Genomic DNA, 56398 nt, shown 5'->3' with positions numbered 1-56398 from the left:
GGGTTCGGGGGAAAACGGGGTCAGGCCGCCGGGAGCGGCTGCGGGGGGCGTACGCCGACGTAGTGGCCGACGGGGCGCATGCGCAGGGGGCGCTCGCCATACTCCTCCAGGGCGTGCGCGATCCAGCCCGCCGTCCGGGCGACGGCGAAGATCGTCTCGCCGGCCGTGGCGGGCATGCCGCTGGACGCGGTGAACACCGCCAGGGCCAGGTCGACGTTGGCGTGCAGGGGGGTGTGCCGGGCGGTCGTGGCGACGATGTCCCGGGCGGCAAGCAAGGCCGACTCCGCGCGCGGGACCTGCTCCAGCAGGCCGAACAGCACGCTCGCGCGGGGATCCTCGCCGACGTACAGCCGATGACCGAGCCCGGGGACGCGACGGCCCGCGCGCAGCTCGTCGGCGATCACCGGGACCGCGGTGCCCTGGTCGAGCACGTCGAGCAGCATGCGGTGGGCCATCCCGCTCGCGGCGCCGTGCAGCGGGCCCTCCAGGACGCCGAGCCCGGCTGAGACGGCCGCGTAGGCGTGTGCGCGGGCCGAGGCGGCGACGCGGACCGCGAGCGTGGAGGCGGCCAGGTCGTGGTCGGCGAGCAGGGCGAGCGCGGTGTCCAGGACACGCAGGGACGCCTCGTCGGGGGTGCGGCCGGTCAGCCGGCCCCAGAGCCGGTGGGCGAGCGGCCCGTCGTCCTTGTGCGCATGCCGGGCCGGCGGCAGCGCGGCGACGAGCGTGGGGATGAGGATCCGCGCGGTGTTCAGCACGGCGTCCTCCGACAGGTCGAAGCGCAGCGGGTCCTCGGCCGCCGCGGCGATCGCCGCCACGCGCAGGCGGTCGGTGGGGGAGGCGTGCTCGGACAAGGCGTTCACCGCGCGGCGGGCGACGTCGACGGTGGGGCCGGGCGCGGCGAAGGTGGCGCCCGGGGTCAGCCGGGCCGTCCACAGCCACTCCGCGACCTCTTCGTAGGAGTGCCGGAGAGCCAGCTCGACGGCGTCCACGCCCCGGAAGTAGTACCGGTCCTGCTCGATCAGCGTGATGCGGGTCCGGACGGACAGGTCCCCGCCTGAGCCGGGGCTTCCGGCCGCCTCGCGCCGGTGGCGCCGGGCGAGGGCCTCGACCTCCTTCGCCTCGAAGGTGCTGGCGCGGCCGCCGGGCTCGCGTCTGCTGCTGAGCAGGCCGCGGCTCACGTACGCGTACACCGTCTCCGGCTTCACACCGAGCAGTTCGGCGGTCTCCTTGGTGGTCAGCCTTCGTCCGGGACGGCCGGGAGCGGGTTCGTGATCACGCATGGGGGTCACCGTAGCCGCCTTCGCATAGGTTGATCGGTAGCTGTTGATTGAATCAATATTGACAGGGAATTAGTCAAGCATGGACAGTCGGATCAAGTCCAGGGAGGAGAACCATGGCCATCAACAGGACCGCAACCCCGCTCATCGACGCACCGCGCGGACTCGCCGGCGTCGTCGTCACCGAGACCGAGATCGGTGACGTCCGGGGGCGGGAGGGCTTCTACCACTACCGCCAGTACTCGGCCGTCGAACTCGCGCGGACCCGCGGGTTCGAGGACGTCTGGCATCTCCTGGTCCACGGCACGCTCCCGGACGCCGAGCGGCGCGCCGCCTTCCTGGCCGAGACCGCGGCGTTGCGGCGGCTGCCCGAGGAGGTCCGTGCCGCGCTGCCCGCGATCGCCGCGGCGAGCCGCATCTCCGGCCCGCTGTCCGGGCTGCGTACGGCGCTGTCGCTGCTGGGGTCGGCGCGACAGCTGCGACCGGTGTACGACATCGACGCGGACAGGCGGCGCGCCGACACCGTGGCCGTCTGCGCGGCCGTGCCCACGTTGCTCACCGCGCTGTACCGGTTCGGGCAGGGCCTCGACCCGGTCGAGCCGCGCGAGGATCTCCCGTACGCGGCCAACTACCTGTACATGCTCAACGGGGAGGAACCCGATCCGTGGCGGGCCCGTGCGGTCGAGCAATACCTGATCTCAACCATTGACCATGGATTCAATGCATCAACCTTCACCGCCCGTGTCATCGCCTCCACCGGCGCCGATGTGGCGGCCTGCCTGACAGGAGCGGTGGGCGCCCTGTCGGGGCCGCTGCACGGAGGCGCGCCCAGCCGGGCCCTGGACACCCTTGACGCCATCGGCACGCCGGAGCGGATCGACCCCTGGATCCGGGAGCGGGTGCTCGCCGGTGACCGGATCATGGGCTTCGGACACGCCATCTACCGCACGGAGGACCCCCGTTCGCGGATGCTGCGGGAGATCGCCCTCGGCTTCGGCGGTCCGCGCGTGGACCTGGCGGTGCAGGTGGAGCGCCGGGTCGAGGCGATCCTCGCCGAGCTGAAGCCCGGCCGTGAACTCCACATCAACGTCGAGTTCTACGCCGGCGTGGTCATGGAACTCTGCGGCCTGCCCCGCGAGATGTTCACCCCCACCTTCGCCGCCGCACGCGTGGTGGGCTGGAGCGCCAACATCCTTGAACAGGCGGCCGACTCGAAGATCATCCGGCCGGTGGCGCGGTATGTGGGACCCCAGCCGCCGGTCCCGGTACCGGCCGCGCTGTGACCGGCGCGGGCTGACGCAAGGCCCTCTTATGCTGGACCGGCAGTCGGTCCATGTGGCCCACCCGATCCACATGGACCACCTGGTCAACCTGGTCCTACCCGGCCCACCCGGTCAACCTGGTCCACCCGGTCCACATGAGAGAGGTCACCCGTTGGGGAACAGCAGCGGTCCGCAGATCCCGGTCGTCGTACTCGCCGGATTTCTGGGCTCCGGGAAGACCACGCTCCTCAACCACCTCCTGCACCGCAGCGGGGGCAGCCGTATCGGGGCGATCGTCAACGACTTCGGCGCCATCGAGATCGACGCCATGGCCGTCGCGGGCGCCCTCGGCGACTCGACGGTCTCGCTCGGCAACGGCTGCCTCTGCTGTGCCGTCGACGCGAGCGAACTCGACCTCTACCTGGACCGGCTCGCCGGCCCGGACACCGGCATCGACGTGATCGTCATCGAGGCCAGCGGGCTCGCTGAACCGCAGGAACTCGTGCGGATGCTGCTGGCCAGCGAGCATCCCAGGGTCGTCTACGGCGGCCTCGTCGAGGTCGTGGACGCCGCCGAGTTCGACGACACCCGGGCCCGGCACCCCGAGATCGACCGCCATCTCGCCCTCGCCGACCTGGTGGTGGTGAACAAACTCGACCGGGCCACGGACGGTGACCGGGTGCTCGGTATGGTGCGGTCCCTCGCGGACCGTGCCGCCGTCGTCCCCGCCACCTACGGCCGCATCGACCCGGAGTTCCTCTTCGACTGCCGGCCGAGCGAGCAGCGGATCGGGCAGCTGTCCTTCGACGACCTGCACGAGCACGGCGACGACGGCCACGACCACGCCGGTCATCTGCACACCGGCTACGACAGCCTGTCCTTCGCCGCCGACCTGCCGATGGAACCCCGCAGGCTGATGCGGTTCCTCGACAGCCGTCCGGAGGGGCTGTACCGGATCAAGGGATACGTCGACTTCGGCTCCCACGACACCGTCAACCGGTACGCCGTCCACGCCGTCGGCCGGTTCCTGCGCTTCTACCCCGAGCCCTGGCCGCCCGCCGACGCCCGCCTCACCCAGCTCGTCCTGATCGGCTCCGGCATCGACGCGGGCGCCCTCGGCAAGGAGCTGGAGGCGTGCAAGAACGACGCCCCGCACGCCGACGAGCACGGCATGTGGGGCGTCCTGCGCTACGTACAGGCCCCGGACGGGGTGGATCTGGAAGATCCGCCCGCCCGGAACCCGGAAGACCTGCCCGCCTAGAACACCGGCCCCGCGACCACCGACACCGTCTTCGGCAGCGAGACGCCCGAGCCGTCCCGGCGCGGGTCCAGCTCCGGCAGGTCCGCCGGGGCGCCGTTCTTCTGTGCCGCGCGCGCCGGAACCGGGCCCGCCCAGGCCAGTGCCAGACAGTCCTCGCCCTTCAGGAACCGCTGGCAGCGCACACCACCGGTGGCCCGGCCCTTTCGCGGATACTGGTCGAACGGGGTCAGCTTGGCCGTCGTCTGCACCGAGTCGTCCAGCGTGCCGCGCGAGCCCGCCACCGTGAAGACCACCGCCTCGGCGGCCGGGTCGACCGCCGTGAACGAGATCACCTTGGCGCCCTCGGTGAGCTTGATGCCCGCCATACCGCCCGCCGGACGGCCCTGCGGACGCACGATGGACGCCTGGAACCGCAGCAGCTGTGCGTCGTCGGTGATGAAGACCAGGTCCTCGTCGCCGGTGCGCAGCTCCACCGCGCCGACGATCCGGTCGCCCTCCTTGAGGGTGATGACCTCCAACTCCTCCTTGTTGGACGGGTAGTCGGGCACCACGCGCTTGACGACACCCTGCTCGGTGCCGAGCGCGAGACCCGGGGACGACTCGTCCAGCGTGATCAGGCAGACCACCGTCTCGTCGTCCTCCAGGGAGACGAACTCCGCCAGTGGGGCGCCCCCGGAGAGGTTCGGGGCCGCCGCCGTCTCCGGCAGCTGCGGCAGGTCGACCACGTTGATCCGCAGCAGCCGGCCCGCCGAGGTCACCGCGCCGATCTCGCCCCGCGCGGTCGCCGGGACCGCCGAGACGATCACGTCGTGCTTGACGCGCTTCGCATCCGCCTCCTGCGGGAACGGCTCGACGGTCGCCGTACGGGCCAGCAGGCCGGTCGAGGACATCAGCACCCGGCACGGGTCGTCGGCGACCTGGAGCGGAACGGCGGCCACCTGGGAGCCCGCGGACTCCAGCAGGACCGTGCGCCGCTCGGTGCCGAACTTCTTCGCCACGGCGGCCAGCTCGGCCGAGACCAGCTTGCGCAGCTCCGCGTCGGACTCCAGGATCCGGGTCAGCTCCTCGATCTCCGCGATGAGCTTGTCCTTCTCCGCCTCCAGCTCGATGCGGTCGTACTTGGTGAGCCGGCGCAGCGGAGTGTCGAGGATGTACTGCGTCTGCACGTCGCTCAGCGAGAAGCGCTCCATCAGGCGCTCCTTGGCCTGCGCGGAGTTCTCGCTGGACCGGATGAGCCGGATGACCTCGTCGATGTCGACCAGCGCGGTCAGCAGACCCTCGACCAGATGCAGCCGGTCGCGGCGCTTGCCGCGGCGGAACTCGCTGCGCCGCCGTACGACGTCGAAGCGGTGGTCGAGGTAGACCTCCAGCAGCTCCTTCAGGCCCAGCGTGAGCGGCTGGCCGTCGACCAGCGCCACGTTGTTGATGCCGAAGGACTCCTCCAGCGGGGTCAGCTTGTACAGCTGCTCCAGGATCGCCTCCGGCACGAAGCCGTTCTTGACCTCGATGACCAGACGCAGGCCGTGCTCGCGGTCGGTGAGGTCCTTGACGTCCGCGATGCCCTGGACCTTCTTCGAGTTGACGAGATCCTTGATCTTCGCGATGACCTTCTCGGGGCCGACCGTGAAGGGCAGTTCGGTGATGACCAGGCCCTTGCGGCGGGCCGTCACCGTCTCCACCGACACCGTGGCACGGATCTTGAAGGTGCCGCGGCCCGTCGCGTAGGCGTCCCGGACGCCGTCCAGGCCGACGATCCGGCCACCGGTGGGCAGGTCCGGGCCCGGGACGTGCCTCATCAGCGCGTCCAGGTCGGCGTTCGGATACCGGATCAGATGGCGGGCGGCCGCGATCACCTCGCCGAGGTTGTGCGGCGGCATGTTCGTCGCCATACCGACCGCGATGCCCGAGGAGCCGTTCACCAGCAGGTTCGGGAAGGCGGCGGGCAGGGCCACCGGTTCCTGCTCCTGGCCGTCGTAGTTGGGCGTGAAGTCGACCGTGTCCTCGTCGATGGACTCGGTCATCAGGCTCGTCGCCTCGGCCATCCGGCACTCGGTGTACCGCATGGCGGCCGGCGGGTCGTCGTTGCCCAACGAGCCGAAGTTGCCGTGGCCGTCGACCAGCGGCACGCGCATGGAGAAGGGCTGGGCCATGCGCACCAGGGCGTCGTAGATCGACGCGTCGCCGTGCGGATGCAGCTTGCCCATGACCTCGCCGACGACGCGCGCGCACTTCACATAGGCGCGGTCGGGGCGCACGCCCATCTCGTTCATCTGGTACACGATCCGGCGGTGCACCGGCTTGAGACCGTCGCGGGCGTCCGGCAGGGCGCGCGAGTAGATGACCGAGTACGCGTACTCGAGGTAGGAGCCACGCATCTCGTCCACGACGTCGATGTCGAGGATCTTCTCCTCGTACGAGTCGTCGGGCGGCGGGGTCTTCGTGCTGCGGCGGGCCATCGCTGCCGGCTCCTTGCTACTGAAGCGTTTGATGGATCTGACGCGGACCATTGTGGACCGAGGCACTGACAACCCGTGCCACGACCCGGTCCCGGCGGGCTTCCCGGCACCCCCGGGCGGGTTCGGGGCAGGCTACGGGATCCGCTGTGGGCGTACGTCCCGCGGGAACTTCGCCGAGGCCCCCCGCACGTTGCATACAGTGGCAGGAACGGCAGGAAAACCGCGGTTTGCACAACCGCCTCCGCTCGCGAAGGGACGTACATGCCCATGGGTCACACGACCACAGCCGAGGCAGGCTCCGGGGGCCTGACAGCGACCGAGCACCGCCTGGCCAACGGTCTGCGCGTGGTGCTCTCCGAGGACCACCTGACCCCGGTGGCGGCGGTCTGCCTCTGGTACGACGTCGGCTCCCGCCACGAAGTCAAGGGACGTACCGGCCTGGCTCACCTTTTCGAGCACTTGATGTTCCAGGGCTCGGCGCAGGTCAACGGCAACGGCCACTTCGAGCTGGTGCAGGGCGCGGGTGGCTCGCTCAACGGCACCACCAGCTTCGAGCGCACCAACTACTTCGAGACCATGCCCGCCCACCAGCTGGAGCTCGCCCTCTGGCTGGAGGCCGACCGCATGGGCTCGCTGCTGGCCGCCCTGGACGACGAGTCCATGGAGAACCAGCGGGACGTCGTCAAGAACGAACGCCGCCAGCGCTACGACAACGTCCCCTACGGCACCGCCTTCGAGAAGCTGACCGCACTGTCGTACCCGCAGGGCCACCCCTACCACCACACGCCGATCGGCTCGATGGCGGACCTGGACGCGGCCACCCTGGAGGACGCCCGCCAGTTCTTCCGCACCTACTACGCGCCGAACAACGCGGTGCTCTCCGTGGTCGGCGACATCGACTCCGTGCAGACCCTCGCCTGGATCGAGAAGTACTTCGGGTCGATCGCGTCCCACGACGGCAAGCCCGAGCCGCGCGACGGCTCCCTGCCGGACGTCATCGGCGAGCAGAAGCGTGAGGTCGTCGTCGAGGAGGTCCCGGCGCGCGCCCTGATGGCCGCCTACCGGCTCCCGCAGGACGGCACGCGCGCGTGCGACGCGGCCGACCTGGCCCTGACCGTCCTCGGCGGCGGTGAGTCCTCCCGGCTGTACAACCGGCTGGTGCGCCGCGACCGTACGGCCGTCGCGGCCGGCTTCGGCCTGCTGCGTCTGGCCGGCGCGCCCTCGATGGGCTGGCTGGACGTGAAGACCTCCGGGGACGTCGAGGTGCCGGTCATCGAGGCCGCCATCGACGAGGAGCTGGCCCGGTTCGCGGAAGAGGGCCCCACGCCCGAGGAAATGGAGCGCGCCCAGGCCCAGTTGGAGCGCGAGTGGCTGGACCGGCTCGGCACGGTCGCCGGCCGCGCCGACGAACTGTGCCGGTTCGCCGTCCTGTTCGGTGACCCGCAGCTCGCCCTGACCGCCGTCAAGCGCGTCCTGGAGGTGACCCCCGAGGAGGTCCAGGAGGTCGCCAAGGCCCGCCTGCGCCCCGACAACCGCGCGGTCCTCGTCTACGAGCCGCTGTCCGCCGATTCCGCCGAGCACACCGAGGAAGCGGGCCGCGGTGAGGACCCGGAGCAGGAAGCGACCGTAGAGGCTGCCAACGAGAACGAGGAGACGGCCAAGTGACCGAGCTCGCCACCATGGACTTCCACCCCCAGCCGCAGCCCGGCGAGGCCAAGCCGTGGGCGTTCCCGGCCCCCGAGCGCACCGCTCTCGACAACGGCCTGACGGTGCTGCGCTGCCACCGCCCCGGTCAGCAGGTCGTCGCCGTCGAGGTGCTGCTGGACGCGCCCCTGGACGCCGAGCCAGCCGGCCTGGACGGCGTCGCGACGATCATGGCGCGGGCCTTCTCCGAGGGCACCGACAAGCACTCCGCCGAGGAGTTCGCCGCCGAGCTGGAGCGCGCGGGCGCCACGCTGGACGCGCACGCAGACCACCCCGGCGTCCGGCTCAGCCTGGAGGTCCCGGCCTCCCGGCTGGCCAAGGGCCTCGGCCTGCTCGCCGACGCGCTGCGCGCGCCCGCGTTCGCCGAGAGCGAGGTCGAGCGGCTGGTCCGCAACCGCCTGGACGAGATCCCGCACGAGCTGGCCAACCCCTCCCGCCGCGCCGCCAAGGAACTGTCCAAGGAGCTGTTCCCGGTGACCTCGCGGATGTCCCGCCCGCGCCAGGGCACCGAGGACACGGTCGAGAAGATCGACGCCGCCGCCGTACGCGCCTTCTACGACCGGCATGTACGCCCCGCCACGGGCACCGCGGTCGTGGTCGGCGATCTCACCGGGATCGACCTGGACGCCCTGCTCGGCGACACCCTGGGTGCCTGGAGCGGCACCCAGGGCGAGCCGCGGCCCGTGCCGCCGGTCACCGCCGACGACACCGGGCGCGTGGTCATCGTGGACCGTCCCGGCGCCGTCCAGACGCAGCTGCTCATCGGCCGTGTCGGCCCCGACCGGCACGACCGGGTGTGGCCCGCCCAGGTGCTCGGCACCTACTGCCTCGGCGGCACCCTCACCTCCCGCCTGGACCGCGTCCTGCGCGAGGAGAAGGGCTACACCTACGGTGTGCGCGCGTTCGGGCAGGTCCTCCGCTCCGCCCCGGACAGCACCGGCGCCTCGATGCTCGCCATCAGCGGCTCCGTGGACACCCCCAACACCGGCCCGGCGCTGGACGACCTGTGGAAGGTGCTGCGCACCCTCGCCGCGGACGGCCTGACCGACGCCGAGCGGGACGTGGCCGTGCAGAACCTCGTCGGGGTGGCGCCGCTGAAGTACGAGACCGCGGCGGCCGTGGCGAGCACGCTGGCCGACCAGGTCGAGCAGCACCTCCCCGACGACTTCCAGGCGACGCTGTATCAGCAGCTGGCGGCGACGGGCACGGTGGAGGCCACGGCGGCCGTCGTCAACGCCTTCCCGGTGAACCGGCTCGTGACCGTCCTCGTCGGTGACGCCGCCCAGATCAAGGCGCCGGTGGAGGCGCTCGGTATCGGCGAAGTGACCGTGGTGGCGGCCGAGTAGCGGCACGCGCGCGTGAGGGCCCTGACGACCTACGGGTCGTCAGGGCCCCTGTTGTTCCACTCGCTTCCCCAGATGCCCGATTTGCTCCGGAGGTTGCCTGTCTGCCCTGTGGGATGCGCTACAAAAGCCCGGATCCGTTTGGGATTGGAAAGAGGGCTTCCGTAGCGTCGACCGGGCTGTTCGTCAGGCAGTGCGCCGCACCCGCGGCACCGGACAGTCATCGCCGAGTCCCCGTACGGCGCGAGCCAGGGGAGCCGGGGACCCACCGTCCCTGGGGTGAATCGGGCGCCCGCGCGGCAGCGAGGGGGCCCGTAGGAGACCTTCCTGCTCCGAACCCGTCAGCTAACCCGGTAGGCGAGAAGGAAGGAAAGGACCAGCCACTTCATGGCGTTCATGTGCGCCACCGGGAAGCATCGCAAGCCCGGCCGGGTCAAGCGCACCACCGCTCAGGCGGCCGGCATCGCGGCCCTCACGACCACTGGTGTCATCGGCACCCTCGCGGCCGCCCCGGCGCCCGCCGCCCAGAACTCCGTCGAGCAGACCGGCCTCACCCCGGTGATCACCGTCGGCGACGACATCGCCGAGCACATCGACGAGCAGGCCACCGCCCAGAAGCAGGCCGCCGAGCGGAAGGCGGCCGAGGCGGCCGCGGCCAAGGCGGCGGCGGAGAAGGCCAAGCAGGAGCGCGAAGCCCAGGCCCGCGCCGCCCGCGAGGCCGAGCGCAAGCGGCTGAACACGTTCGTCGCCCCGATAGCCGACTCCTACGTCTCCACGGGCTACAAGGCCAGCAGCTCCCTGTGGTCCTCGGGCTCGCACACCGGCATCGACTTCCACGCGGCCAGCGGCACGCCTGTCCACGCGGTGGGCTCCGGCACCGTCGTCTCCACCGGCTGGGGCGGGGCGTACGGCAACCAGATCGTGATCCGGATGGCCGACGGCATGTACACCCAGTACGGCCATCTGTCGTCCATAGGCGTCTCGGTCGGCCAGCAGGTCACCCCGGGCCAGCAGATCGCCCTGTCCGGCGCGACCGGCAACGTCACCGGCCCGCACCTCCACTTCGAGGCCCGTACGACCCCCGACTACGGCTCGGACGTGGACCCCGTCGCCTACCTCCGCGAGCACGGCGTGAACGTCTGACCCTCCGCGCACGCGGTATCCGCGGCCCCGGCTCACCGAGCCGGGGCTTTCGGCGTTTTGCGCGGTGCAGACCGTACTCGCTGACCAAAAAATATCCATGGAATCCGACCCGCCGTCGGAAATTCCGGCTCATTGGAATAGAGTCACGGAACAGGCGTCCATCGTCGACGTTTCACGGGGATTAAGGCGGAGGTCGGTCATGCGTATTCCGGCGCACTCGGTGTGCACGGCGATCCGGGACGACATCGTCGCCGGTGTCCACGCGCGCGGCGGCCGCCTCACCGAGGAAGTCCTGGCCCGCCGCTACGGCGTCTCGCGCGTCCCCGTCCGTGAGGCCCTGCGCACCCTGGAGGCCGAGGGCTTCGTGGTGACCCGCCGGCACGCGGGCGCGTGCGTGGCCGAGCCGACCGAGCAGGAGGCCGCCGACCTGCTGGACATGCGCATGCTCCTGGAGCCGCTCGGGGCCGCCCGGGCCGCGCAGCGGCGCACCGAGGCCCATCTCAAGGTGCTGCGTGGGCTGGTCAGGCTGGGCCAGGAGCGGGCCAGGCGGGGACACAGCGAGGATCTGCGCTCACTCGGCGGCTGGTTCCACGAGACGCTCGCCCAGGCCTCCTGCAGCCCCGCGCTGACCGCGATGCTCACCCAGCTGCGCCACAAGATCGCCTGGATGTACACGGTGGATGCGTCGCCGAGCCCGGTGGAGTCCTGGGCGGAGCACGGCGTCATCGTCGACGCGGTGGCGCGCGGCGACGGCGAGCGCGCGCGGGCGGTCACGGCGCTGCACACCGAGCGCGCGACGGGCGCGCACCGGCTGCGATTCGCCGAGGCCGCCGAGCGTGTGAGGACTTCGCAACACGCCGTAAACATGTCGGGCCTTCGGCATTAACACGGGCGCCGTATACAAAGAAGTGGAGTTATTCGGCGCGGCGTATTTCCCGTTGCCCTAATTCCGGTGTGCGTGCAATGGGCTCGGAAACGCGGAACCGCGCCGCCCGAAAAGGGCGACGCGGTTCCGGCATATCTGTGCGCCTGCGCTCAGACCGTCTCGGGCAGTTCCTCGAGGCCCTCGGCGACCAGCTTCGCCAGACGGTCCAGGGCGGCGTCCGCGCCGTCGGCGTCGGAGGCGAGGACGATCTCCTCGCCACCCTGGGCGCCCAGGCCCAGGACGGCCAGCATGGAGGCCGCGTTGACGGGGTTCCCGTCGGCCTTGGCGATCGTCACCGGGACGCCTGCGGCCGTGGCGGCTCGGACGAAGATGGAGGCGGGACGGGCGTGGAGGCCCTCGGCCCAGCCGACGTTGACGCGGCGCTCAGCCATGTGTTGCTGCCCTTCACTCTTCAGGGTTGTCTAGACCAGTTTCCCATATCGTGAAGCATGCCCGGATCGGACCTTCGTCCTGTCCCGGAGTGTCGTCGGACCGCGGCCTCGATCCGACTTCCGTCCTCCACAGACTGCCCCGCGCCGTTGTCGGACGCGAGCCGTACTCTGGGGCCCATGCAGACCCCGGCGGACCGGCACGACCGGCACGAGTACCCCGCCCACTGGGAGGCGGACGTGGTGCTGCGCGACGGAGGTACCGCGCGCATCCGGCCCATCACCATTGATGACGCCGACCGCCTGGTCAGCTTCTACGAGCAGGTCTCGGACGAGTCGAAGTACTACCGCTTCTTCGCGCCGTACCCACGCCTGTCCGCCAAGGACGTCCACCGCTTCACGCACCACGACTTTGTGGACCGGGTGGGACTCGCGGCCACCATCGGCGGCGAGTTCATCGCCACCGTACGCTATGACCGCATCGGCGCCGACGGCATGCCCGCCTCCGCGCCCGCCGACGAGGCCGAGGTCGCCTTCCTGGTGCAGGACGCGCACCAGGGCCGCGGGGTCGCCTCCGCCCTGCTGGAACACGTCGCGGCCGTCGCCCGCGAGCGCGGCATCCGCCGCTTCGCCGCCGAGGTGCTGCCCGCCAACACCAAGATGATCAAGGTGTTCACGGACGCCGGCTACACCCAGCAGCGCAGCTTCGAGGACGGCGTCGTCCGGCTGGAGTTCGACCTCGAACCCACCGACCGCTCCCTCGCCGTGCAGCGCGCGCGGGAACAGCGCGCCGAGGCCCGCTCGGTACGACGGCTGCTCGCGCCCGGCTCCGTGGCGGTCGTCGGCGTCGGCCGCGCCTCCGGCGGGGTCGGCCGCAGCGTCCTCGGCAACATCCGGGGCGCCGGCTACGGCGGCCGGCTGCACGCCGTGAACAAGGCCTTCCCAGAGCACCTCAAGGAGGTCGACGGGGTGCCGGCCCACCGGTCCGTGCGGGACATCGAGGACCCCGTCGACCTCGCCGTCGTCGCCGTACCGGCCGAGCACGTGCCCGGTGTGGTCGCCGAGTGCGGAGAACACGGGGTGCAGGGGCTCGTCGTGCTCTCCGCCGGATACGCCGAGAGCGGGCCCGAGGGGCGTGAGCGGCAGCGGGCGCTCGTGCAGCAGGCGCGCGCGTACGGCATGCGGATCATCGGCCCGAACGCCTTCGGGATCATCAACACCTCGGCGGACGTGCGGCTGAACGCCTCCCTGGCCCCGGAGATGCCCCGCCCCGGCCGGATCGGGATGTTCGCCCAGTCCGGCGCCATCGGCATCGCCCTGCTGTCCCGGCTGCACCGGCGCGGGGGAGGGGTCACCGGGGTCACCGGCGTGTCCAGCTTCGTGTCCGCCGGCAACCGCGCGGACGTCTCCGGCAACGACGTCCTCCAGTACTGGTACGACGACCCCGAGACCGACGTCGTCCTCATGTATCTGGAATCCATCGGCAACCCGCGCAAGTTCACCCGCCTCGCCCGGCGGACGGCGGCGGCGAAACCACTGGTCGTGGTGCAGGGCGTCGGTTCCGCTCCCCAGGGACACGCGGTACGGGCGACCCGGCTGCCGCATGCCACCGTCTCCGCGCTGCTGCGGCAGGCCGGGGTGATCCGGGTCGACACGATCACCGAGCTGGTCGACGCGGGGCTGCTGCTCGCCCGCCAGCCGCTGCCCGCCGGGCCGAGGGTGGCGATCCTCGGCAACTCCGAGTCGCTGGGCGCGCTGACGTACGACCGGTGTCTGGCGGAGGGGCTGCGGCCGGCGCGGCCGCTGGATCTGACGACCGGGGCGACGGCGGAGGACTTCCACGGGGCGCTGGCGCGGGCTCTGGCCGACGACACGTACGACTCCGTCGTGGTGGCCGCGATCCCTGCCATCGGGGAAGCGTCGCCGGGGGACGCGGAGCTGGCGGAAGCGCTCAGGTCGGCGGCTGCCGCAGTTCCCGGCAAGCCGGTGCTGGTGGTGCATGTGGAGCTCGGGGGGCTTGCGGAGGCATTGTCGGCTGCGGCGAGTACGGCACCACAAGCCGTCGAGAAGGCACCCGGCACTGCAGGCGGTGCCCACCGTCCCCCACGCTCGTCCTCGCTGGAGCCACTGCCCACCGCGGTCGCGGCACCCCACGAGGGCACCCCCGGATCCCCCCAGGAAGGCGCCAGGCTCATCCCCGCCTACCCCGCCGCCGAGCGGGCCGTGCGGGCCCTCGCTGAAGCAGTGCGGTATGGGCAGTGGCGGCGGGAGGCGATGGATCCGGGGAAGGTGCCGGAGTACGAGGACATCGACGAGAAGGGTGCCGCGCGGCTGATCGGTGAGCTGCTCGCGCGCGGGGAAGGGCTCACGATCTCCGACGCGGAGACCTGCGACCTGCTGGGCAAGTACGGCATCCCGGTGCGGCGCGCGCTGCCCGCCCCCACCCCCGACACCGCCGCCGAAGCCGCCCGCGCCCTCGGCTACCCCGTGGCCCTCAAGGCCACCGCCCCGCACCTCAGACACCGCGCCGACCTCGGAGGCGTACGCCTGGATCTCGCGGACGAGGAGCAACTGCGCCGGGCATACGCCGAGTTGACCGAGCTGTTCGGGCCGCCGGAGGACCTGCGGCCGGTGGTGCAGGGGATGGCGCCCAGGGGGGTCGACACGGTCGTACGCGCGGTGATCGACCCCGCCGCCGGGGCCGTGCTGTCCTTCGGGCTCGCCGGGGCCGCCTCGCAGCTGCTCGGAGACATGGCGCACCGGTTGGTCCCGGTCACCGACCGGGAGGCGACCTCACTGGTGCGGTCGATCCGCACCGCACCGCTGCTGTTCGGCTGGCGCGGCTCCACCCCCGTGGACACCCCGGCGCTGGAGGAGCTGCTGCTGCGGGTGTCCCGGCTGGTCGACGATCACCCGGAGGTGGTCGCCGTCACCCTGGAGCCGGTCGTCGTCGCCGGACGCGGCGTGAGCGTCCTCAGCGCCACGGTACGGCTCGCGCCGCCGCCCGCCCGTGACGACCTGGGTCCGCGCACGATGCCGGCGTACTGACGGCGCCGGTCGCACGGGAGCGCCTCATGACCAGGGGCTTCCGGTGCGTGCGCGGGTGCGGGATGCTGGTGGGTTCTCGCCCACGCGGCGGAGCCACAACGCGAACACAGCCCCGTGCCCCTGAGGCCGGCTGCCCCCGCGCCGGCTTCCCGTGACCGGCCCGGACCCCCCTTGCCCACGGATTAGGATGGACGCCATGGCCAAGACCAGTACGACGACGCAGGGGCTGCGCGCGGCGATCGAGCGCAGCGGCTACTACCCGGCCCTCGTGGCCGAGGCGGTGGAGGCCGCTGTGGGCGGCGAGCCCATCCGGTCGTACCTGGTCCACCAGGAGACGACGTTCGACCAGAACGAGGTCCGCCGGCATGTGACGGTGCTGGTCCTCACCGGCAACCGCTTCATCGTCAGCCACACCGACGAGCAGGCCGCCGACACCACCTCCCCGACGCCGTACGCCACCACCTCCACCGAGTCCGTGAAGCTCGGCCGGATCTCCTCGGTCGTGGTCAGCCGAGTGGTCGCGAACCCCGAGCAGTACAAGCCGGGCACGCTGCCCCGCGAGGTCGTGCTGACCATCGGCTGGGGCGCGGTCAGCCGCATCGACCTGGAGCCCGCCGCCTGCGGCGACCCCAACTGCGACGCCGACCACGGCTACACGGGCAACTCCACGGCGGACGACCTCAGCCTGCGCGTAAGCGAGGCGGGGGACGGCCCGGAGACGGTGCGCCAGGCGCTCGACTTCGCACAGGCCATCTCGGAGGCGACCGCGGACCTCACCCGCTGATGTCCCAGCTCTCCGCCTGGGACCACCCGGAACCGCTCGCCCTGGACACCGCGCCGCTGCCCGAGTACGGCACCGGCTCCCTCGCCGATCTGCTGCCCACCCTGGCCGCCGGCCTGGGTGTGGCCGGTGTGACCGCCACCATCGCGGAACTGACCGCGGCCGACCGGGTCTGTGTCTTCCTCGTCGACGGGCTCGGCTGGGAGCAGCTGCGGGCCCACGCCGACGAAGCTCCCTTCCTGGCCTCGCTGCTCGGCAGCTCGCGCGGCGGCACCGGCCGCCCCCTCACCGCCGGCTACCCGGCGACCACCGCGACCTCCCTCGCCTCCGTCGGCACCGGCCTGCCGCCCGGCGCCCACGGCCTGCCCGGCTACACCGTGCGCGATCCGGCCACCGGCGCGCTGATGAACCAGCTCCGCTGGCAGCCGTACACCGATCCGCGCGCCTGGCAGCCGCATCCCACGGTCTTCCAGCTGGCCCACGAGGCCGGAGTGCACACCGCACAGGTGACCTCGCCCGCCTTCGAACACACCCCGCTCACCCAGGTCGCGCTCAGCGGCGGCGGCTTCCACGGCCGGCTGAGCGGCGAGGAGCGCATGGACTTCGCGGCCGGGCAACTGGCTGCCGGGGACCGCTCGCTGGTCTACACGTACTACTCCGAGCTGGACGGCGCCGGACACCGCTACGGCGTCGCCTCCGACACCTGGCGCGGCCAGCTCATGTACGTCGACCGGCTCGCCCAGCGCCTCGCCGAGCAACTGCCGCCGCGCAGCGCGCTCTACGTCACCGCCGACCACGGCATGGTCGACGTCCCGTTCGACGACGAGCACCGCATCGACTTCGACACGGACTGGGAGCTGCGCGCCGGGGTCGCCCTGCTGGGCGGTGAGGGCCGGGCCCGGCACGTGTACGCGGTGCCGGGCGCCGAGAACGACGTACTGACCTGCTGGCGCGAGGTGCTCGGCGAGCAGTTCTGGGTGGCCTCGCGGGACGAGGCGATCGCGGCGGGCTGGTTCGGGCCGCACATCGACGAGCGGGTGTACGCCCGGCTCGGGGACGTGATCGCGGCCGCGCACGACGACGTCCTGATCATCGCCACGGAGCGGGAGCCGAAGGAGTCGGCGCTGGTCGGCAACCACGGTTCGATGACGCCCGCCGAGCAGCTGGTCCCGCTGCTCGAAGTACGCTCCTGAAGCCCCGTCCCATGACCACTCTCACCGAAAGGTGTTCGAACTCCTCATGCCCGAGCTGGTGTTCTTCTCCGGAACGATGGACTGCGGGAAGTCGACGCTGGCTCTGCAGATCGAGCACAACCGCTCCGCGCGCGGCCTCGTCGGCATGATCTTCACCCGGAACGACCGCGCGGGCGAGGGCAAGCTGTCCTCCCGGCTCGGCCTGGTCACCGACGCGGTGGAGGTGGCGGACGACCAGGACCTGTACGCCTATCTGGTGGACCACCTCTCCCAGGGCCGCCGGGCCGACTACGTGATCGCGGACGAGGCGCAGTTCCTCGCGCCCGGACAGATCGACCAGCTCGCGCGAGTGGTGGACGATCTCGGCCTGGACGTGTACGCCTTCGGGATCACCACCGACTTCCGCTCCAAGCTCTTCCCCGGCTCGCAGCGGCTGGTGGAGCTGGCCGACCGCATCGAGGTGCTCCAGGTGGAGGCGCTGTGCTGGTGCGGCGCCCGCGCCACGCACAACGCCCGCACGGTGGGCGGCCAGATGGTGGTCGAGGGCGCCCAGGTGGTCGTCGGCGATGTGGACCACGCGGCGGGCGAGGTCGGCTACGAGGTGCTGTGCCGCCGCCATCACCGGCGCCGGATGACCGCCGCGTCGGCCCGCGCGGCGGCCCTCTCCCCGGACGTCCTGCCGGTCTCCTCCGGCTGAACCCGCCCCGAGGCCCCGCGGGTTCAGCGCGGGTTCTGGACCACCGAGAACTCCGCGCCCTCCGGGTCCGCCACAGTCGCCACCCGGCCGTGCGGGCTGTCGCTCGGCTGCCGTACGACCTGGCCGCCGAGGTCCGCGACCCGCCGCACCGTCGCATCGGTGTCGGCGACCTCGAAGTACGTCTGCCAGTACGGTCCGCGGTCGCGGGGCAGGCCGTGGCCCACGCCGTGCAGTCCGGCCACCGGACGGCCGGCGAGGTACAGGGTCACGTAGTCGAAGTCGGCGGACACCACCGGCTCCCGTTCGTAGCCGAACACCGTCGCGTAGAACTTGGAGACGCTCTCGGTCTCGAAGGTCACCAGCTCGTTCCACGCCGGCGTCCCGGGCACACCGTGGATCGCGGTGCCGAGGTGCGCGGCGCCCTGCCAGATGCCGAACACCGCCCCGGAGGGGTCAGCGGCGATGGCGATCCGCCCGGCCTCGGCGGCGTCCAGCGGGCCCACCGCCACCGTGCCGCCACACAGCCGTACCGCCTCGGCCGTCTGGTCCACGTCGTCCGAGGCGAGGTAGGGCGTCCAGGCGATCGGCAGCCGGCGGTCCGGCGGCAGCTGGCCCATGCCCGCCACCTCGTGCCCGTCGAGCAGCGCCCGCACATACGGGCCGAGCTGCTGCGGGCCCGGCCGGAACTCCCAGCCGAACAGCTCACCGTAGAACTCCTCGGTGGCGGCCAGCCCGTGTGCCATCAGGCTCACCCAGCAGGGCGTGCCGGGCGCGCGCCGCGCGTGCGGACCGGCCGGCTCCCGTGCCTCCGTCATCGATCACTCTCTCCCCGGCCCCTCGCGGTGGCCGTGTCGCTTCCGCTCCCCGGAAGGGGTGTCCACGCCGGCGGCGGGCGCGCCCGAGCCGGTCCCCGCATCCTCCACGGCGCTGCGTGCGATTGGGCGCCGCCGCCCGGACTTACCCCCGGGAGGATGCCCGATCTGCCGCCTGTCGCCGCTTCCTGACGATGGCCGACGGATGTCCGCCGGCTGTACAGCACGTGCTCGATCCCGTACGCCGCGTGATCGAGCCTGTCCGGCCGAGCAGAGTAGCCGGACCTGGACGCCGCGGCCACCCCTGGCGTATGGATGGACGCCATGAAAGCCATCATCACCGCAACCGAACTCGCACACGACTTGACTGGGGAGCGCCCGCCCGTGCTGCTGGACGTGCGCTGGCAGCTGAGCATGGCCAAGGCGGCGGGCGCGCCGGCCTTCGACGGGCGGGCCGAGTACGCGGCCGGGCACATCCCCGGCGCGGTCTTCGTCGACCTGGACGGGGAACTGGCAGGCGCGCCCGGGGAACACGGCCGGCATCCGCTGCCGGACCTCGCACAGTTCGGTGCCGCGATGCGCCGAGCGGGTGTGTCGGCCGGGCGTCCGGTCGTCGTGTACGACGGCGGCCAGGGCTGGGCGGCCGCACGTGCCTGGTGGCTGCTGCGCTGGACGGGTCACCCGGACGTGCGGGTCCTCGACGGCGGCTTGCCGACCTGGCAGGGCGAACTGTCCACGCGGGTACCGGAACCGGCCGAGGGCGACTTCCGGCCGGAGCCGGCAGCCGCCGGGCTGCTCGACGCGGACGCGGCCGCCGCCCTGGCCCGCGCGGGCGTGCTGCTGGACGCCCGCGCGGGGGAGCGTTACCGAGGCGAGGTGGAGCCGATCGACCGGGTCGGCGGACACATCCCGGGCGCGGTGTCGGCACCGACGACGGAGAACGTGGGCCCCGACGGCCGCTTCCTGCCCGCGGCGGAGCTGAGCGACCGGTTCAAGGCCCTGGGCGTGTCCGCGGACACCGAGGTGGGCGTGTACTGCGGTTCGGGCGTCTCCGGTGCCCATGAGGTCCTCGCGCTCGCGGTGGCCGGTATTCCGGCGGAGCTGTACGTCGGTTCCTGGTCCGAGTGGTCCTCGGACCCGTCCCGGCCGGTGGCCGTCGGGGCGGATCCGCAGTAGCGGCAGCCGGAGGCCGGGCACGCACGCGTGCAGCCGAAATTGGGGGCACGCGTACGTGCCCCCAATTCTCCGTTTCCGTACGGCCCGTTACTCCTGCTTCTTGCGGCGCGTGCCGAACACGATCTCGTCCCAGCTCGGCACGGCGGCGCGGCGGCCGGGGCGGACGCCGTCGGCCTCGGCCTGGCGGTCGGTCGCGCCGATGAGCCGGTCGCGGTGGCTGCCCACGGAGCGGGGCATGAGGACGTCCGCGTAGGCCGAACCGGCCGAGGCGGCTGGAGCCGGCGGTTCCTCGGCGGCCGGTTCCTCGGCGGGCTCCTCCGGGGTCTCCGACGGGCGCTCCGGCACCACCAGGTCGCCACGGAAGCTCGGTACCGCCTCCAGCAGGCTGGTCAGCGAGTCGCGTTCGCCCGTGCTCTCCTCGGCGGGCTCGGACGGCTGCGCCGGCAGGCTTGGCCGCTCCCGCTCGCTCCGGTCGAGCGCGCGGTCCATCGAACGCTCGCGCGGGAGGCGGGCGATGCGCGGGACGAACGGGAAGCTCGGCTCGGGTACGGCGAGGTCGTCGGACTCGCCGATGAGCGAGCGCGCCTCGTCGTCCACGGCCTGTACGAGCCGCCGGGGCGGGTCGTACGTCCAGCTCGCCGAGTGCGGTTCGCCCGCGACCCGGTAGACGAGGAGGACCTCCCAGGTGCCGTCGTCGCGGCGCCAGGAGTCCCACTGCACGCTGTCCTTCTCGACGCCGCGCAGCATCAGCCGCTCCTGGACGGCCTCGCCGAGCAGCGGGCCGGAGTTCTCGCCGGGGCGGCGGACCGGGGTCTTGCGGGCGCGCTCGGCCATGAAGGCACGCTCGGCCAGCACCGGGCCCTCGAAGCGCCGTACCCGGTCGACAGGGATGCCGGCGAGCTGGGCGACCTCTTCCGCGGTGGCACCGGCGCGTATACGCGCCTGGATGTCACGCGGGCGCAGATGGCTCTCGACCTCGATCTCGATCTGGCCGAGGCGCGGCCGGTCGCCGCGTACGGCTGCGCGCAGCCGTTCGTCGATCGGAAGCGTGTACTCCGTTGAGTCGGCAGCCTTCAGCACCAGCCGTGTGCCGTCATTCGAGACGGCCACGACACGCAGTTCGGGCATGGGGACCTCCCGGGTGGTGCCTGCCGACGTCACGTGCGTCGCTGCTTCCGCTAGTCGAGTGTGGCCTGCCCGGGTGCAGCCTGCCACAACCTTGCCGAGTTGCCCGGCGTGTCGGGCACGGGCCCTGGGCCGCCGTTATGGCACGGTTACCTGTTCGCAACGCAAAGTGACCAATTCCGTCACCCTGTGCAACCAGCCCCCCTCCCGGCGGTCCTGCAAGGCCGCGGACACCCTGGTGGGAGACCGGACCCAGGGCTCGCAACAGTACTCCATTTGGACCATGTGCGTGGATGGGCGCGCCGCCCAACTTCTCGCAAGGGTGGCGACTTGGCCCCTGGCAACCGGTTTTGCGGATCATGAACGTGGCGAAGTTCACGTAATCCCCAGAAACGGAACTAATGGTTTCGACCGTACGTCCCTATCTCGTGCAGTCGGTGGCCAATGTCGATCAAGTACGGGATGGGAAGGTTAGTTCCGGGTATGCGTGAAACGCCGGATGCGGGTCGCAAACGGCTCGACCTGAGCGTCCCGCAGGTCGCGGGCAGTGCCCTCGCGGCGGTCGTGGCGGCCAAACTGGCGTCGTACTTCGGGGTGTACGGCACGATCCTCGGCGCGGGAGTCGTCAGTGTCGTCGCCACCTGCGGGGGCACGCTGTTCCAGCACTTCTTCAAGCGGACCGGGGAGCAGCTGAGGGAGGCGACGGTCGTCGGCCGCCCCGGCGAACAGGTGCCGGACGGCCGCGGCCGGTCCCGTGGCCGGGCACAAGTGCCGTCGGCGCCGGGCGAGTTCACCGAGGGCACCGTCTACCGCGCGCGCGTGAAGAGCCGGCGCCGGCCGGCGGTCGCAGCCGCCCTCGTGTTCGGGGTGACGATGGCCGGGATCACGACGTACGAGCTGGTGTCCGGCAGCAGCCTCAGCGGCGGCACGGGTACGACGGTCAGTGACGCCGTCTCCGGCCGGGGCTCGTCCACCTCCACATCCGAATCCCCTTCCGAGGCCGACGAGTCACCGCCCCCTTCGGACGCACCGTCCCGCCGGCACGCGCCCGACCCCGGCGGTGGTACGACCCGCAGCGCGACCCCGACGCCCGGGAACTCGCCGAGCGTTCAGCCGAGCGACGGCCCGAGCCCGTCGTCCCCGACCCCCGCCCCCAGCGGGTCCGCCGCGACGCCTACGCCCCCAGAACCCTCCGCAAGTAGTCGTTCTGGAACAGCCGTTCCGGATCAAGGCGGTCCCTCAGCGCAGTGAACTCGTCGAAGCGCGGGTACACACGCGCGAAGTACTCGGCGTCCCGGGTGTGCACCTTGCCCCAGTGCGGCCGGCCCTCGTGCGCCGTGAAGATCCGCTCGGCGGCGGTGAAGTAGGCCTGGTGCGGCGTGCCCCGGAACATGTGGACGGCGATGTAGGCGCTGTCCCGCCCGGAGGCGGTGGACAGCGTGATGTCGTCGGCCGGGGCGGTGCGCACCTCGACCGGGAAGCTGACGCGCATCCCCGAGCGCTCGACCATGGTCTTCAGCTCGCGCAGCGTCTCCACCAGGGCCGCGCGCGGGACGGCGTACTCCATCTCCACGAAGCGCACCCGGCGCGGCGAGGTGAACACCTTGTACGGGATGTCCGTGTACGTCCGCGCGGACAGGGCCTTGCTGGAGACCCGGGCGATGGCGGGAATGGCGGCGGGGGCCGCGCGCCCGACCCACTGAGCCACCTGGAAGACGCCGTTGGAGAGGAACTCGTCCTCGAACCAGCCGGCCAGCTGCCCCACGGGCTGCTCGGGACCGGCGCTGCGGTTGTTCCGCTTGGTGTTGGTGTTGCCGGTGTGCGGGAACCAGTAGAACTCGAAGTGCTCGTTCTCCGCCCACAGTTGATCGAACTCGGCGAGGACCCGTTCGAAGGGCATCGGCTCCTCGCGTGCGCTGAGCAGGAACAGCGGCTCCACGGCGAAGGTGATCGCGGTGACGATGCCGAGGGCGCCGAGGCCTATTCGGGCGGCCGCGAAGACCGCGCGTTCCTCGGCGGTCCCCTTCTCGGAGCAGGTCAGCACCGAACCGTCCGCCGTGACGAGTTCGAGCCCCTTGATCTGCGCGGCGATGGAGGCGGACTCCCGGCCCGTGCCGTGCGTGCCGGTGCTGGTGGCTCCGGAGACCGTCTGCTCCATGATGTCGCCCATGTTGGTGAGCGACAGACCCTCGCGCGCCAGAGCCGCATTGAGTCTCTTGAGCGGGGTGCCGGCCTCGACCGTGACGGTCATGGCTTGCCGGTCAATGTTGCGGATACCGGTCAACAGTTGAGGGCGGATCAACACACCGTCGGTGGCCGCGATCGACGTGAAGGAGTGGCCGGTCCCGACCGCCTTCACCTTCAGGCCGTCCTCGGCGGCCCGGCGCACCGCCGCGGCCAGCTCCTCCACCGACGCCGGTGCTACCTGCCGGGCGGGACGGGAGGTGACGTTCCCGCCCCAGTTACGCCAGGTGTCGTTCTTCCCGTTCGCCGTGCTGCTCAACGGTGCCTCCCCGACCCGCGGCCGGCCTGCGCAGCCGGCGGTACCCGAGGAAACCCACCGCGACCGCGGCGGCCCCGGACACGGCCGGAACCCCGTACCCGGCCCGCGCCCCGGCTGCGTCGATCACCGAGCCGGCCACGGACGAGCCGAGCGCGACCCCGACCGCGAGGCCGGTGCTCACCCAGGTCATGCCTTCGGTGAGCTTCGCGCGAGGTACGTGCTCTTCGATGAGGGACATCGTCGTGATCATCGTCGGTGCGATGGACAGCCCCGCAACGAACAGCGCCACGGCCAGAAGCGGCAAGTTTCCGACCAGTAGGAGGGGGATCATACTCACGGCCATGGCTGCCACGCCCAGCAGCCAGCGGCGTTCCGGTGCCCCGGCGAACCTCAGCAGCCCGAAGACCACTCCGGCCACACACGAACCGGACGCGTACAGCGCGAGGACCACGCTGGCCGCGCCCTTGTGGCCGCGCTCGTCGGCGAAGGCGACCGTGACCACGTCCACCGACCCGAAGATCGCGCCGGTCGCCATGAAGGTGGCCACCAGGACCTGCAGCCCCGCCGAGCGCAGTGCCGTACCGCCGCCGTGGTGCTCGCGCGGGTGCGGCTCCGGCTCGGTGGCACGCTGGGCGGTGAGCCAGAAGACGCCGGTGGCCAGGAAGCAGGCGGCGAGCAGCGGCCCGGCCTCCGGGAACCAGACCGTGGACAGTCCGATGGAGATGATCGGGCCGAAGATGAAGCAGATCTCGTCGACGACCGACTCGAACGAATAGGCGGTGTGCAGCTTCTCGGTGCCCCGGTACAGCGCCGCCCAGCGGGCCCGGATCATCGCGCCCAGGCTCGGCACGGAGCCGATCCCGGCCGCGCACACGAACAGCGCCCAGTCCGGCCACCGGAAGTGCGCGGCGAGCAGCAGCCCGGCCGCCGCCGTGAGCGCCACCAGGGTCGCGGGGCGCAGCACCCGGCGCTGTCCGTGCTGGTCGACCAGCCGGGATATCTGGGGCCCGATCGCCGCGGCGGCCAGCGCGATGGTGGCCGACAGCGCGCCCGCGAGCCCGTAGCGCCCGGTCAGCTGCGAGATCATGGTGACCACGCCGATGCCCATCATCGACAGCGGCATCCGGCCGAGGAATCCCGCGGCGGAGAAGCCCTTGGTGCCGGGCATGGCGAACAGGGCTCTGTAGGGGCTGGGCACGTGGTCTCCGGGGCGACTCGGTAAGGCGCGAATGCAGCTGATACAGCTTACGAGTTAGGTGACCCTAATGACACCCCGGGTGACCGTGGAATGACGGAGGGAAAACCGGGCTAAACCCACTGGAATCCGACTCGTCACCCAGCTGTTCCCCGGCTGTCAGAGGCGGGTGGCAGGATCGAGACATGCCAGACGCGCTCGATGCCACCCCGTACGACGCCCTGCTCCTGCTCTCCTTCGGCGGCCCTGAAGGCCCGGACGACGTGGTCCCCTTCCTGGAGAACGTCACACGGGGGCGCGGCATCCCGAAGGAACGCCTGAAGGAAGTAGGGCAGCACTACTTCCTGTTCGGTGGGGTCAGCCCCATCAACGACCAGAACCGCGCCCTGCTGGACGCCCTGCGCAAGGACTTCGCCGAGCACGGCCTCGACCTGCCGGTGTACTGGGGCAACCGCAACTGGGCGCCGTATCTGACGGACACCCTGCGCGAGATGGCCGCCGACGGCCGCCGCCGCATCCTCGTGCTCGCCACCAGCGCCTACGCCTCCTACTCGGGCTGCCGTCAGTACCGCGAGAACCTCGCCGACGCGCTGGCCACGCTGGAGGCCGAGGGGACCGAGCCGCCGAGGGTCGACAAGCTGCGGCACTACTTCAACCACCCCGGCTTCGTCGAGCCCATGATCGACGGCGTGCTGCGCTCCCTCGCCGACCTCCCCGAGGACGTCCGCGCGGGCGCCCACATCGCCTTCACCACGCACTCCATCCCGACCTCCGCCGCCGACACCTCCGGCCCCGTCGAGGTCCACGGGGAGGGCGGAGCCTATGTCGAGCAGCATCTGGACGTGGCCCAGCTGATCGCCGACGCCGTCCGCGAGCGCACCGGGATCGACCACCCCTGGAGGCTGGTCTACCAGTCCCGTTCCGGCGCCCCGCACATCCCGTGGCTGGAGCCGGACATCTGCGACCACCTGGAGGCGGCGCACACCCAGGGCGTCCCCGCCGTCGTCATGGCGCCCATCGGCTTCGTCTCCGACCACATGGAGGTTCTGTACGACCTCGACACCGAGGCCAAGGCCAAGGCCGAGGAACTGGGCCTGCCCGTGCGCCGCTCGGCCACGGTCGGCGCCGACCCGCGGTTCGCCGCCGCCGTCCGCGAGCTGATCACCGAGCGCGCCACGGTGGAGCGCGGCCAGGAGGTCACCCCCTGTGCCCTGGGCGCCCTCGGGCCGTCCCACAACCTCTGCCCGGTCGGCTGCTGCCCGGCCCGCGCCCCCCACCCGGCCGCCGCCGGCGCCGACAGCCCCTACGCGTGAGGAGACCCGTGACCGACCTGCACCGGGAACTGCTGGAACTGGCCCACGAGGCCGCCCGCCGCGCCGGAGAGCTGCTGCGGGACGGCCGCCCGGCCGACCTGGCCGTGGCGAGGACCAAGTCCAGCCCGATCGACGTCGTCACCGAGATGGACATCGCGGCCGAGAAGCTGATCACCGACCTGATCTCCGGCCGGCGGCCCGACGACGGCTTCCTCGGCGAGGAGGGCGCCTCCAGCGCGGGCAGCAGCGGCATCCGCTGGGTGATCGACCCGCTCGACGGCACGGTGAACTACCTCTACGGCCTGCCGACCTGGGCGGTGTCCATCGCCGCCGAGCAGGACGGTGAGACGGTCGCCGCTGTCGTCGCGGCTCCGATGCGCGGCGAGACGTACCACGCCGTACGCGGGGGCGGCGCGTGGGTGACGGGCGCGTGGAAGGGCGGGCGGGCACTCGCCTGCCGGCCCGCGCCCCCGCTGGACCAGGCGCTGGTCTCCACCGGCTTCAACTACGTGTCCGAGGTCCGCACCCATCAGGCCGAGGTGGCCGCCCGGCTGATCCCGCTGCTGCGGGACATCCGGCGCAGCGGGTCGGCGGCGGTCGACCTGTGCGACGTGGCCTGTGGCCGGCTCGACGGCTACTTCGAGCGGGGTCTCAACGCGTGGGACTTCGCCGCCGGGGACCTGATCGCCCGGGAGGCGGGTGCGCTGGTCGGCGGGCGGCCCGGGCAGGGGCCGTCGCGGGATCTGACCGTGGCCGGGTCGCCGGGGGTGTTCGAGCCGCTGCAGGGGCTGCTGGAGGACTTCGGAGCGTGGCACGACTGACCGTGGCCGGCTCCGGCCGATGAACGCGAGGGGACCCCGGCGCTGGATTCGCCGGGGTCCCCTCTTTTGCGCTCTCGGGCCGATCAGACGCGTGACGCGCCGACCTCCACACCGTGTTCGGCGGCGAGGCGTCGCAGGTCGTCGAGCTCTGCCTGCTCCACTTCGACAAGGAAGTCGTCACCCTCGTCACGAGCCCGCGACAGGTCGGACTCGGTCGCCCTTATGCGCTGCAGAAGTCCTGCGGTGAAAGCGTCCATGCTGCGCCCCCTCGTCCTGGGTCGTGGGTCGGTGGCACGGGGGTGTGCCGGTTGGGAAAGGGGCGATCACGTCTCTCACAGGTGCCCAGCGCTGCCCTGCCGGGCGGCGACGGTGCCGGACACCCGCGCCCACTCTGGCGAAGCGGATCGCTGTGTACCGCATGGTGCTACGGCACATGCAGAGCGTGATCGCGGGGTGTAAAGCGGTCCTCCCCCCGCTCCCTTCCCCGGAAACCTCAACCGGAAGAGAAAATCTCGTATTCCTGCCCCGGAGCGCGGATCTCTGCGGCCCACAACCCGCCTTACAGCCGACTTACGGCCGAAAAGGGCAGGATGGAGGTCACACCCTACGAAGACCCCTGCCCGCACGCGTCCACGGCGCGCTACGCGGGTGGACATGAGGAAGGACAAGCGACGTGCGCGTACTCGTCGTCGAGGACGAGCAGCTGCTCGCCGATGCGGTGGCCACCGGACTGCGCCGGGAGGCCATGGCCGTCGACGTCGTGTACGACGGTGCGGCCGCCCTGGAGCGCATCGGCGTCAACGACTACGACGTGGTCGTCCTCGACCGCGACCTCCCGCTCGTGCACGGCGATGACGTCTGCCGCAAGATCGTCGAGCTGGGCATGCCCACGCGCGTGCTCATGCTCACGGCCTCCGGCGACGTCAGTGACCGTGTCGAGGGCCTGGAGATCGGCGCCGACGACTATCTGCCCAAGCCCTTCGCGTTCAGCGAGCTGATCGCGCGTGTGCGCGCCCTCGGCCGCCGTACGAGCGTGCCCCTGCCGCCCGTCCTGGAGCGCGCCGGGATCAAGCTCGACCCCAACCGTCGCGAGGTCTTCCGCGAGGGCAAGGAGATCCAGCTCGCGCCCAAGGAGTTCGCTGTGCTGGAGGTGCTCATGCGCAGTGAGGGCGCGGTGGTCTCGGCGGAGCAGCTGCTGGAGAAGGCATGGGACGAGAACACGGACCCGTTCACCAACGTCGTGCGCGTCACCGTGATGACCCTGCGCCGCAAGCTCGGTGAGCCGCCGGTGATCGTGACCGTCCCCGGCTCCGGCTACCGGATCTGATCCGCCATGGCCGCGACCCCCGCGCCGCCGCAGGCGCCACCGAGGCCCACCTGGGACCCCAGGAGGCCGCAGGCCCCGTTCCCGTGGCTGCGCCCCACCATCCGCATACGGCTCACGCTGCTGTACGGCGGCATGTTCCTGATCGCCGGCATCCTGCTGCTGTCGATCATCTACCTGCTCGCCGCGCAGGCCATCAGCACGGGCAACCAGCCCCTGTTCAAGATCGTCAGCGGTACGTCGATACGGGTCTCCAGCGACAACTGCCCCGCGATCAACACCACCAGCCTGCCGCTGTCGGACTTCAACGACGCGATCGCGCACTGCGTGGACCAGCAGCGCCAGACGGCCCTGGACGACCTGCTCAGCCGTTCGCTGCTGGCCCTGCTGGGCCTCGCCGTGATCGCCTTCGCGTTCGGCTACGCGATGGCCGGCCGGGTGCTGTCCCCGCTCGGCCGGATCACCCGCACCGCCCGCCAGGTGGCCGGCTCCGACCTGTCCCGGCGGATCGAGCTGGACGGCCCGGACGACGAGCTGAAGGAGCTGGCGGACACCTTCGACGACATGCTGGAGCGGCTGCAGCGGGCCTTCACCGCCCAGCAGCGCTTCGTCGGCAACGCCTCCCACGAGCTGCGCACCCCGCTCGCGATCAACAGAACGCTCCTCGAAGTACACCTGTCGGACCCGAATGCCCCGGTGGAGCTGCAGCAGCTCGGCAAGACGCTGCTGGCCACCAACGAACGCAGCGAGCAACTGGTAGAGGGCCTGCTGCTGCTCGCCCGCAGCGACAACCAGATCGTCGAGCGCAAGCCGGTCGACCTGGCCGAGGTGGCCACCCAGGCCATCGACCAGGTGCACGGCGAGGCCGAGGCCAAGGGTGTGAAGGTCCGCGGCGAGCGCAAGCCCGCCGTGGTGCAGGGCAACGGCGTCCTGCTGGAGCGGATCGCCCTGAACCTGGTGCAGAACGCGGTGCGGTACAACGTGAGCGAGGACGGCTGGGTCGAGGTGACCACCGAGGTCCAGCACGGGCAGGCGGTGCTGACCGTCACGAACACCGGGCCGGTGGTGCCGGCGTACGAGATCGACAACCTCTTCGAGCCCTTCAGGCGGCTCCGTACGGAGCGCACGGGGAGCGACAAGGGTGTCGGCCTCGGGCTGTCCATCGCCCGGTCCGTGGCCCGCGCACACGGCGGCCATATCGTGGCGCAGCCCCGCGAGGGCGGCGGCCTGGTGATGCGGGTCACACTACCGTTGTGATTCGTGACGGGACCGCCGTGAACCGGGAATCGACACACGCGAGGGATGTTCGCTTCACGCGGAATTTTTCAGCCGCCGAATGAGCTTCCTGTTGTGTGATCGATCACATGGACGGATTTTCGGCCATGTACTCTCCGTGATCACGAAACATGGTAGAAAGCCGGGAAAGTCCTGGTTTTCAGGGGTCTTGATCACGGGAAGTACACGGTGAGGCGCCTTTGAGGTGCGACATTCGAACCGTGTACGGTCCTCACCGCCATCCAAGTCGATCACTCTTGAGGGGTCGGGTTGGGTGTCGATTGAGTAACAGACCTTGATGTGAGGCAAAATCTCCGCCTCAGGTCGGGCACAAGTCCGGCCTCTCACGCGTTACGTGCGCTGGAGACACCGCAGACACCCAGAGGGGGAGAGCGATATGGCAACCGATTACGACACTCCACGCAAGACCGACGACGACGTCGACTCGGACAGTCTCGAAGAGCTGAAGGCCCGGAGGAACGACAAGTCCACCTCGTCGGTGGACGTCGACGAGTTCGAGGCCGCCGAAGGCCTCGAACTGCCGGGCGCCGACCTCTCGAACGAGGAGCTGGCCGTCCGGGTGCTGCCGAAGCAGCAGGACGAGTTCACCTGCATGAGCTGCTTCCTGGTGCATCACCGCAGCCAGCTGGCCCGTGAGAAGAACGGTCAGCCGATCTGCCGCGACTGCGACTGAGGTCGGGTCGGCCATGACTGGCTCGACCCCTCCACGGAAGCGCCGCCTCTCTCTGGGAAAGGCGGACGAGGGGCCGCTCGGCGGCCCGCACAGCGCGCGTGACGACGGGCGGGGCTCACCGGGAGCGGTGGCCCCGTTCGAACCGGCAACCGACCGGACTGACCACCCGGAGCCGGTGAGGCAGCCCGCGCCCGTCGCTCGGCGACGGGCCGCGGTGATGCGTGACAAAGCCCGGGACATGGCCCGGGAAGGGGTGCGCAGGGGCGGCAGCCGGGCCCGCGCGGGCCTGTCGTACCTCGCGGACCGGATCATCGACATCGCCCCGCGTGTCCCCGTACGCGACCTCGCGACCCTGCGCAGGCAGTTCCCGGACCTCGGGCCCGAGGAACTCGCCGACAAGCTCGTGGCGGGCGCGGCGGCCGGCACGTCGACGATCGGAGCCGGGATCGGAGCGGCGGCGATGCTGCCGGTACCGCCGGCCATGCCGACCGAGCTGGCAGCGGAGATCACCGGGGTCGCCGCGATCGAGCTGAAGCTCGTCGCCGAACTCCACGAGGTCTACGGCGTACGACCGCCGGGAAACCTGAAGACCCGCAGCACCGCGTATCTGTCCTCCTGGTCGGGGGAGCGCGGAATCGACGTGATGAAGCCGTCGACGTACGACACGGCCCTGGGCGGCCACATGAAGCGCGAACTGCGCCAGCGGATCATGAAGCGCGTGGTCCGGGACCTGCCCAGCCTCATGCCGTTCATGGTGGGCGCGGCGGTCGGCGCGGTCATGAACCGCCGGGACACCAAGAAGCTCGCCGCCCATGTCCGGGCGGACCTGCGCAGGATCCAGGTTCCCTGGGAGGACCTGGCGGAGCTGCCGCCGCTGGAGAAGCCGGCGGAGCCTTTGCAACTGCGAGACTTTCCCGAAGAGGCCGAAGAGGCCTAGGCGTTCGCCGTGCGGGCCGCCTCGATCGCCGCCGCCAGCTTCTCCGGCTCCCGCGTCGACAGGTACAGGTACGGCGTCGGGTCCTCCGGGTCCGTGACCTCCACCCGCAGCGCCCCGGGGATGTAGGCCCGTAGCAGCAGGAACGCGCGTGTGTCGGCCTTGTACGTCCGCCAGGCGCGGGCCTCCTCCGCGTCCAGCACCTCCGCCTCGCCCAGCGCCGACACCGGGATCTTCGCCTCGCCCGCGATCAGCGAGTCACCCACGACACGGATGCGCGGCGAGCCGTACGCGCTCGCGACCACCGCCGCCGCGGCCGTACCGCCGACCAGGCCCCCGAGCAGCGGCAGGGTGCCGAAGGGAAGCAGGATCAGGGCGAACGAGACACCCACGAGAAGGCTGATCAGCCACCACGAGCGGGGGGCGGTGAGGCGTTCTTCGTACGGGGTGGCGGAGAGCTGCATGGAGCCAAGCTTGGCACGGGATCCGCATCGCGCCGACGCGCGGGTAAGGTCTGCGGCTGTGAGTGGTAGTTCCGCACGACTTCAGCCTCCCGCCGACGCGGTGAAACCGGTACGGCACCCCGACGCACCCGCGCCCGGAGAACTCCTCGGCGCCCACTACGAACACTGTTTCGGATGTGGCCCCGGGCAGTCGCACGGACTGCACCTGGAGGCCCGGGCCGGTGCGGGTGTCTCGCTGACCGCCGAGTTCACCGTCCAGCCCGCCCACCAGGGCGCCCCGGGCCTCGCGCACGGCGGAGTGCTGACCACGGCCCTCGACGAGACCCTGGGCTCGCTGAACTGGCTGCTGCGCACCATCGCCGTCACCGGCCGGCTGGAGACCGACTTCGTGCGGCCCGTCCCGGTGGGCACCACGCTCTACCTGGAGGCCGAGGTCACCGCCGTCGCCGGACGGAAGATCTACTCCACCGCCACCGGACGCGTCGGCGCCCCCGACGGGCCCGTCGCGGTCCGCGCCGACGCCCTCTTCATCGAGGTCAAGGTCGACCACTTCATCGACCACGGCCGCAAGGAGGAGATCCAGGCCGCCATGAGCGACCCGGACCAGATCCGGCGCACCCGCGCCTTCGAGGTGAACCCGTGAGCCCTCTCGACGTACTCATCCGCCGAGTCGACCCGGACGTACCGCTTCCGGCGTACGAGCACCCCGGGGACGCCGGAGCCGATCTGCGCACCACCGAGCCGTGCCAGCTGAAGCCCGGCGAGCGGGCCGTACTGCCGACGGGGGTGTCGATCGCCCTGCCCGAGGGGTACGCGGCCTTCGTGCATCCACGTTCCGGCCTCGCCGCACGCTGCGGTGTCGCCCTCGTGAATGCCCCGGGGACGGTTGATGCCGGGTACCGTGGGGAGATCAAGGTGATCGTGGTGAATCTCGACCCGCACGACAGCGTGCGCTTCGAGCGCTTCGACCGGATTGCCCAACTGGTCGTCCAGCAGGTCGAGAGGGTCCGCTTCCAGGAGGTGGCGGAACTTCCCGGCTCGGCGCGGGCCGCGGGGGGCTTCGGGTCCACCGGTGGCCATGCCGCGGTGGGCGGCGGGAGCGGCACAAGCGGTCAGGCCGCCATGGGCGGTCCGACGGGTGGGAATCGATACGCTTCGGTTGTATCCGACCGGGAAGGACAGTGACGTGTTCGGACGTCGCAACAAGAAGGGTGCCGCCGAGGACGCGGCCGGCGAGGCCGAGCAGGTCGTCGACAGCGTCGACACCGAGGCGGACGAGGAATTGGAAGAGGCCGAGCGCGAGCGTGTCCGGCTGGAGCCCGGGCCCCGGCCCGACGGGCCCTGGGACAGCGAAGAGGTGCGTGATGCGGCCGAGGGCCGCGTGGACCTCGGCGGGATGTTCGTCCCGGGCGTGGAGGGGATGGAGCTGCGGGTCGAGGTCGCCGGTGACGCGATCGTCGCCGCGACCGTCGTGCTGCGCGACAGCGCCATTCAGCTCCAGGCGTTCGCCGCGCCCAAGCGCGAAGGTATCTGGGGTGAGGTCCGCGAGGAGATCGGGAGCGGCATCACCCAGCAGGGTGGCATCGTCGACGAGGTCGAGGGCCCGCTCGGCTGGGAGCTGCGCGCCCAGGTGCCGGTGCAGCTGCCCGACGGCACCGGCGGCTTCCAGGTCGTGCGGTTCGTCGGTGTGGACGGCCCGCGCTGGTTCCTGCGCGGTGTGATCTCCGGCCAGGGTGCCGTGCAGCCGCAGGCCGCGGGTCTGCTGGAGCAGATCTTCCGGGACACGGTCGTGGTCCGCGGCGAGGGCCCGATGGCGCCCCGCGACCCCATCGTCCTCAAGCTCCCCAACGACGCGCAGATGGTCCCCGAGGGCATCCAGCAGGAGGAGGGCTCGCGCTTCTCCGGCGGTATGGGGCAGTTGCAGCGCGGACCGGAGATCACGGAAGTCCGCTGACGGCTTCAGCAACTGGAAACGGGCCGTGCCTTTGAGGGGTACGGCCCGTTCTTGCGGGGCGCGCCGTGGGTGGGGGCGCCTCATTGCCGAGTACAGGTCTGTTGCGGTTGCCCGCCCCCACGCGGCGGTAGCCCCATATCGGGCTGCTCCGTGGTGCTGGCGCCCGGTCCACGGGGGAGGCGCTGTGAGTCATGCGCGGCGGGGCGAACTCGCCGCGCTCAAGGGGCGGTCCGGGTCCGGTAAGACCACGCTGCCGGACATCGTCGGTGGGCTCGACACGCCCGACCCGGGGCGGGTGGAGGTGGACGGCGGCTGCCGGGGGGACATGGGCGAGAGCGAGCTGTTGGGGCTGCGGCGGGACCGGACCGGGTTCGTCTTCCAGTCCTTCGGGCTCATTCCGATCCTCACCGCGGCCGAGAACGTCGGCCTACCGCTGCGGCTGCGCCGTGCCGACCCGCGTGCGTGCGAGGAACGCGTCGAGCTACTGCTCGCCCTGGTCGGGCCGCCGGTCACGCGGGGCTAGGGCCCGGTGAGCTGTCCGGCGGCCAGCAGCTGGGGGTGTCCCGAGGCCCTGGAGGCACTGGGGGAGGGTCGCCATCGCCCGTGCCCTCGCCGACCAACCGGCCCTGATCGTCGCCGACGAACCGACCGTCGGCTCGACGCCGAGACCGGGCACGCCGTCAGAGCTGCCGCGGACCGCCGTCCGCCCTGGTCGCCACGCATGACGCGACCCTGCTGGATCCGGCCGACCGGGTGCTGGAACTCCGGGACGCCGAGATCGTCGAGCACCGAACCGGCGGGACCGGCACAGGGGCATCCACCGGTCCGTACGGCTCATCAGAGTTGCGTCAAAGTTGCCCGCTGCCCACCCCCCTGTCCCTATTGCCGCAATTGTTGGCCGTAAGGTCGACGCTGCGTACGCAGCAGTTACGGGAAGACAATGGGGCCATGGCACGCGGCAAGCTTCGGATCTACCTCGGTGCGGCACCGGGCGTCGGTAAGACCTACGCCATGCTCGCCGAGGCACATCGCCGCGAGGAGCGGGGCACCGACTGTGTCGTGGGCTTCGTCGAGCACTACGACCGGCCGCGCACCGAAGTGATGCTGCACGGCCTGGAGCAGGTGCCGCGCAAACAGCTGGAGTACCGGCAGGCCGTCTTCACCGAGATGGACGTGGACGCCGTACTGCGCAGGGCCCCTGCTGTCGCCCTGGTGGACGAACTCGCCCACACCAACGTCCCCGGCTCCCGCAACGCCAAGCGCTGGCAGGACGTCGAGGAACTGCTCGCGGCGGGCATCGATGTGATCTCCACCGTCAACATCCAGCACCTTGAGTCACTCGGCGATGTCGTGGAGTCGATCACCGGGGTACGGCAGCAGGAGACCGTCCCGGACGAGGTCGTACGGCGGGCCGACCAGATCGAGCTGGTCGACATGTCGCCCGAGGCGCTGCGCCGCCGGATGGCGCACGGCAACATCTACCAGCCGGACAAGGTCGACGCGGCCCTGTCCAACTACTTCCGCCCCGGCAACCTGACCGCCCTGCGCGAGCTGGCCCTGCTGTGGGTGGCCGACCGGGTCGACGAGTACCTGAACGCCTATCGCAGCGAACACCGGGTCTCCAAGATCTGGGGTTCGCGGGAGCGGATCGTGGTCGGCCTGACCGGCGGCCCCGAGGGCCGCACCCTGATCCGGCGTGCCGCCCGGCTCGCCGAGAAGGGCGCCGGCGGCGAGGTGCTCGCCGTGTACATAGCCCGCAGCGACGGTTTGACCTCGGCCTCCCCGAAGGAGCTGGCCGTCCAGCGGACCCTCGTGGAGGACCTCGGCGGCACCTTCCACCATGTCGTCGGCGACGACATACCGGCCGCCCTGCTGGACTTCGCACGGGGCGTGAACGCCACGCAGATCGTGCTGGGCTCCTCGCGCCGCAAGGCCTGGCAGTACATCCTCGGGCCCGGCGTCGGCGCCACGGTCGCCCGCGAGTCCGGCCCCGACCTCGACGTCCACATCGTCACCCACGAGGAGGCCGCCAAGGGGCGCGGACTGCCCGTGGCCCGGGGCGCCCGGCTCGGCCGGGCCCGGATCGTCTCGGGCTGGCTGGTCGGGCTGGGCGGCCCGGTCGCGCTGGCGGTGCTGCTGAACGCCGTCGACGTCGGCCTCGCCAACGACATGCTGCTGTTCCTGGCCGTCACGGTCGCGGCGGCCCTGGTCGGCGGCCTGCTGCCCGCTCTGGCCTCGGTGGCCTTCGGCTCGCTGCTGCTGAACTACTACTACACACCGCCGCTGCACAAATGGACGATCGCCGACCCGAAGAACATCGTGGCCATCGCGATCTTCCTGTGCGTCGCCGTGTCCGTGGCCTCCGTCGTGGACCTCGCGGCCCGGCGCACCCACCAGGCCGCCCGGCTGCGGGCCGAGTCCGAGATCCTCTCCTTCCTCGCCGGGAACGTGCTGCGCGGCGAGACCAGCCTGGAGGAGCTGCTGGAGCGGGTCCGGGAGACCTTCGCGATGGAGTCGGCCGCGCTCCTGGAGCGGGCGGGCGACGTCGAGCCGTGGACCTGCGCCGGGCGCGCCGGATTCGGGCGCTCGCTGGAGCGGCCCGAGGACGCCGACGTCGACATGCCCGTCGGCGATCACATGGCGCTCGCGCTCACCGGCCGGGTGCTGCCCGCCGAGGACCGCCGGGTGCTCGCCGCCTTCGCCGCGCAGGCCGCCGTCGCCCTGGACCGCCGGCGTCTGCAGGAGGAGGCCGACCAGGCCCGTGCGCTCGCCGAGGGCAACCGCATCCGCACCGCGCTGCTGGCCGCCGTCAGCCACGATCTGCGCACCCCGCTGGCCGGCATCAAGGCCGCCGTCTCCTCGCTGCGCTCCGGCGACGTGGCCTGGTCCGAGGAGGACCAGGCGGAGCTGCTGGAGGGCATCGAGGAGGGCGCCGACCGGCTCGACCACCTCGTCGGCAACCTGCTGGACATGTCCCGGCTGCAGACCGGCACGGTCACCCCGCTGATCCGCGAGATCGACGTGGACGAGGTGGTCCCGATGGCCCTGGGCGGCGTACCCGAGGACAGCGTCGAGCTGGACATCCCCGAGACGCTGCCGATGGTCGAGGTCGACCCCGGGCTGCTGGAGCGGTCCGTGGCCAACCTGGTGGAGAACGCCGTCAAGTACAGCCCGCGCGGGCGGCTCGTGCTGGTCTCCGCCAGCGCCATAGCCGACCGGGTCGAGGTGCGCGTGGTGGACCGCGGCCCGGGCGTGCCCGACGAGGGCAAGGACCGGATATTCGAGCCCTTCCAGCGGTACGGTGACGCTCCGCGCGGCGCGGGGGTCGGGCTCGGACTCGCGGTCGCCCGGGGCTTCGCCGAGGCCATGGGCGGCACTCTCAACGCCGAGGACACACCGGGTGGCGGACTCACCATGGTCCTCAGCCTGCGCGAGGCAGGCACACGTCCCCAGTCCCTCCCCGCGGACGAGGACACCGCAGAGCCTCCCGTCGGGACGGACATCGCAGAACCAGAAAGGCAGACCCTATGAACCGGGTCCTCGTGGTCGACGACGAGCCGCAGATCGTGCGCGCCCTCGTGATCAACCTCAAGGCGCGCAAGTACGAGGTCGACGCGGCCGCCGACGGCAGGACCGCCCTCGAACTCGCCGCCTCCCGCCACCCCGACGTGGTCGTGCTCGACCTGGGTCTGCCCGACATGGACGGCGTCGAGGTGATCAGGGGGCTGCGCGGCTGGACCCGCGTGCCCATCCTGGTGCTGTCCGCCCGGCACTCCTCCGACGAGAAGGTCGAGGCGCTCGACGCGGGAGCCGACGACTACGTCACCAAGCCCTTCGGCATGGACGAGCTGCTGGCCCGGCTGCGGGCCGCCGTGCGCCGGGCCGAGCCGGTCGGGCCCGGCGACGACGACCTGACGACCGTCGAGACCGAGGGCTTCACCGTCGACCTGGCCGCCAAGAAGGTCAACCGCGCCGGCAAGGACGTCCGGCTCACCCCGACCGAGTGGCATCTGCTGGAGGTGCTGGTCCGCAACACCGGCCGGCTGGTCAGCCAGAAGCAGCTGCTGCAGGAGGTGTGGGGGCCGTCGTACGGCACCGAGACCAACTACCTGCGCGTGTACATGGCCCAGCTGCGCCGCAAGCTGGAGACGGATCCGTCGCACCCGAAGCACTTCATCACCGAGCCGGGGATGGGGTATCGGTTCGAGAAGTGAGGGCCCGGAAGTGAGCTGGGCTACGGTGCCGTCGGTGCGCCCCGGTACGCTTCAGGTATGAGTGCTGTTCCTCGTTCCGAAAAGCCGGCCGGCCGGTTCCGGCGCATGCTCGACCGGCTCTCCTCGTCGCAGGAGGACCTGGAGTCCGAGGAGCTGCGCGAGGACGCCGAGACAGCGGGCTGCACCAAGATCGGTGACTGCCACGACCGGCAGATCGTCACCGTAACTGGTACCTTGCGCACGGTTACCTTGCGACCGCGCGCCGGGGTCCCCGCCCTGGAAGCCGAGCTGTTCGACGGCTCCGCCGCGCTGGACGTGGTGTGGCTCGGCAGGCGTTCCATCGTGGGCATAGAACCGGGGCGCAAGCTGATCGCATCGGGCCGGATCTCGATGAGCCGGGGCCGCCGCGTGCTGTTCAACCCGAAATACGAACTGCGACCCCTCGGACGGGAGTAGCCGGTGACGTCCCTCGACAAGCCGACCGAAGACGCCGGTCAGGCGCCGACCGACGACGCCCGGGCGGTGACCGAGGCCGCGCTGTTCGAGGCGTTCGGCGGGGTCCGCGGCATGGTCGAGACGGTCGTGCCGGGCCTGCTCTTCGTCGCGATCTTCACGGTCAACAAGAACCTGCACGTGTCGGCGATCGCCGCGCTCATCGTGTCTCTGGTCCTGGTCGTGGTCCGGCTCGCCATGAAGGACACCGTCAAGCACGCCTTCAGCGGTGTGTTCGGGGTGGCCTTCGGTGTGGTGTTCGCGATGTTCACCGGCAACGCCAAGGACTTCTACCTCCCCGGCATGCTCTACACGCTGGGCCTGGCACTGGCGTACATCGTCACGACCCTTGCCGGTGTGCCGCTGATCGGTCTCATCCTCGGCCCGGTCTTCAAGGAGAACCTCTCCTGGCGCACCCGCAACCCCGGCCGCAAGAAGGCCTACGCGAAGGCGAGTTGGGCCTGGGGCCTGATCCTGCTCGCCAAATGCGCGATCCTCTTCCCCCTCTACTGGTGGTCCGACACCACCAAGCTCGGCTGGGTCCTGGTCGCCCTGAAGATCCCGCCGTTCCTGCTGGCCGTCTGGCTCACCTGGGTCTTCCTGGCGAAGGCGCCCGCGCCGATCGACGTGTTCGCGGAGATGGAGGCGGCGGAGCAGGCCGAGCAGGAGCGCAAGGCCGCGCTGGCCGCCGAGGGCGGTGACGTGTCCGGCGGACGCCACCGCAGGGACGCGTAGACAGCGGTCGTACGACGACGGAGGGCGCCCCTGTTGCCAAGGGCGCCCTTTTCCGTCCGCTCTCCGTCCGCGTCAGGACTCTTCCCGCCGCACCGACAGCAGCTCCTCCAGCTGCTCCTCCCGGGCCTGCGCGGCCACGAAGAGGAGTTCGTCGCCCGGTTCCAGGGAGTCCTCCTTGGAGGGGGTCAGGACACGGGTGCCGCGGATGATCGTGACCAGGGAGGTGTCCTCCGGCCACTCGACGTCGCCGACCTGGGTGCCCGCCAGTGCCGACTCCTCGGGCAGGGTCAGCTCCACGAGGTTGGCGTCACCGTGGCTGAAGCGGAGCAGACGGACCAGGTCGCCGACCGAGACCGCCTCCTCGACCAGGGCCGACATCAGGCGCGGGGTGGAGACCGCCACGTCCACGCCCCAGGCCTCGTTGAACAGCCACTCGTTCTTGGGGTTGTTGACACGGGCGACGACGCGCGGGACGCCGTACTCCGTCTTGGCGAGCAGCGAGACCACCAGGTTGACCTTGTCGTCGCCGGTCGCGGCGATGACGACGTTGCAGCGCTGCAGCGCCGCCTCGTCCAGGGACGTGATCTCGCAGGCGTCGGCCAGCAGCCACTCCGCCTGCGGCACCCGCTCCACCGAGATGGCGGTCGGGGCCTTGTCGACGAGCAGGACCTCGTGGCCGTTCTCCAGCAGCTCGGCCGCGATCGAGCGGCCGACTGCGCCGGCTCCGGCAATGGCGACCCTCATCAGTGACCGCTCTCCTCTTCCGGGCCCTGGGCGAACGCCGCCTCGACCTTCTCGACGTCGTCCGTCCGCAACATCACGTGCACGAGGTCGCCCTCCTGCAGCACCGTCTGTGAGGTCGGCAGGATCGCCTCGCCCAGCCGGGTCAGGAAGGCCACGCGGACGCCCGTCTCCTCCTGCAGCTTGCTGATCTTGTGGCCGACCCACTTGGGGGAGGCGTGCACCTCGGCGAGCTGCACCCCGCCGGTGGGGTCGCGCCACAGCGGCTCGGCACCCGACGGCAGCAGCCGGCGCAGCATCTGGTCGGCCGTCCAGCGCACCGTGGCCACGGTGGGGATGCCCAGGCGCTGGTAGACCTCGGCGCGGCGCGGGTCGTAGATACGGGCGGCGACGTTCTCCACGCCGAACATCTCGCGGGCCACACGGGCGGAGATGATGTTGGAGTTGTCACCGCTGGAGACGGCGGCGAAGGCGCCGGCCTCCTCGATGCCCGCCTCGCGCAGGGTGTCCTGGTCGAAGCCGACCCCGGTGACCCGGCGACCGCCGAATCCCGGGCCCAGTCGGCGGAAGGCGGTGGGGTCCTGGTCGATCACGGCGACCGTGTGGCCCTGTTGCTCCAGGGTCTGGGCAAGAGCGGAACCCACTCTTCCGCAGCCCATGATGACGATGTGCACGACCGTCCTTCCGGTGTCCAAAAGTTACTGCTCAGCATCAGGGTCTCAGACCGACGCCCAAAGCTACACAGGGGCGCAGGGGGGTGGGCACCCCCCTGCGCCGGTTCGGCATGATCACGGTTCGCGATCATGCGATCGGGCGGTGTCAGCCGTCCGCGTCGGCGAACGGGGCGATCGCCGGGGGCGGGCGCCGCCGAGTGATGCTGCGCACGCTGCACAGGGTCAGGATTCCGAGGCCGAGCAGGGCGAGCATTGCCCCGATCAGCTCCGCGGTCGCGGGCATGGGACCTCCGAGGTGCGATGACGGGCGGGGTCTGCCATCTAGGCACGGGGAGCGCGCGGACCACGGAATCCGCAGTTGCATGCGCCCCTGATTTCACTCGTGAGGCAGATCTCAGACACCGGGTGGGCCGGCTCCGGAGGGAAGGCATACGATCCTCTGTCGTGTCCAAACTGACCGACGTGCCCAAACGGATCCTGATCGGGCGCGCACTGCGCAGTGACCGGCTGGGCGAAACGCTCCTGCCGAAGCGCATCGCACTCCCCGTCTTCGCCTCCGACCCGCTGTCCTCCGTCGCCTACGCACCGGGCGAGGTGCTGCTGGTCCTGTCCATCGCGGGCGTGTCGGCATACCACTTCAGCCCCTGGATCGCCGTTGCGGTCGTCGTGCTGATGTTCACCGTGGTCGCCTCCTACCGGCAGAACGTCCACGCCTACCCGAGCGGCGGCGGCGACTACGAGGTCGCCACCACCAACCTGGGCCCCAAGGCGGGCCTGACCGTGGCCAGCGCCCTGCTGGTGGACTACGTCCTCACCGTCGCCGTCTCCATCGCCTCCGGCATCGAGAACCTCGGCTCCGCGATCCCGTTCGTGGTCGAGCACAAGGTGCTGTGCGCGATCGCGGTGATCGTGCTGCTGACGCTGATGAACCTGCGCGGCGTGAAGGAGTCCGGCAAGCTCTTCGCGATCCCGACGTACGTGTTCGTCGGCGGCGTCTTCATCATGATCGCGTGGGGTGCGTTCCGGGGCCTGGCCCTCGGCGACACCATGCGCGCACCGACCGCCGACTACCACATCAACGCCGAGCACCAGGGCCTCGCGGGCTTCGCCCTCGTCTTCCTCCTGCTGCGGGCCTTCTCGTCCGGCTGTGCCGCGCTCACCGGCGTCGAGGCCATCTCCAACGGCGTCCCGGCCTTCCGCAAGCCCAAGTCGAAGAACGCGGCGACCACGCTCGCGCTGATGGGCGGGCTCGCCGTCACCATGTTCTGCGGGATCATCGCCCTCGCCATGACGACCAAGGTCCGCATGGCCGAGAACCCGGCCACCGACCTGATCCACAACGGCCACCCGCTGGGCTCCGGCTATGTCCAGAACCCGGTGATCTCGCAGGTCGCCGAGGCGGTCTTCGGCAAGGGCAGCTTCCTGTTCGTCGTCCTGGCCGCGGCCACGGCCCTGGTCCTGTTCCTGGCCGCGAACACGGCGTACAACGGCTTCCCGCTGCTCGGCTCGATCCTCGCCCAGGACCGCTACCTGCCGCGTCAGCTGCACACCCGCGGTGACCGCCTCGCCTTCTCCAACGGCATCGTGCTGCTGGCCGGCGCGGCGACCCTGCTGACGTTCCTCTACGGCGCCGACTCGACCCGCCTCATCCAGCTGTACATCGTCGGCGTGTTCGTGTCCTTCACGCTCAGCCAGACCGGCATGGTCCGGCACTGGAACCGGCACCTGGCGGTCGAGAAGGACCCGGCCAAGCGCAGCCACATGATCCGCTCCCGCGCGATCAACGCGTTCGGTGCCTTCTTCACCGGCCTCGTGCTGGTCGTCGTCCTGGTCACGAAGTTCACGCACGGCGCCTGGGTGGCCCTGCTCGGCATGTGCATCTTCTACGCGACGATGACCGCGATCCGGAAGCACTACGACGGAGTCGCCGAGGAGATCGCGGCTCCCGAGGAGCCGGACGACGACGACCTGGTCCGCCCGTCCCGCGTCCACTCGGTGGTACTGATCTCGAAGATCCACCGCCCCACCCTCCGCGCCCTGGCCTACGCCAAGCTGATGCGCTCGGACACCCTGGAGGCGCTGACGGTCAACGTCGACGCGGCCGAGACCAAGATGCTGCGCGAGGAATGGGAGCGGCGCGGCATCGACGTACCGCTGAAGGTGCTGGACTCGCCGTACCGCGAGGTCACCCGCCCGGTGATCGAGTACGTCAAGAGCCTGCGCAAGGAGTCCCCGCGCGACGCGGTCTCGGTGATCATCCCCGAGTACGTGGTGGGCCACTGGTACGAGCATCTGCTGCACAACCAGAGCGCCCTGCGCCTGAAGGGCCGCCTGCTGTTCACACCCGGCGTGATGGTCACCTCCGTGCCCTACCAGCTGGCCTCCTCGGAGGCGGCCAAGCTGCGCGCCCGCAAGCGGCAGGAGTGGAGTGCACCGGGCGCGGTGCGCCGCGGCCCGGCCGTGGAGCGCCCCAAGCAGCCGTCGGGGGCGAAGGACTGAGGCGTCGGCGCCGAAGACCGAGCCGTCGCCGGCGTAGGTCCAAGTCATCGGCGGCGAGGTCTGAGATGCCTGCGGCCCAGGACTGAGCGGTCGCCGGCGAAGGACTGACCCGCCGGCGGCCAAGGACTGAGGCGGGCCGGCGAGGCCGTAGACTGGTGGGCTGTTGTCCGGCCCACCGGTTTGCGGCCGTTTCCCTTTCTGGATCTGGAGTCACCCCGCCATGCAGGCAGAACCGACGAAGTCTCTGGTGGGCGAGGAGTACGAGGTCGAGATCGGCCCCGTCGCCCACGGCGGCCACTGCATCGCCCGTACGGCCGAGGGCCAGGTGCTGTTCGTCCGGCACGCGCTGCCGGGCGAGCGGGTGGTGGCGAAGGTGACCGAGGGCGAGGAGGGCGCCCGCTTCCTGCGCGCGGACGCCGTACGGATCCTGGAGGCCTCCAAGGACCGCATCGAGGCTCCCTGCCCCTTCGCGGGCCCCGGCCGCTGCGGCGGCTGCGACTGGCAGCACGCCAAGCCGGGCGCCCAGCGCCGGCTGAAGGGCGAGGTGATCGCAGAGCAGCTCAAGCGGCTCGCGGGCCTCACGCCCGAGGAGGCCGGCTGGGACGGCACGGTGATGCCGGCCGAGGGGGACAAGCTGCCCGCGGGCCAGGTCCCGCAGTGGCGCACCCGGGTCCAGTACGCCGTCGACGCGGAGGGCCACGCGGGCCTGCGCCGGCACCGCTCGCACGAGGTCGAGCGCATCGACCACTGCATGATCGCGGCGGAGGGCGTCAGCGAGCTGGGCATCGAGCGGCGGGACTGGACCGGCATGGAGTCGGTCGAGGCGATCGCGGCGACGGGCTCACAGGACCGCCAGGTCATCCTGACCCCGCGCCCCGGCGGCCGCCTCCCCCTGGTCGAACTGGACAAGCCGGTCTCGGTCCTGCGGGTCGACGAGAAGTCCGGCGGCGTGCACCGCGTCCACGGCCGCCCGTTCGTCCGCGAACGCGCGGACGGCCGCACCCACCGCGTCGGAGGCGGCGGCTTCTGGCAGGTCCACCCGAAGGCGGCGGACACGCTGGTGACGGCGGTCATGCAGGGCCTCCTGCCGCGCAAGGGCGAGATGGCCCTGGACCTCTACTGCGGAGTCGGCCTCTTCGCCGGCGCCCTCGCCGACCGGCTCGGCGAGAACGGCGCGGTCCTCGGCATCGAGTCCGGCAAGCGGGCCGTCGAGGACGCCCGGCACAACCTCGCCGACTTCCCCCGGGTCCGCGTCGAACAGGGCAAGGTCGAGTCGGTCCTGCCGCGCACGGGCATCACCGAGGTCGACCTGATCGTCCTCGACCCGCCCCGCGCCGGCGCCGGCCGCCAGACGGTCGCCCACCTCACCTCCCTGGCCGCCCGCCGCATTGCCTACGTCGCCTGCGATCCCGCTGCGCTGGCCAGGGACTTGGGGTACTTCCGGGAGGGCGGCTATCGGGTGCGGACGCTGCGGGCGTTCGATCTGTTTCCGATGACGCATCACGTGGAGTGTGTCGCCATCCTCGAACCAGCCGCGAAGGGCTCCTGACCTGCGGTTTTGCGCGTGCGCATTATGTGCGGTGTGGGCGTTACGGGCGATATCTTGACGCTGAAATGACGCTTGTGACGCTCATTTGACGCTCGTTCTGATGGGGTGTCAGGTGATGAGTAGTGCGTCGGTCCATCAGGATGCCGAAGGGCGGAGGGCTCCTTCTGCCAGAGCCCGCGGCTCTCAGGTGTGCCCCCGGCCCAAGCTCACTTCTCGGTGTTTCGAAAGTGCTCGCTCAGGAACTGAGGCTCTTGCGGCGGGCACGGAACGTGTACGTGGTGCCGCTCGCGTCCGTGTGGTAACCCCAGCCGCCAGTGACCGCCAGGTCCCAACCGTGTTGCTCTCTCATCTGCGCGGCGAAGGTGCGACGGTCCTTGACGGAACATCCGCAGGCGAGGCGTAGGTCAATGCTCACGTACTGGCTGCGGGGATTCTGCTCACCGTCCGCCAGGCTCCAGTGGACGTCGTGGACGTGGTCGGCAAGGCCGGTTCGCTCCTCGTCGTGGACGATGCCGTGTGCCCGCGCGAACTCGTCCAGGTCATCGATGGCGAAGAGGTCGCTTCGCCACTGTCCGGGCCAGACCGCGAAGAGGCGGGATGCTCCAGCGACTGCGCGTTGATGGGCTTCGGGTCCCGCGCCCTGGGTGACTCGGCCGTCCTCGTGGACTTCGATGTGGCACGTGGTGTCCAGCGTGTACGGGAAGTCCTTCCCGGCGGCGCCGGCGCTTCTCGGTTCCATGGCCCCCATCCCGCGGTGATCGTGAGGCCACGCTACGGCAGGGCGCGAGGCGGCGCTGCGGCCTTCCGGAGTTTTGCCAGCGGGCCGCCGTACGCCGCGGCGGCCTGGCGCGAATTAGGGCACGCGAAGGGCACAGAGGTCCGAAAAGGTTTAGATGAGCAACGAACTCCAGGCTGCTGACGTCGAGTTCCACGCTGTGACGGGTGACGAGAATCGAACTCGCGCTCTCAGCTTGGGAAGCGATGGCGCTTGGGGTGGCTGCGCAGCCTCTGACCTGCGGATACGTTGCCTCCAGCATGGCTTCGAGAGCTGGCTTCGCCCCGTTGTTCACCGTGGTTGTCCGGTGCTATGGGCACGCTTTGGGCACGAACCCACGCGGGGATGCTGTGCGGGAGCTCGACTGCTCCGTCGCGGTGCTGCACCTGCGGGGTGCGGGATGCCCCCGACACGTCAGCTTGCAGATGCACACTCCTGTGGCAACGTAGGCGGTCCGAGGACGGTGGAGGCCCAATGGGCGGTCACGTTCGGCCGAGTGCGGCCGAGTGGAGGGGCCGGGCCCGGTGCGGAGGCAATGAAGATTCTCCTGCGCTGCCCTCCTCAAATGCCTTTGCAGAGTTCCCGCCTCGATACCCGCTTGAGAAGTATTCCTTGGGCGGGTCTGTGACCTGCGGAAACGTCGACTGCGGCGTATCTGGCCTGGGAAGACACCCCTCCTTGGTTCTCACGTGTTCACGCGGTTTCCCGTCCTCATGTGTGCTGCGTCCGTTCTGCCCGGAGGTCGGCCGAGAAGAGGCCGTCGGCCAGCCGTGTACGGCGAGTACAGGGGCTCTGGGGCGCTCGCTCTAACGCATCGCGCGCGTGAAGCCGTGGCTCGCACGCATTCGCTCGGGATCGAGCGCATCGCCTGCGACGGCTATGGCCTGTGCGCCGGACTACTGCTCGAACTCATCGAGCTCGATGAGTGGGCTACGGGAGGGTCGCAAGACGGCGCCTGCTCAGTTCAGGCGCCGCCGGTAGTAGGAGATCGTGACGATCACGAGCAGTGGTCCCCATAGCAGCAGTGGTGCGTAACAGGCGTCCATCACGACGAGTGCCGGCCCGGTCGGGGCTCCCTGGGCCCCTCCGAAGCCGCCTGCCCGGGGGATCGTCAACAGCATCACAACGGCCGCGCCGAGCAACGCCGGAATCACCGCCGCCAGCGGCGCGACGCGCTTCCCCCCGATCAGCGGGATCCAGCCCGGCACCACCTCGCCCCAGGGCTTGACCAGCCCAAGTGTGAGCAACGTGAGCCCTTCGGTACCCAGGCTCATCGCGATGCACATGACGCTGAACCAGCCGGGGATGTCCAATCCCGTGGTGTTGAATCCCACCGGTATGCCGACCCCCATCGCGATCCGCCAGATCCCGGACGGCACAGCAGTGAGTGCCGCAATGTGCGTGACTCGGACCACCCAACGGGCAGGGGGCTGACTCTCGGAGGTGGCAACGGCTGTCGGTGTCTCAAACGTGACCATGGCCCCATGCTGTCGCGCGGTCCGCCCCGCCGAATCATGCGCAAGTCCAACTCGGCTCCCCCGCACGGGGGATGGAGACCTTCGGCTTCGACCGGCCAGCCGCCGACACCCGTTGCCCGCACGCCATCCGAGTCCAAGGGATCGCCTGCGGAGATGGCGCGAGGGCGTCCGATGTCGGTGTGTGAAGACTGACTTGGACACCCTCGCAACGGCACTCTATGTCAGGATCGACAGCTGAAGGCTTCGCCGCATCTGGCTCCGTGGCGCCCGGCGGTCGGGATCGCGCCCACGCTCAGTGACGCCGAGCTGGTCACCCTCGCCGTGATGCCGGCGCTGCTCGGCTACACCTCGGAGCGGCGGTGGCTACGGCGCGCGAACCGGGACTTCCGCCGCCTGTTCCCGTACCTGCCCCAGCAGTCCGGGTACAACAAGCGGCTCCGCAACGCATCCGAGCTGATCAAACACCTGATCAGGATGCTGGCACAGGACACCTGGCTGTGGAGCGACGACGTCTGGGTGGTCGATTCCACCCCGCTTGGCTGCGGCTGCTCACATGAGACCGCCAAACGCTCCGACCTTGCCGGCTGGGCCGAGTACGGCTACTGCGCGTCGCACTCCCGATACTTCTGGGGCCTGCGCCTGCACTTGGTCTGCACGCTGGGCGGACTGCCTGTCCTGTTCGCGCTCACCGGCGCGAGGGCCGACGAACGCGAGACCCTGCGCGGGATGCTCGATGCCGCACCCGACATCGCCACCGCCCGTCCGAGGCAGACGATCACCGGCGACAAGAACTACTACGGCCGCGACTTCGAGCGCGACCTCACAGAGCGACACCTGAAGCTGCTGCGCCCGGCCCGAAAGGGCGAACCCGAACGAGCCGGGGCACGCCTGTTCAAGCCGCTACGGCAGGTCATCGAGTCGATCAACCAGACCTTCAAAGGGCAGCTCGACCTCGAACGACACGGCGGGCGCACTCCGGCCGGAGTGATCGTCCGCGTCCTGACGCGCGTCCTGGCGCTCACCGCCGCGATCTGGCCGAACGACAAGACCGGTCAACCCGTCAGGCGATCTCTAATCGCCTTCGATCACTGACCGCGACGACACCCCTTCGACTCATTCATCTAGAGGACGTGATCCAGTCTTTAACCGCACGTCAGTCATACTTCTGCCCGCTCCAGCGCGCGGCGCGGGAGCAGCGAGAGCACCGCCATCCGGGCCGGGTGGGGCCTGATCACCAGGAGGACGGACGAGTGACTGTGATCGGCGGCAGGACACCGGTGGACGTCACGTTCAAGCGGACCAGCACGACGCCCGGCGGGCCGGAGGGGAACGAGCGGCTGACCGCGGCGACAGGCGCGGTGCTGCTGGTCCTGTTCGCCGTCGAGGGCATCACCATCCTCTTCCTCGGGCAACTCCTCACCCTGCACTTCTTCGTCGGGCTGCTGCTGACCGGCCCGGTCTGCCTCAAGATCGGATCGACCGGCTACCGGTTCTACCGCTACTACACGGGATCGTCCGCGTACCGCCGCAAGGGGCCGCCGGCACCGCTGTTGCGCGTGCTCGGCCCGCTGGTCGTCGCCACGAGCATCGCCGTTCTCGGCACGGGAGTGGCGCTGGCCCTGCTCGGCCCTGGCACCGGCTCGGTTCCGGTGCTCCTGCTGCACAAGGCCAGCTTCGTCTGCTGGGTCGCCGTGATGGCCGTGCACGTCCTCGCCTACCTGTGGCGCCTGCCCCGTCTCGTGGGCGCCGACCTGCGCCGCCGTCCGGCGCGCCACGGGATCGCCGCCCCGTGGCGTGCCGGACGCTGGTCGCTGTTGGCGGTGGCGCTGGGCGGGGGGCTGGTCGTCGCGCTCGCCGGACTCCACCTGGTCTCCAACTGGAGCAGATAGCACGGCCGCGCCAGCGAACCGGCAGCGCGTCAGGTGGGTGCTCAGACGTCGGCGGACCCGCGCGCCATCGAGTCCACGAGGCCCGAGAGCCCCATGACCACCACGACTGCCTCGACGAACATAGAGGCCAGCCCCAGCGGTTCCAGCCAGTTGCCGATGTCGTCCATGGCCCCCGGGAGACCGACGCTGCGGTTGACCACGTAACCGAGGAGTACGGCTGCGGCGAGCACGGTTGCGGCCAGCCAGGCCCGGCGGTCATGACGCCGCATCAGATACTCCGCCACCGCCACGCTCGCGACGATGAGCAGGATGTACGCGGCTCCAAGGTAGGGAGTCTCCTTGAGCTTGCCGGGCAGGTCGAGCAAGTGGATCAGGGCGATGCCCAGGAGGCCGAGTGCCGTTACCGCGCGTCTCGCGGGTTCGTCCCGGCGGCTGGGCTCGATGGCCCGGGACGCGTCGACTTCGGTGCGAATCGCCATGGCCGACGTCCTTCCCTCGTGGGGGGAGTTGGTTACCGAACGCTGTGGTCCAGGCGGTGCCGCGTGCGGGCACATCGTCCCGGGCGGGGGCTGACGCGACAAGGCCGAAATTTGTCATGTACGCCGCGATTTCTGACGGTGGCGGGCCGGACGGCCGCTTGCTTGTCGGTAGCCCCTCTGATGCCGTTCTTCACGGGGCGAGGGGGTCGGCGAGGTTGCCGGCCCCCTGAGCCAGGCGATGCCGCCGGCTGTCAGGGCCGCCGCGGTGACGGCCAGGAGAGCGGGTTCGAGCCGTGACGACACGACCCTCGCGGTCAGGCGGCGCAGCTGTGCTGTGAACGTGCGCTGGGTCATGAGATACCTCGGTCCGTCCGACGCGGCGATCGTGGGGCCGGTCCCCATCCAGCACAGCGCCCTACTGGGGTCCGGCGCGAGGGGACGTCCGGCCCTGACTCGGAGCCAAGTGGACGGTGCCTGTACGTGCTGGTCATGACCGGCCCCGGTCGGTGTGGAGGGCAAGGCGAGGGCAGGCGGCGACGGCTTGGCGGGCGTGGGTGCGCAGCTGGTCGGGGACCCCTCGGTCTTTCAGGACGGGGTAGCCCCATTCGTCGAGGTCGATCAGTTCGGGCAGGAGTTCGGCGCACAGGCCCTGGCCGGTGCAGGTGATGCGGTTGATGCGCAGACTTCGGGTGTTGGTCATCGCCATGTCTCCGGGGACGTCGCAGGTGGCACGGGGATATGGGGTGGCTGGTGGGCGGCGGGGCAGGGGCCGTGGGTGAGGTGGTGGTCGACGTCGTCGGTGAAGGCGCGCAGGGCGGAGGCGGCGAGGCGGGCGGCGCCGTCCGGGTGGCGGCAGGCGCCGCGGTCGGGGAGCAGACCGGTGCGGTGGCGCAACCGGGACAGCAGGCCGGGGCCGGCTCGTCCGGCGGCCAGGGCGCTGAAGTCCTCGGCCACGGCGGGCAGTCCGAGACGGCAGGGGCCGCACTGCCGGGCGCTGTGGGCGGCCAGGTAGGCGAGCATCCGGGCCGTTTCGGTCAGCCCGCAGGCCGCGCGGGGCAGCGCGATGAGGACCCCGGCCCCGGGTGTGGCGCCCAGCGGGGCGAGGTCGCGCCGGGCGAGGGACGTGTCCAGATGTGCCGCCGGGAGCCAGGTGCCGGCGAAGCCGCCGAGCAGGACCGCCCGCAAGGGTTCGGCGGGCCCTCCGGATCGGTTGAGAAGCGCGGTGATCGGTGTGCCGAGCGCTGCCTCCAGGACACCCGGGGTGGCGACGGCGCCGGATACGGTGACGAGTGTGGTGCCGGGCTCGTCCGGGGTGCCGACCTGCCGGTACCAGTCGGGTCCGTAGCGGGCGATGAGGGCGAGGTGGGCGAGGGTCTCGGCGTTGTTGACGAGCGTGGGGCGCCGGTCGACGCCGCGTTCGTGGGTGCGCGGCGGGCTGCCCTGTGGCCGGGCCGGGCCCCCGTTGAGCCAGCGCACCAAGGAGGTCGACTCGCTGGAGACGTAGGTGTGCGGAAGGGCGTGCAGACGCAGCCGGACCGGGTCGAGGCGGGCGCGCAGGCGCTCGTCCAGCGCCGCGGTCAATTGCCGGTACTGGGTGGCGCGATCGCGCGGCAGGCACACATGGACGGTGTCCGCACCGACTGCGGCCGCGGCCAGTACGGCACCGTCGAGCACGAGGTGGGGTGTGACGGCGCTGAGGAACTGGTCCTTGCGGCTGGCCGGTTCGCTCTCCATGGCATTGACGACGACCACGGCGCGACCACGGCGTTCTGCCACGGCGCGCAACTTGCGGGCGGTAGGGAAGCCCGCTCCGCCGCGCCCGGTGAGTCCGGCCGCCTCGACGGCCTCCATCAGCGGCAGTGACCCACGGCTGCCGAGCGCGGCAGCGACAGGGGGCGGCCCGTAGCGCGTCAGGTGGTCGTTCAGGGTGGCCGGTCGCCCGGTGGCGTACCAGTCCGCCAGCAGCCGGACTTCGCCGGGAGCTGCTGAGGGGTGGCGGAAGGCGAGAGGCATCGTGGCCGAGGTGTTCACCGTCCACCTCCCGGCACGATGGTCGTGGTGGCCGCCCGCTGGGCCCAGCCCGGCTGCAACGGGCCGGTGGCGAGGAACGCGCCGAGTACGACCGGTACGGCGATCGCGGCCGTGGCGGCCAGCAGGCGCCTGGCGACGTGACCAGGCCCGGCCTTGGCCAGCCGCCACCACACGGCTGCCAGCACCACGCCGAGGCATCCGGCGTGGAGCCACAGTTGGAGGGGCAGCCGGGTGTCGGTGCCGGTGCCGACGCCGTGGAAGAGGGCGAGCGGCCAGGCCGCGTACGCCAGCCAGTGCACGGCCTTCCAGCGGCGCACGCCGAGGCGCTGCCGCAGAGCGCTGGTGACGAGCACCGCGAGCAGCAGGTCGAACGCGGCCGTGCCCAGGCCGAGCCAGAGGGGTCGGTACGACGCCCCGAACGGGACCACGGACACCGCCCACCCGAGGTGGACAAACGGGTCGAGTACGGCCGTCACCACGTGCATGGTGAGGAACGCCAGCGTGAGCAGGGACAGGTTGCGGTGCAGCAGGCCGATCTCGAACCGGCCGATGCGGCGGGGTGCGGCGCGCCCGCCGGAGGCGATGCCGAGGGCCACGGTGGCGGTGAGCAGGACCAGGGCGAGGGTGCCGCTCGCGCGGCTGGCGTACCACAGGGGGCTGCCCGTGAGGGCCAGGGTCGTCATCGTGAGCCTCCTGAAGCGGGAGCGTCGGAGTCGGGCGGCCAGCCGCCGAGGCGCACGACGTGGCCGTCGAGGTCGACCAGCCGGGCGGGCAGTGCGGTGCCGCACAGCCAGTCGACGGCCCGTTCGCCCAGCACGATCGCCGCCGTACTGGCGGTGTTGGCGTCCACGCACGTGGCCGCGGCCACGGTGACGGTGCGCCAGACGGGGGCGGCGGGTGCTCCGGTGGCCGGGTCGACGATGTGGTGCAGGGTGCGCCCTGCGCGTCGCCAGGTGCGCACGCGGATGCCGGAGGTCGCCAGTGCGGAGCCGGTGATTGCGACGGCGGGGCCGTGGTCCGTGGCGGGCCGGGCGTGGTCGTCGGCCAGGGCGATCCGCCAGCCGTCCTCGGGTGCCGGTCCGGCCGTCGCCAGATCGCCGCCGAGACTGACGAGGACGCCGCAGCCCGCGGCCGCGGTCGCGTTGCGGGCGGAGCGGTCGGCGGCGAGGGCCTTGGCGGTCGCGCCCAGGTCGAGGTGCGTGTGCGGAGGCAGGCGCAGCCTTCGGGTGTCCGGGTCGAAGCTGATCCTGCGCCATCCGGGGACGGGCTGGGGTGGTGGCAGGGGGCGGACGTCGTCGGGGTGCAGAGAGGCGAAGGTGCGGTCGTAGCCGAGTGTGACGACCGCGTGGCCGACCGTCGGGTCCACCGCGCCGTCGGTGAGCTGTGCGGCCCGCAGTGCGACGTAGAGGGCTTCGGCGAAGCCTTCGCTGACCGTCGTCGTGGCGCCCGCGGTGAGGTTGACCCGGGTCAGTTCGGAGTCGGCGCGGAAGCGGCTGCAGGTGCGGTCTATGGCGGCCAGTTCGGCGCGCAGGATTGCTTCCGCGGCGGGCAGGGCACGTGGCTCGGTGACGAGGAGTACGGCCGTGGTACCGAGGGCCGGGAAGCTGACCTTGGCGAGGGTCGGCTTCGGGGTGTGCGTGGTCATGACGCCCCCGTGGTTGTGTGTGGCTTCTGCTGGGTGGAGGTGGGCGGCTGGGCCGGGGCCTGCGGTGCGGGCTTGGTGACGGCCGCCGCCTTTCCGTCGTCCGGAGCGCCCTCCTCGTCGTCTCCCTTGGACGTGGTGGACGACGTCGGTGGGCTCTGTCCGGATGGGGGCGGCGTCGCGGGGGAGGGCGAACTACCGGGAATCAGATGGGTGTAGAGGCCGCCGAGGGCGGCCGTCGCGGCCACGGCGGTGACGGCGAGCCATCGGGTGAGACGGCGAGTCCGCCGCAGTCCGCGATCGCGAGCGGCGGGTGAACCGGCCGGGGGGAGGGTCTGGTCGAAGTCGTCGGGTGAAAGTGCCATGGCAGCGGCTCCTGGTGATGCGGCGGCCGGATCGGCTGCGTGCACTTTCAGGCTGCGACGGCGGCATCCAGGAACTCGCTCACATCTCTTTCAGGACTGGTAAAGATCTCGGGTCACCGAGTCGCCGGCCCGAGTCAGACCTCCGGCCGCAGCGGCAGGTCCAGTACGACGGTCAGCCCGCCGCCCGGGGTGTCCTCCAGCCGTGCCATACCGCCGTTCGAGGCGACCAGCCGGTGGACGATGGCGAGCCCCAGACCGGTGCCCCTGGCCTCCGGATTGCCGAACCGGCGGAAGGCAACCGTCTTGGTCTCGGCATTCATCCCAGGGCCGTCGTCCCGCACGCGCACGCGGGCCAGTCCGGCAATCGCCCGGTGGTCGAGCGTCACGTTCCCGCCCTCGGGTACGGCGTCCACGGCGTTGGCGATCAGGTTGTCGAGGATCTGCTCCAGGTGGCCCGAGCCGAGCGCGGCGGACAGGGCAGGCCCGTGCGAGGCGGTCAGCCGCACGCCGCGTTCCTCGGCCACCGGCGACCAGGCCGCCACCCGCTCGGCCACCACCTCGTCGACCCGGACGGCGACCGGCCGGGGCGTCGCCTGCTCGGCACGCGCGACCGCGAGCAGCCCGTCGACCAGCCGGGACAGCCGGGCGATCTCCTCCTGCGCGGAAGCCAGCTCGGCGGCGGTGTCGCCCTCCGCCCCGGCGGCCAGGACATCGAGCCGCAGCCGCAGCGCCGCCAGCGGAGTGCGCAACTGGTGGGACACATCGGCGAGCACGGCCCGGTGACCATGCACGAGGGCCTCCATGCGGGCCGCCATGGTGTTGAAGGTGGCGGCGAGCCGGCGTACCTCCGTAGGCCCACCGCCGACCTCGGCCCGCTCGTCGAGCGCGCCCTCGCCCAGCCGCTGCGCGCTGACGTCCAGTCTCGACAGCGGACGGCTGACCCAGCGGGCGAGGCGGAGGGACAGCAGCACGGAAGCGGCCAGCCCTGCCGAGGCGATCGCGGCGGACCAGCCCCAGATCGCGGCGATCCGAGCGTCGAGCGGGGCCGCGGAGCGGGCCAGGACGACCGCGCCGGAGGGTGCACGGACCTCACCGGCCGGCTCCGCCGTCAGGAGCCGGCCCTCGTTCTCCGGCGGCTCCGGTTCATGTCCGGCCAGGACCTTCTCCGCAAGTTCCGCCGCCTCCTGGCCCTGGGCCGCCGTACAGGGCGTACCGGCCACCAGGCGTGCGGAGCCGTCGTACACGGCCGCGCAGTCCCCTGCGCGGGCCGCGGCGTCCAGCTCCTGGCGCATGACGGTGGTCGGCTTGTGGTCGGAGAGGTGTTCCTCGGCCGCCGCGGCGATTACCCGGGTGGCGGCACGCTGGCTGTCGCGGAAGGCGACACGCTCGCGGGCCGTCATCGACACCGCTAGCGGTACGACCGCCAGCACCAGCAGCACCGACGTCAGGACCAGGAGCGTCCAGGTGATCCGGCGGGTCACGGCCGTTCCCGGGACTCATGGACCGCCCCGAGCCGGAACCCGTGCCCGTAGACCGTCTCGATCAGCCCCGGCACGCCGAGCTTGCGGCGCAGCGCCGCGACGTGCACGTCCACCACCTTGGTCGGTCCGTACCAGTCGGCGTCCCACGCCCGATCCAGGATCTGCTGCCGGCTCACCACGCGGCCGGGGTCGGCGGCCAGGCACTCCAGGATGCCGAACTCCTTCGGCGTCAGCGCGACCACGCGGCCGTCGACCGAAACCTGCCGGGTGCGAAGGTCGAGCGCCAGCGGGCCGTGGCGAAGAATCTCTGGTTCCGTCGGACGCCGACGGCGCAGTACGGCCCGGATCCGCGCGAGCAGTTCGGCCAGCCCGAACGGCTTGACGAGGTAGTCGTCGGCGCCCTCGTCCAGCGCCACCACCCGGTCCGCCTCCTCGCCGCGCGCCGTCACCGCGATGATCGCGGCGTCCGACCGCGCCCGCAGCCTGCGGCACACCTCGACGCCGTCGATGTCGGGCAGCCCCATATCGAGCAGCACGACATCGGGGCTGGGCGCCGACAACGCCGCCCGCCCGGTCCCGACGCCCTCCACCGCATAGCCAGCCTGCCGCAGACCGCGCACCAGCGATTCCGCGATGCCGCGGTCGTCCTCCACGACCAGCACCCGTGTCCCCTCGGCCACGCCTGCGACCTCGGCGCTCATGCCTGGCACCCGCCTCCCTGGCGGTGAGATCAGCTGTCCGTACGCCACATCCAGCCTGTTCCTCCCACCGGATGCGACGGCAGGGCCGTTCGTCCCTGGACCGCGCTGTTTGGACCACCTCGCCGTGCAGGCACACGGTCGCTCACGAGGCAGCAGGCGACGCGGGGCCCCGACCGGCCGGGCGAGGGCACCGGCCGGTCGGGCGTTTTCGCGGGTCTGCCCGTACGGGCAGGCCAGGGGTGGCGCTCAGCGCAGCTGGTTCAGCGCCGCCTGGAAGGCGGCGGCGTGCCGGGCCTCGTCCGTGGCGGTGTTGCGGAAGAAGGCGGCGGCAGCGGTGTCACCGACGGCGGTCGCCTGCTTGGCGAACCCCGGGTAGACGGTGGTCGCCTCCGAGCGCTCCCCGGTGATGGCCTTGTTCAGGTTCTCCTGCGTGGTGCCCACCCGTCCGGCCAGGACCGCCTCGCCGGCGAAGTGCTCGTGCAGCTCGACGGCGGCCGTCCCCTCCCACAGGCGGGCCAGTGCGGAGTTCCCCGACTGCTTCGCCTGCGCCGCGAAGAGCATGTACTTGGCGTAGGCGAGGGCCTCGCCGTGCATCGCGGTGTCCAGGTTGGTCTTTGTGCGGGCGGCGCGCACCTTCGCCGGCCCGGCGGGTACCGCGACCGTGTTGGCCTTGGGCGGCGCCGGGATGGCGCCATGGCCGGACGTCACGACGCCGAGTGCCGAACGGAAGGCATCGCGGTGCCGGCCCTCGTCCGCGGCGATCTCCGTGAACAGTTCGGCGGCTTTCGTGTCCCCGTCCTGCCGGGCCAGTGTCGCGAAGCCGCGGTACATGACCTGGTGCTCGTACGTCTCCCCCTTGATCGCCTGGCGCAGGTTGGCCGCGTTCGTGCCGACCACACCGGCCAGCGTGGCCGCCTCGTGCAGGTGCTCGTTCAGCTCGGTCTGCGCCGTGGTCGCAAAGAGCCGTCCGACGGCAGCGTGGGCCGTGCTGTCGGCTTGAGTGCCGAAGAGGCTGTAGGAGGCGTAGGCGAACGCCTCGCCCTTCATGGTGGTGGTGAGGTCCGTGAGTGTCTGCGCGCGAAGCGCCCGGGCGGCTTGAAACTGCGGGTGGGGGCCGGCCGGGGCTGCGAGGGCCAGGGGGGCCGCCTGCGATGCCGCGGTCAGCGCGCACAGACCCACCAGGAACGCACGTATCGAGTGGCGGAACACGACTTCCTCCTCCTCCGGGGGCCTCTTGAGTGACAGCGCCCCCTTCCTCATAGGACCCGTTCGGGTGCACCCATGCCGTGTCTGCTGAGCTGTCCGGGTGATGACCGAGCGTGATCAGGAACGGGGTGAGTCACCGCGACAGCGGTGGTACGGCGGCGCCTGGGAGCACGTCCACGGACGCGTACGGCACCGCTGTCTCGAAGGTGCCGGGAAGGCCATCGGGTCCGATGCGCTGCGCGGCACAGTGGCGGAGGATGGACGAAGCCGGGCAGGCGGCCGCAAAGCCGGCCTGGCGAGGAGGCGCGGCATGGCGAAACCGGTCGTGGTGGGAGTCGACGGCTCACCGTCCAGCCTGGACGCGGTCGAGACGGCGGC

50 protein-coding genes, 3 pseudogenes and 1 riboswitch are annotated in these 56398 nt (G+C 71.3%); of the genes and pseudogenes, 31 read left to right on the top strand and 22 right to left on the bottom strand.

Annotated elements, in window-relative coordinates:
• Positions 1-20: 20 nt before the first annotated feature.
• Positions 21-1280: a citrate synthase gene (locus AV521_RS38795; RefSeq protein WP_076095621.1), complete on the bottom strand. Its 1260-nt coding sequence runs from the start codon at positions 1278-1280 to the stop codon at positions 21-23.
• Positions 1281-1393: 113 nt separating this feature from the next.
• Here AV521_RS38795 and AV521_RS38790 point away from each other — a divergent pair, with 113 nt between their 5' ends.
• Both AV521_RS38790 and AV521_RS38785 read left to right on the top strand, forming a co-directional pair.
• Positions 1394-2560, top strand: a complete 1167-nt coding sequence (locus AV521_RS38790) for a citrate synthase/methylcitrate synthase (RefSeq protein ID WP_076095619.1) — start codon at positions 1394-1396, stop codon at positions 2558-2560.
• Positions 2561-2630: 70 nt separating this feature from the next.
• Complete coding sequence (locus AV521_RS38785; RefSeq protein WP_079249621.1) at positions 2631-3800, top strand: GTP-binding protein; 1170 nt, start codon at positions 2631-2633, stop codon at positions 3798-3800.
• On the opposite strand, the gene AV521_RS38780 is transcribed toward AV521_RS38785, so the two are convergent.
• The gene (locus tag AV521_RS38780) at positions 3797-6256 is read right to left on the bottom strand and encodes a DNA topoisomerase (ATP-hydrolyzing) subunit A (protein ID WP_076095615.1); all 2460 of its coding nucleotides are present in this window, start codon (positions 6254-6256) and stop codon (positions 3797-3799) included. The genes AV521_RS38785 and AV521_RS38780 overlap by 4 nt on opposite strands.
• 261 nt (positions 6257-6517) lie before the next feature.
• Between AV521_RS38780 and AV521_RS38775 the strand changes: the two genes are divergently transcribed.
• The 4 genes from AV521_RS38775 to AV521_RS38760 all read left to right on the top strand — a co-directional run bounded on the left by AV521_RS38775 (position 6518) and on the right by AV521_RS38760 (position 11332).
• Positions 6518-7921 (top strand): pitrilysin family protein, encoded by a 1404-nt coding sequence (locus AV521_RS38775; protein ID WP_076095612.1) that lies wholly within the window; start codon positions 6518-6520, stop codon positions 7919-7921.
• Entirely contained in the window at positions 7918-9306 is a 1389-nt protein-coding gene (locus AV521_RS38770; protein ID WP_076095610.1) for a pitrilysin family protein, read from the top strand. The genes AV521_RS38775 and AV521_RS38770 overlap by 4 nt, the downstream gene beginning before the upstream one ends.
• A gap of 211 nt (positions 9307-9517) precedes the next feature.
• Positions 9518-9677: riboswitch (cyclic di-AMP (ydaO/yuaA leader) on the top strand.
• Between the two features lie 13 nt (positions 9678-9690).
• Positions 9691-10446 (top strand): M23 family metallopeptidase, encoded by a 756-nt coding sequence (locus AV521_RS38765; protein WP_076095608.1) that lies wholly within the window; start codon positions 9691-9693, stop codon positions 10444-10446.
• A gap of 199 nt (positions 10447-10645) precedes the next feature.
• Complete coding sequence (locus tag AV521_RS38760) at positions 10646-11332, top strand: GntR family transcriptional regulator (protein ID WP_076095606.1); 687 nt, start codon at positions 10646-10648, stop codon at positions 11330-11332.
• A gap of 149 nt (positions 11333-11481) precedes the next feature.
• Here AV521_RS38760 and AV521_RS38755 read toward each other — a convergent pair whose 3' ends face one another.
• On the bottom strand, positions 11482-11763 hold the full coding sequence (locus AV521_RS38755) for an HPr family phosphocarrier protein (RefSeq protein ID WP_076095604.1): 282 nt from the start codon (positions 11761-11763) through the stop codon (positions 11482-11484).
• A gap of 177 nt (positions 11764-11940) precedes the next feature.
• On the opposite strand from AV521_RS38755, the gene AV521_RS38745 reads away from it, so the two are divergent.
• The 4 genes from AV521_RS38745 to AV521_RS38730 all read left to right on the top strand — a co-directional run bounded on the left by AV521_RS38745 (position 11941) and on the right by AV521_RS38730 (position 17479).
• Positions 11941-14808, top strand: a complete 2868-nt coding sequence (locus tag AV521_RS38745; protein ID WP_179023716.1) for a bifunctional GNAT family N-acetyltransferase/acetate--CoA ligase family protein — start codon at positions 11941-11943, stop codon at positions 14806-14808.
• Between the two features lie 187 nt (positions 14809-14995).
• Positions 14996-15592 (top strand): DUF5998 family protein, encoded by a 597-nt coding sequence (locus tag AV521_RS38740; RefSeq protein ID WP_076095602.1) that lies wholly within the window; start codon positions 14996-14998, stop codon positions 15590-15592.
• Positions 15592-16782 (top strand): alkaline phosphatase family protein, encoded by a 1191-nt coding sequence (locus tag AV521_RS38735; protein ID WP_076095600.1) that lies wholly within the window; start codon positions 15592-15594, stop codon positions 16780-16782. Before AV521_RS38740 ends, AV521_RS38735 begins: the two co-directional genes overlap by 1 nt.
• Positions 16783-16828: 46 nt before the next feature.
• Positions 16829-17479, top strand: coding sequence for a thymidine kinase (locus tag AV521_RS38730; RefSeq protein WP_076095681.1), 651 nt, complete (start codon positions 16829-16831; stop codon positions 17477-17479).
• A 23-nt stretch (positions 17480-17502) separates the two neighbouring features.
• Here AV521_RS38730 and AV521_RS38725 read toward each other — a convergent pair whose 3' ends face one another.
• Entirely contained in the window at positions 17503-18294 is a 792-nt protein-coding gene (locus tag AV521_RS38725; RefSeq protein WP_076095598.1) for a VOC family protein, read from the bottom strand.
• Between the two features lie 321 nt (positions 18295-18615).
• Here AV521_RS38725 and AV521_RS38715 point away from each other — a divergent pair, with 321 nt between their 5' ends.
• Positions 18616-19467 (top strand): sulfurtransferase, encoded by an 852-nt coding sequence (locus tag AV521_RS38715; protein WP_076095679.1) that lies wholly within the window; start codon positions 18616-18618, stop codon positions 19465-19467.
• 87 nt (positions 19468-19554) lie between these two features.
• On the opposite strand, the gene sepH is transcribed toward AV521_RS38715, so the two are convergent.
• Positions 19555-20595, bottom strand: coding sequence for a septation protein SepH (gene sepH, locus AV521_RS38710; RefSeq protein WP_076095594.1), 1041 nt, complete (start codon positions 20593-20595; stop codon positions 19555-19557).
• Positions 20596-21075: 480 nt separating this feature from the next.
• Here sepH and AV521_RS38705 point away from each other — a divergent pair, with 480 nt between their 5' ends.
• The gene (locus AV521_RS38705) at positions 21076-21843 is read left to right on the top strand and encodes a hypothetical protein (protein ID WP_076095592.1); all 768 of its coding nucleotides are present in this window, start codon (positions 21076-21078) and stop codon (positions 21841-21843) included.
• On the opposite strand, the gene AV521_RS38700 is transcribed toward AV521_RS38705, so the two are convergent.
• A complete protein-coding gene (locus tag AV521_RS38700) occupies positions 21767-23095 on the bottom strand; it encodes a D-arabinono-1,4-lactone oxidase (protein ID WP_076095590.1) in 1329 nt (442 codons plus the stop codon). The genes AV521_RS38705 and AV521_RS38700 overlap by 77 nt on opposite strands.
• Positions 23055-24293, bottom strand: coding sequence for an MFS transporter (locus tag AV521_RS38695; protein ID WP_076095587.1), 1239 nt, complete (start codon positions 24291-24293; stop codon positions 23055-23057). The genes AV521_RS38700 and AV521_RS38695 overlap by 41 nt, the downstream gene beginning before the upstream one ends.
• A 182-nt stretch (positions 24294-24475) precedes the next feature.
• On the opposite strand from AV521_RS38695, the gene AV521_RS38690 reads away from it, so the two are divergent.
• Positions 24476-25603, top strand: coding sequence for a ferrochelatase (locus AV521_RS38690; protein WP_076095585.1), 1128 nt, complete (start codon positions 24476-24478; stop codon positions 25601-25603).
• 8 nt (positions 25604-25611) lie between these two features.
• Positions 25612-26424, top strand: a complete 813-nt coding sequence (locus AV521_RS38685; protein WP_076095582.1) for an inositol monophosphatase family protein — start codon at positions 25612-25614, stop codon at positions 26422-26424.
• Between the two features lie 83 nt (positions 26425-26507).
• Here AV521_RS38685 and AV521_RS49730 read toward each other — a convergent pair whose 3' ends face one another.
• Positions 26508-26681: a hypothetical protein gene (locus AV521_RS49730; protein WP_023546087.1), complete on the bottom strand. Its 174-nt coding sequence runs from the start codon at positions 26679-26681 to the stop codon at positions 26508-26510.
• 416 nt (positions 26682-27097) lie between these two features.
• Between AV521_RS49730 and AV521_RS38680 the strand changes: the two genes are divergently transcribed.
• The 4 genes from AV521_RS38680 (at position 27098) to AV521_RS38665 (ending at position 30654) form a co-directional block, all read left to right on the top strand.
• The gene (locus AV521_RS38680; RefSeq protein ID WP_023546086.1) at positions 27098-27751 is read left to right on the top strand and encodes a response regulator transcription factor; all 654 of its coding nucleotides are present in this window, start codon (positions 27098-27100) and stop codon (positions 27749-27751) included.
• Between the two features lie 6 nt (positions 27752-27757).
• Positions 27758-29005, top strand: a complete 1248-nt coding sequence (locus AV521_RS38675) for a HAMP domain-containing sensor histidine kinase (protein ID WP_076095581.1) — start codon at positions 27758-27760, stop codon at positions 29003-29005.
• Between the two features lie 415 nt (positions 29006-29420).
• Complete coding sequence (locus tag AV521_RS38670; protein ID WP_003997302.1) at positions 29421-29717, top strand: DUF4193 domain-containing protein; 297 nt, start codon at positions 29421-29423, stop codon at positions 29715-29717.
• Positions 29718-29730: 13 nt separating this feature from the next.
• The gene (locus AV521_RS38665) at positions 29731-30654 is read left to right on the top strand and encodes a hypothetical protein (RefSeq protein ID WP_179023714.1); all 924 of its coding nucleotides are present in this window, start codon (positions 29731-29733) and stop codon (positions 30652-30654) included.
• Here AV521_RS38665 and AV521_RS38660 read toward each other — a convergent pair.
• The gene (locus AV521_RS38660) at positions 30651-31115 is read right to left on the bottom strand and encodes a DUF3093 domain-containing protein (RefSeq protein WP_076095577.1); all 465 of its coding nucleotides are present in this window, start codon (positions 31113-31115) and stop codon (positions 30651-30653) included. The genes AV521_RS38665 and AV521_RS38660 overlap by 4 nt on opposite strands.
• Before the next feature lie 58 nt (positions 31116-31173).
• Between AV521_RS38660 and AV521_RS38655 the strand changes: the two genes are divergently transcribed.
• From AV521_RS38655 to AV521_RS38620, 8 genes and pseudogenes are all read left to right on the top strand, one after another.
• Positions 31174-31758, top strand: coding sequence for a PaaI family thioesterase (locus tag AV521_RS38655; RefSeq protein ID WP_076095575.1), 585 nt, complete (start codon positions 31174-31176; stop codon positions 31756-31758).
• The gene (dut, locus tag AV521_RS38650; protein ID WP_076095572.1) at positions 31755-32300 is read left to right on the top strand and encodes a dUTP diphosphatase; all 546 of its coding nucleotides are present in this window, start codon (positions 31755-31757) and stop codon (positions 32298-32300) included. The genes AV521_RS38655 and dut overlap by 4 nt, the downstream gene beginning before the upstream one ends.
• A gap of 1 nt (position 32301) precedes the next feature.
• Positions 32302-33069 (top strand): DUF3710 domain-containing protein, encoded by a 768-nt coding sequence (locus AV521_RS38645; protein WP_076095569.1) that lies wholly within the window; start codon positions 32302-32304, stop codon positions 33067-33069.
• Positions 33070-33268: 199 nt separating this feature from the next.
• Positions 33269-33858 (top strand): annotated as a pseudogene (locus AV521_RS38640) (ABC transporter ATP-binding protein); the annotation flags it as partial.
• A gap of 159 nt (positions 33859-34017) precedes the next feature.
• Complete coding sequence (locus AV521_RS38635; RefSeq protein WP_076095678.1) at positions 34018-36600, top strand: sensor histidine kinase KdpD; 2583 nt, start codon at positions 34018-34020, stop codon at positions 36598-36600.
• Entirely contained in the window at positions 36597-37283 is a 687-nt protein-coding gene (locus AV521_RS38630; protein WP_076095567.1) for a response regulator, read from the top strand. The genes AV521_RS38635 and AV521_RS38630 overlap by 4 nt, the downstream gene beginning before the upstream one ends.
• A 57-nt stretch (positions 37284-37340) precedes the next feature.
• Positions 37341-37739, top strand: a complete 399-nt coding sequence (locus AV521_RS38625; protein ID WP_076095565.1) for an OB-fold nucleic acid binding domain-containing protein — start codon at positions 37341-37343, stop codon at positions 37737-37739.
• Positions 37740-37742: 3 nt separating this feature from the next.
• Positions 37743-38510: a DUF3159 domain-containing protein gene (locus AV521_RS38620; RefSeq protein WP_076095563.1), complete on the top strand. Its 768-nt coding sequence runs from the start codon at positions 37743-37745 to the stop codon at positions 38508-38510.
• Positions 38511-38582: 72 nt separating this feature from the next.
• Here AV521_RS38620 and AV521_RS38615 read toward each other — a convergent pair whose 3' ends face one another.
• The 3 genes from AV521_RS38615 to AV521_RS49725 form a co-directional block, all read right to left on the bottom strand.
• The gene (locus tag AV521_RS38615) at positions 38583-39254 is read right to left on the bottom strand and encodes a TrkA family potassium uptake protein (protein ID WP_076095560.1); all 672 of its coding nucleotides are present in this window, start codon (positions 39252-39254) and stop codon (positions 38583-38585) included.
• Positions 39254-39925: a TrkA family potassium uptake protein gene (locus AV521_RS38610; protein WP_076095557.1), complete on the bottom strand. Its 672-nt coding sequence runs from the start codon at positions 39923-39925 to the stop codon at positions 39254-39256. The genes AV521_RS38615 and AV521_RS38610 overlap by 1 nt, the downstream gene beginning before the upstream one ends.
• A gap of 145 nt (positions 39926-40070) precedes the next feature.
• The gene (locus AV521_RS49725) at positions 40071-40208 is read right to left on the bottom strand and encodes a hypothetical protein (protein WP_179023712.1); all 138 of its coding nucleotides are present in this window, start codon (positions 40206-40208) and stop codon (positions 40071-40073) included.
• A gap of 161 nt (positions 40209-40369) precedes the next feature.
• Here AV521_RS49725 and AV521_RS38605 point away from each other — a divergent pair, with 161 nt between their 5' ends.
• Together AV521_RS38605 and AV521_RS38600 are read left to right on the top strand one after the other, a co-directional pair.
• Positions 40370-42424: an APC family permease gene (locus tag AV521_RS38605; RefSeq protein WP_076095555.1), complete on the top strand. Its 2055-nt coding sequence runs from the start codon at positions 40370-40372 to the stop codon at positions 42422-42424.
• Between the two features lie 220 nt (positions 42425-42644).
• Complete coding sequence (locus AV521_RS38600) at positions 42645-43973, top strand: class I SAM-dependent RNA methyltransferase (RefSeq protein WP_076095553.1); 1329 nt, start codon at positions 42645-42647, stop codon at positions 43971-43973.
• 235 nt (positions 43974-44208) lie between these two features.
• Here the strand turns inward: AV521_RS38600 and AV521_RS38595 are convergent, their stop codons facing one another.
• Both AV521_RS38595 and AV521_RS38590 read right to left on the bottom strand, forming a co-directional pair.
• A complete protein-coding gene (locus AV521_RS38595) occupies positions 44209-44712 on the bottom strand; it encodes a hypothetical protein (protein ID WP_256725867.1) in 504 nt (167 codons plus the stop codon).
• A gap of 995 nt (positions 44713-45707) precedes the next feature.
• Positions 45708-46127: a hypothetical protein gene (locus AV521_RS38590; protein WP_256725866.1), complete on the bottom strand. Its 420-nt coding sequence runs from the start codon at positions 46125-46127 to the stop codon at positions 45708-45710.
• A gap of 280 nt (positions 46128-46407) precedes the next feature.
• Between AV521_RS38590 and AV521_RS38585 the strand changes: the two are divergent.
• Both AV521_RS38585 and AV521_RS38580 read left to right on the top strand, forming a co-directional pair.
• A pseudogene (locus tag AV521_RS38585) lies at positions 46408-47318 on the top strand (IS982 family transposase).
• A 158-nt stretch (positions 47319-47476) separates the two neighbouring features.
• Positions 47477-48115, top strand: a complete 639-nt coding sequence (locus AV521_RS38580) for a hypothetical protein (protein ID WP_076095545.1) — start codon at positions 47477-47479, stop codon at positions 48113-48115.
• A gap of 41 nt (positions 48116-48156) precedes the next feature.
• Here the strand turns inward: AV521_RS38580 and AV521_RS38575 are convergent, their stop codons facing one another.
• The 8 genes from AV521_RS38575 to AV521_RS38535 form a co-directional block, all read right to left on the bottom strand.
• Positions 48157-48594, bottom strand: coding sequence for a hypothetical protein (locus AV521_RS38575; RefSeq protein WP_079249617.1), 438 nt, complete (start codon positions 48592-48594; stop codon positions 48157-48159).
• 487 nt (positions 48595-49081) lie between these two features.
• Positions 49082-49294: a ferredoxin gene (locus tag AV521_RS38570; RefSeq protein ID WP_076095543.1), complete on the bottom strand. Its 213-nt coding sequence runs from the start codon at positions 49292-49294 to the stop codon at positions 49082-49084.
• A complete protein-coding gene (locus AV521_RS38565; protein WP_079249616.1) occupies positions 49291-50625 on the bottom strand; it encodes an NADH-ubiquinone oxidoreductase-F iron-sulfur binding region domain-containing protein in 1335 nt (444 codons plus the stop codon). Before AV521_RS38565 ends, AV521_RS38570 begins: the two co-directional genes overlap by 4 nt.
• Positions 50622-51308, bottom strand: a complete 687-nt coding sequence (locus tag AV521_RS38560) for a ferric reductase-like transmembrane domain-containing protein (RefSeq protein ID WP_076095541.1) — start codon at positions 51306-51308, stop codon at positions 50622-50624. The genes AV521_RS38565 and AV521_RS38560 overlap by 4 nt, the downstream gene beginning before the upstream one ends.
• Positions 51305-52270 (bottom strand): FAD:protein FMN transferase, encoded by a 966-nt coding sequence (locus AV521_RS38555; protein WP_076095539.1) that lies wholly within the window; start codon positions 52268-52270, stop codon positions 51305-51307. The genes AV521_RS38560 and AV521_RS38555 overlap by 4 nt, the downstream gene beginning before the upstream one ends.
• A gap of 496 nt (positions 52271-52766) precedes the next feature.
• Entirely contained in the window at positions 52767-54113 is a 1347-nt protein-coding gene (locus AV521_RS38545; protein ID WP_076095535.1) for a HAMP domain-containing sensor histidine kinase, read from the bottom strand.
• Positions 54110-54814: a response regulator transcription factor gene (locus tag AV521_RS38540; protein WP_076095533.1), complete on the bottom strand. Its 705-nt coding sequence runs from the start codon at positions 54812-54814 to the stop codon at positions 54110-54112. Before AV521_RS38540 ends, AV521_RS38545 begins: the two co-directional genes overlap by 4 nt.
• A gap of 246 nt (positions 54815-55060) precedes the next feature.
• On the bottom strand, positions 55061-56023 hold the full coding sequence (locus tag AV521_RS38535; RefSeq protein WP_256725864.1) for a ferritin family protein: 963 nt from the start codon (positions 56021-56023) through the stop codon (positions 55061-55063).
• Between the two features lie 100 nt (positions 56024-56123).
• Between AV521_RS38535 and AV521_RS50170 the strand changes: the two are divergent.
• A pseudogene (locus AV521_RS50170) lies at positions 56124-56398 on the top strand (hypothetical protein); the annotation flags it as partial.

Origin of the sequence: Streptomyces sp. IMTB 2501 (genome assembly GCF_001953885.1) — a bacterium.
GTDB lineage: Bacteria > Actinomycetota > Actinomycetes > Streptomycetales > Streptomycetaceae > Streptomyces.
This window is presented reverse-complemented; position numbering and strand designations above follow the sequence as displayed.

What these genes read in the sequence shown, in the direction of transcription:
- AV521_RS38715 (WP_076095679.1), top strand. Translation starts at nt 18,616, where the DNA reads ATGAAAGCCATCATCACCGCAACCGAACTCGCACACGACTTGACTGGG.
- AV521_RS38615 (WP_076095560.1), bottom strand. Translation starts at nt 39,254, where the DNA reads ATGAGGGTCGCCATTGCCGGAGCCGGCGCAGTCGGCCGCTCGATCGCG.
- AV521_RS38745 (WP_179023716.1), top strand. Translation starts at nt 11,941, where the DNA reads ATGCAGACCCCGGCGGACCGGCACGACCGGCACGAGTACCCCGCCCAC.
- AV521_RS38675 (WP_076095581.1), top strand. Translation starts at nt 27,758, where the DNA reads ATGGCCGCGACCCCCGCGCCGCCGCAGGCGCCACCGAGGCCCACCTGG.
- AV521_RS38630 (WP_076095567.1), top strand. Translation starts at nt 36,597, where the DNA reads ATGAACCGGGTCCTCGTGGTCGACGACGAGCCGCAGATCGTGCGCGCC.
- AV521_RS38775 (WP_076095612.1), top strand. Translation starts at nt 6,518, where the DNA reads ATGCCCATGGGTCACACGACCACAGCCGAGGCAGGCTCCGGGGGCCTG.
- AV521_RS38625 (WP_076095565.1), top strand. Translation starts at nt 37,341, where the DNA reads ATGAGTGCTGTTCCTCGTTCCGAAAAGCCGGCCGGCCGGTTCCGGCGC.
- AV521_RS38560 (WP_076095541.1), bottom strand. Translation starts at nt 51,308, where the DNA reads ATGACGACCCTGGCCCTCACGGGCAGCCCCCTGTGGTACGCCAGCCGC.
- AV521_RS38540 (WP_076095533.1), bottom strand. Translation starts at nt 54,814, where the DNA reads ATGAGCGCCGAGGTCGCAGGCGTGGCCGAGGGGACACGGGTGCTGGTC.
- AV521_RS49730 (WP_023546087.1), bottom strand. Translation starts at nt 26,681, where the DNA reads ATGGACGCTTTCACCGCAGGACTTCTGCAGCGCATAAGGGCGACCGAG.
- sepH (WP_076095594.1), bottom strand. Translation starts at nt 20,595, where the DNA reads ATGCCCGAACTGCGTGTCGTGGCCGTCTCGAATGACGGCACACGGCTG.
- AV521_RS38575 (WP_079249617.1), bottom strand. Translation starts at nt 48,594, where the DNA reads ATGGCGATTCGCACCGAAGTCGACGCGTCCCGGGCCATCGAGCCCAGC.
- AV521_RS38725 (WP_076095598.1), bottom strand. Translation starts at nt 18,294, where the DNA reads ATGACGGAGGCACGGGAGCCGGCCGGTCCGCACGCGCGGCGCGCGCCC.
- AV521_RS38705 (WP_076095592.1), top strand. Translation starts at nt 21,076, where the DNA reads ATGCGTGAAACGCCGGATGCGGGTCGCAAACGGCTCGACCTGAGCGTC.
- AV521_RS49725 (WP_179023712.1), bottom strand. Translation starts at nt 40,208, where the DNA reads ATGCCCGCGACCGCGGAGCTGATCGGGGCAATGCTCGCCCTGCTCGGC.
- AV521_RS38795 (WP_076095621.1), bottom strand. Translation starts at nt 1,280, where the DNA reads ATGCGTGATCACGAACCCGCTCCCGGCCGTCCCGGACGAAGGCTGACC.
- AV521_RS38600 (WP_076095553.1), top strand. Translation starts at nt 42,645, where the DNA reads ATGCAGGCAGAACCGACGAAGTCTCTGGTGGGCGAGGAGTACGAGGTC.
- AV521_RS38740 (WP_076095602.1), top strand. Translation starts at nt 14,996, where the DNA reads ATGGACGCCATGGCCAAGACCAGTACGACGACGCAGGGGCTGCGCGCG.
- AV521_RS38555 (WP_076095539.1), bottom strand. Translation starts at nt 52,270, where the DNA reads ATGACCACGCACACCCCGAAGCCGACCCTCGCCAAGGTCAGCTTCCCG.
- AV521_RS38670 (WP_003997302.1), top strand. Translation starts at nt 29,421, where the DNA reads ATGGCAACCGATTACGACACTCCACGCAAGACCGACGACGACGTCGAC.
- AV521_RS38765 (WP_076095608.1), top strand. Translation starts at nt 9,691, where the DNA reads ATGGCGTTCATGTGCGCCACCGGGAAGCATCGCAAGCCCGGCCGGGTC.
- AV521_RS38660 (WP_076095577.1), bottom strand. Translation starts at nt 31,115, where the DNA reads ATGCAGCTCTCCGCCACCCCGTACGAAGAACGCCTCACCGCCCCCCGC.
- AV521_RS38635 (WP_076095678.1), top strand. Translation starts at nt 34,018, where the DNA reads ATGGCACGCGGCAAGCTTCGGATCTACCTCGGTGCGGCACCGGGCGTC.
- AV521_RS38595 (WP_256725867.1), bottom strand. Translation starts at nt 44,712, where the DNA reads ATGGAACCGAGAAGCGCCGGCGCCGCCGGGAAGGACTTCCCGTACACG.
- AV521_RS38665 (WP_179023714.1), top strand. Translation starts at nt 29,731, where the DNA reads ATGACTGGCTCGACCCCTCCACGGAAGCGCCGCCTCTCTCTGGGAAAG.
- AV521_RS38735 (WP_076095600.1), top strand. Translation starts at nt 15,592, where the DNA reads ATGTCCCAGCTCTCCGCCTGGGACCACCCGGAACCGCTCGCCCTGGAC.
- AV521_RS38785 (WP_079249621.1), top strand. Translation starts at nt 2,631, where the DNA reads ATGGACCACCTGGTCAACCTGGTCCTACCCGGCCCACCCGGTCAACCT.
- AV521_RS38790 (WP_076095619.1), top strand. Translation starts at nt 1,394, where the DNA reads ATGGCCATCAACAGGACCGCAACCCCGCTCATCGACGCACCGCGCGGA.
- AV521_RS38760 (WP_076095606.1), top strand. Translation starts at nt 10,646, where the DNA reads ATGCGTATTCCGGCGCACTCGGTGTGCACGGCGATCCGGGACGACATC.
- AV521_RS38570 (WP_076095543.1), bottom strand. Translation starts at nt 49,294, where the DNA reads ATGACCAACACCCGAAGTCTGCGCATCAACCGCATCACCTGCACCGGC.
- AV521_RS38690 (WP_076095585.1), top strand. Translation starts at nt 24,476, where the DNA reads ATGCCAGACGCGCTCGATGCCACCCCGTACGACGCCCTGCTCCTGCTC.
- AV521_RS38780 (WP_076095615.1), bottom strand. Translation starts at nt 6,256, where the DNA reads ATGGCCCGCCGCAGCACGAAGACCCCGCCGCCCGACGACTCGTACGAG.
- AV521_RS38730 (WP_076095681.1), top strand. Translation starts at nt 16,829, where the DNA reads ATGCCCGAGCTGGTGTTCTTCTCCGGAACGATGGACTGCGGGAAGTCG.
- AV521_RS38755 (WP_076095604.1), bottom strand. Translation starts at nt 11,763, where the DNA reads ATGGCTGAGCGCCGCGTCAACGTCGGCTGGGCCGAGGGCCTCCACGCC.